Here is a 56,338-nt window from a genome sequence, read left to right on the forward strand (position 1 = left end):
AGCCGACCGGGTGGCTGGAATAGGTTAGCCCATGCGCGAACATCGCTTCGGAATGGTTCGAGCGGCGCAGCTCCTCGAAGAGCCGTCCGGCGATCATCACGCCGCCGAGCGGGAAATAGCCTGACGTGACGCCTTTCGCAAAGGTGATCATGTCGGGCTCGATGTCGAAGACGTCCTTCGACGCGAAGACATGGCCGAGGCGCCCGAAGGCCGTCACCACCTCGTCGGCGATGAAGAGGATATCGTTCTGCCGGCAAAGCGCGTGCATGCGCTTGAGATAGCCGGGCGGCGGCACGATGACGCCGCCCGACGCCATGACGGGCTCCGCAATGAAGGCGCCGATGTTCTCCGCCCCCTTCTCCTCGATGACCTGGCGGAACTCTTCCACCAGCACATCGCAAAAGGCTTCCATGCTCAGGCCGTCCGGCCGGCGGAAGGGATTTGGGCACGAGAGCTTCACCACCAGATCGGCGGCGCTGTCCATCCAGTCATGATCGCGCGGCCGGCCGTTGAGCGAGGCGGAAAGATAGGTCGATCCGTGATAGCCGCCCTGCCGCGAGACGATCAGCTTCTTCTCCGGTCTCCCCTTCACATTGTTGGCGAACTGCATGAAGCGCAGCGCCGTCTCGACCGCCGAGGAGCCGCCCGTCGTGTAGAAGACATGATCGACGCCCTCGGGCGCATGTTCCGCCAGCCGCGCGGAAAGCACCGCGGACGGTGTGTTCGTCGTGTACCAGGGCGAATTGTAGGAGAGTTCCATCGCCTGTGCCGCCATGACGTCGGCGAGTTCCCGGTTGCGGTGGCCGGCATTGACGCACCACATGCCGGCAGGGCCGTCGATCAGCTTCCGGCCCGCGGCATCCGTCACATAGATGCTCTCACCCGACATGATCCGCCCGCGCGCCTCCGCGCCGATGGAGCCGGACACCGGCCAGGGCTGCACCAGGTGGCGCTCGGCGAGCCGGGTGAGATCGTCGGACGCCTCGTCGGCGGGGATACCCTCGTTCGCCGTCTTCGGAATTGCCGCCATGTCCCTCTCCCATATCTTTCGTGTAAAAGATTCCGAGAACAACAATATGAAAGATTTCACATTTCCCTATCATATTGAATGTTCGTTCAATCAATATTGCAGAACTGGGGCTTGATTTCAACGGGCATTTGGGCGCATGCTTCGTTTCGGGAACACATCGAAGCCGAAAAGGCGCGAAACATGGGAACGGGAAATCTCACGCTCTACGAGAGTTGTCGCGGCCGGAGTTCTGCCCGATGACGGCGGCAGCATTCGATACGATCGCTGACACGTCCTCCTCCTCCCGGCCAGGGGCCTGGATGCGGAGCGAAGAGGCCCGCGGCCTTGCCATGATATCGCCGACCTTCCTTTATGCGCTGGCGGTGCTCTTCCTCCCGGTTCTCATCGTCATCGCCTATAGTTTCTGGACGCAGAATTATCTCGACATCGACCGCACCTTCACGCTGGAAAACTACCGGCAAGCCCTGACGGAACCGATCTACCGCGACCTCTTCATCCGTTCGCTCTGGATTTCCCTGACGGTCAGCATCGTCACCGTCGTCTTCTCCTACCCGATCGCCTGGTTCATCTCCTTCCATGGCGGGGTGCACAAGAACCTCTGGCTCTTCCTCATCACCGTGCCCTGCTGGACGAGCTATCTGTTGCGCGTCATGTCGTGGAAGGTCATCCTCGGCTATGGCGGGGTCATGAACACCGGCCTCATCTCGATGGGCCTCATCGACAAGCCGGTGACGTCGCTCCTCTACAATTCCAACGCCGTCGTCATCACGCTGGTGCATAGCTGGGCCGCCTTCGCGATCCTGCCCATCTACGTTTCGCTGCAGAAGGTCGACCGCACGCTGATCGAGGCCGCGCGCGATCTCGGCGACAGCCGCCTGCGCGCCTTCCTGCGCGTCACGCTGCCGCTGTCGCTGCCCGGCGTCATCTCCGCCTTCCTGATCGTGATGATCCCGACCGTCGGCGACTACGTCACGCCGCGCCTCGTCGGCGGCAAGGACGGCGTGATGATAGCCACCGCCATCCAGGCGCAATTCGGCAAGGCCGCCAACTGGCCGCTCGGCGCAGCCCTCTCGGTGACGACCATGGTGCTCGTCTCGCTGACCGCCGCCGCCGTCGTGCTCGTACTGAAATTCACCGTGCGGAGGATCAGATGAACATCCTCACGCAGCGCCTGCGCTTCATTCCCTGGCTCCCGGTCTATGTGGCCGCCTATTTCCTTTTCCTCTACCTGCCGATCCTGCTGCTGCCGATCTTCTCCTTCAACAATGCGGCGACGACCACCTTCCCGCTCGCCGGCTTCACCACGAAATGGTACGCCTCGCTCGTCGGCAACTCGGTCATGCTGCAGGCGGCGTGGAACAGCCTGATCGTCGGCATCTCCGTCTCGCTGCTCTCGACCATCCTCGGCATCTGCGCGGCGCGCGCCATCACGCGCTACCGATTCCGCGGCCAGCGGGCGGCGGCCGGCCTCATCATGGCGCCGCTCTTCCTGCCGGAGATCATCGTCGCCGTCTCGCTGCTGATGATCGTGCTGGCAATGGGCGTGGAACTGTCGCTGGTCACCGTCATCCTCGGCCAGACCGTGTTCTGCGTGCCCTATGCCATGTCGGTGCTGGTCTCCGGCTTCGAGGGCTTCGACCGCAGCCTGGAGGAAGCCTCCTACGACCTTGGCGAGACCGCCCTCGGCACCTTCCGCCGCGTGACGCTGCCGGTGGTCGCGCCGGCCATCGTCTCCAGCCTGCTCGTTACCTTCACCATCTCGCTCGACGAGTTCATCCTCGCCTTCTTCCTGTCCGGCACCGAGCCGACGCTGCCGGTCTATATCTGGGGACAGCTTCGCTTCGCGGCCAAGCTGCCGGGCGTGCTGGCGCTCGGCACGATCATGCTCGCCGCCTCCATCCTCATGCTCACCCTTGCCGAAATCCTGCGCCGCCGTGCCGAACGCCGCACGCAGATGGCGCTCATGCTGCCCTAGGAGCCGCCCATGGCCGACCGCGCGATGATCCAGATCGAGAACGTGTCGAAGTTCTACGGCATCTACAAGGCGCTCGACGACGTCTCGCTGTCCATCGGCGAAGGCGAGTTCTTCTCGCTGCTCGGCCCCTCGGGCTGCGGCAAGACCACACTCCTGCGCTCCATCGCCGGCTTCGAGACGCCGACGGCGGGCGAGATCTACATCGACGGCACACCCTCCCTCGCCCTGCCGCCGAACAGACGGCCGACCAACATGGTGTTCCAGAGCTACGCCATCTTCCCGCATCTCGACGTTTCGGAAAACGTCGCCTACGGCCTGAAACGGCTGAAGCTTTCGCCGGAGGAGGAGAAGAAGCGCGTCGGCGATGCGCTCGACATGGTGCGCCTTTCCGGCCTTGGCCAGCGCAAGGCGCATGAGCTCTCGGGCGGCCAGCGCCAGCGCGTGGCGCTGGCCCGCGCGCTCGTCATGCGCCCGAAGGTGCTGCTGCTGGACGAACCGCTCTCCGCCCTCGACAAGAAGCTGCGCGAGGAAATGCAGGTGGAGCTGCGCACGCTGCAGAAGGCCGTCGGCATCACCTTCATCCTCGTCACGCACGACCAGTACGAGGCGCTCGCGCTCTCCGACCGCATCGCCGTCATGTTCGGCGGCCGCATCGCGCAGATCGCGACACCGAAGGAAATCTACCAGCGCCCGCGCACCCGCAAGGTCGCCGACTTCCTCGGCGGCATGAATTTCCTGCAGGCAAAGGTGCTCGGCGAACAGGGCAACGCCGTCTCCATCGACGCCGCGCGCTTCGGCAATGTCAGCCTGGAAAAGCCGACCGGTTTTGCCGCCACCGACGGTCATGTCACCGTCGGCATCCGCCCGGAGCGCCTGCGCCTCCTCTGGGACGACGACCGCGCGCCGCACGAACTTGCCGGCCGCATCGAGAACCGCGCCTATTTCGGCGAGGTCACTCACCTAACCGTCGGTGTAGACGGACTGGAACAGCCGCTCTCGATGGTCGAGACAAACAATTACGGCGCGGACGACCTCCCCATCGGTGCGGAAATCCGCCTCGCCTACGATCCGGATGCCTTCGTGCTGCTGGCGGAGGATCCGCCGGTATCGCGGGTGTAAAATGGCCCCTCATCCGGCCTGCCGGCCACCTTCTCCCCGCAAGCGGGGCGAAGGGACATTGCCGCGCTGCCTTCCTTCAATCTCTCGCGAAACATCACCACAGCCCCCTTCTCCCCGCTTGCGGGGAGAAGGTCGCGGCAGCGGGATGAGGGGCAACCGCCCTCAATACCCCGACTTGATCTTCTCGAACTCGGCAATCATTTTCTGCCGCAACTCCGTCGGCATGGGCGACTGGAAGAGCGTGTTGGCGACGAAGGCGTCGACATCGGCATAGCCCTTGTCGGCGAGAATTTTCGGATCGACCGCAGCCATGCCCTTGGCATTGGAATGGCCATAGCCCCAGCTTTCGACCATGTAGGCCGCGACCGCCGGATCGGTGACGGCGTTGAGATAGTCGTAGGCAAGATCGGGGCTCGCCTCCGCGCCTTTCAGGCGCGCATAGCCGCAGACCCAGGTGGAAAGCCCCTCCTTCGTGTCCTTCTTGATGGCGACCGGCTGGCTCTCGGCCTGCAGGGTCGTCGCCGTCTCGTTCCACGCCCAGGCGAGATCGACCTCGCCGCTCGCCAGCGCCTGGCTCAGATCCGTGTTGTCGGTCCAGTAGAGCCGCACGTTCTTGTGCACCTCGCGCAGGAAGGCGGAAGCCTCCGCGAACTGGGCGTCCGTCATCGTCGTCCAGTCCTTGAGGCCGATGGCAAGGCTCGCCAGCGCATAGGCGTCGTCGACATTGTCGCCGATCGAGACGCGGTCCTTGAACTTCGGATCGGCAAAAGCCTTCAGCGAGGCGATCTCTTCGGGCTTCACCGTATCCGTACGGTAGGTGAGCACCGTATTGCCCCATTCGAAGGGGATGAACCAGGCCGTGCCGTCATCGGAGGTCATCAGGTTCTTCATCGCCTTGAAGTTCGGCAGGATGTCGTTCCAGGCGGTGAGCTTGGCCGTATCGAGCGGCTCCAGCAGGCCCGCCTCGCGCCACTTCACCACGCTCTGCGAACAGGGATGCGCCACGTCCGCCTTGAAGCCGGAGCGCAGTTTCTGGAACGCCTCCTCCTCGTCGCCGAAGAACGAGAACTCCGGCGAGCCGCCGTGCTTTTCCGTATAGGCGGGGTGGAAGGCCGGGTCCTCGTAGCCCGACCAGTCGAAGACGGTGAGCGTATCGGCGGAGAAGGCAGGAAGGGCGGTTCCGAGGGCAAGGATGGCGGCGAGCGCCGCTGTTGTGTAGGCCTTGGCCGTGTGTGCAGTCTTCATGCCGTGCTCCTTCCCCGTTTCGGGTTCCCTATTGTGATTTTGGTCCTTGGATCGTGAGATGCTTCGGGAAGGCGATGACGACGAAGGCGATCGCCGCCTCCAGCGCCTTCTCCCGCGTCGTGCCGTCGCCCATCATCAGGCGCAGCCACAGGCCTTCCAGCATGGCGCAGAGCGAGAGCGCCATCGGTTCCGGTTCATAGCCGTAGCCGCCCTCCGCTTTCAGTTCGGCGCAAAGCGAAATCACGGTCTCCTGGTACTTCACGTCCCGCGCGCCGCAGAGCGCTTGGTAGGTCGGCCGCGACTTGGCCTCGCCCCAGAAGGCGCACCAGGCGGCAAGCTTGCGCTTGGTGCAGATCTTGCGGTCGAAATCCGCGTGCACCAGCGCCCAGAGGCGGCCGGCGAGGCTCGGCCCCGCCTTTTCCAGCGCCGCGTTCCAATGGTCCGCATATTCCTCGGACATGAACTGCAGCGTGGCGACGAGCAGGTTTTCCTTGCTCTCGAAATGGAAGTTGACGATGCCGCGGGAAAGCCCGGCGCCGTCGGCGACATCGGCAAGCGTGGTGTCGGAATAGCCGCGCTTGGCGAGCGACTCGATTGTCGCCTCGATGAGCTGCTGCCGCCGCGTCTCCTTGGAAGCCTTGCGCCCCCGCTTCTCGCCGTCCCCCGAGCCCTGTTCAGCTCCGCCTGCCCGCATCTTCACCGTCACCTTGCCTTTTGGATTTTTCAGCATGACCGTCACGGGCGAACTCCCGCGGCCGGCTTGCTGCCGCGCAGATGAGCGGGACAATGCTCCCCGCTGTCAAGAACCTTCTGCATGGCCGTCCAGGTGCGGATGTTCTTGTCGACATAGGCTTCGCCGACCGCCGCGACGGCCTGCGCACGGAGCGGCCCCTTCAGGCGTTCCAGCTCGCCCCGCGCCACATCGCGATACCAGGCGTTGCGGCTTTCGGCGACGCCGTCGACAAAACCCGCCTGCGCCATTGCCGCGAGATAACGGCGCGACGAGGCCATGCCGAAATGGAGGCCTTCCGCGGCGATATAGTCCTTTATGTCGGCGCTCGGCTCACCGTCATGGCCGATCAGCCAGTCGGAGGCGGCAAGGACGCCGCCCGGCTTCAGCACGCGGAATAGCTCAGCGAACAGCGCCTCCTTGTCCGGTACATGGATCATCGCATCCTTGGAAAAGACGACATCGAACACACCGTCTTCGAACGGCAGCCGCCCCGGCGGGCTGGAAACGAAGCGGACGACAGAAGATAGCCCCTCGGCAGCCGTGGCCGCGCGCGCCCGCTCGATAACGGGCTGCTCCACGTCGTAGCCGACGATCTCCGCCGGCCGGTGGGTTTTTGCGATATGCAGCGTGATGCCGCCGGCGCCACAGCCGAAATCCAGAACCGTCCTGCCCCTGATATCCACGCCCGCCAGCACGCGATCGACCTCCGCCGGGCCGCCGGGCGAAAGATAACCCTCGCCCCATAGGACACCGAGGAAGCGGATCGCCGCCTCGTCATATTCCGGCTCCACCGCCGCACCGTGCTCACCCGTCGCCGTCATGGCATCCTTGCTCTTGCGGCCGCATGGCCGGTGCCTTTTCGTGGATTGAAATTCTAGCGCATTATCAGGCGATTGCAAGATACTTGCTGAATGATCATTCAGAATAACTGGACAACATTTTGCTTTTGATGCAGCTTTTAGAAACAAGGGAGACATCAAAAATGCAAAAGTTCGATGCCCTGATCGTCGGCGGCGGCCATAACGGGCTGGTCACGGCTTGTTATCTCCAGCGCGCCGGCCTCAACGTCCTCGTCGTGGAGAAGAACGGCTGGGTCGGCGGCGCGGCAACGAGCCGCGAGCTGACGCCCGGCTTCCTCTATTCGAACTGTTCCTATGTCTGTTCCCTCTTCCGCCCGGAGATCATGCGCGACCTGGAGCTGCCGAAGCACGGCCTGCAGGTCATCTCCTACGAGGGCGGCGCGGTCTTCACCCGCGACGGCGACTATCTCGCCTCCTACCGCGACCACGACAGCCACCGCCGCGAATTCGCCCGCTATTCGAAGCGCGACGCCGAAGCCTATGAGCGCTATGCCCGCGACGTGACGCGCCAGTGCCGCTTCATCCAGCCGCTCCTGATGCGCACCGCGCCGGACCCGTTCGGCTTCCGCCCGCGCGACATTTCCGAATTGCTCTACCTTGCGAAAAAATTCGGCGAATTCAGCCCGCACGAAATGGCCGAGACGCTGCGCTTCTGGACCATGTCGATCTCCGACTTCCTCGACGAATATTTCGAGACCGACGTCATCAAGGCCTATCTCGCGCTGTCGGGCATCATCGGCACCGCCCTCGGCCCCATGTCACCAGGCACGGCCTATGTCCTACTCCATCACTATATGGGCGAGGTGGACGGCTCGGTCGGCGCCTGGGGCTATGCGCGCGGCGGCATGGGCGCGGTCACGCAGGCCCTCGCCCGCTCCTTCGAGGCCTCCGGCGGCACCATCCGCACCGACTCCGAAGTTTCGAAGATCCTCACCCGCGGCGGCCGCACCACCGGCGTCGTGCTGGCGAATGGCGACGAGGTGCATGCCGATCTCGTCGTCTCCAATGCCGATGTGAAGCGCACCTTCCTGAAGCTCGTCGACGAGGATGCCCTGCCCGGCGACTTCGTCCACCGCGTCAGACACTTCAAGATGCGCGGTTCTTCCGGCAAGGTGAACATCGCGCTCGACAGCCTGCCGGAATTCCCGGCCCTGCCGCAAGGCTCCAACTGCATTCGCGGCGACATGCATTTCACCGATTCGATCGAGCGCATGGAGCGCGGCTACGACGACTGGAAGGCCGGGCGCTGGTCGGCCGATCCGTTCCTCGACATGATGATCCCGACCCTGCTCGACCCGACCATGACGTCGCCGGGCAAGCATTTCATGAGCTGCTTCGTGCAATATTGCCCGCCCAAGGTGGAGGGCCGCGACTGGACGGATGCCGACCGCGACGCATTTGCGCAAACCGTCATCAACCAGATCGCCGACTATTCGCCCGGCTTTCGCGACCACATCGTGCATATGGAGGTGCGAACGCCGCGCGAGATCGAGGCGGAAGTCGGCCTCACAGAGGGCAACATCTTCCAGGGCGAACTCACCTTCGACCAGCTTCTCTTCAACCGGCCGGTGCCCGGCTATGCGCAATACCGAAGCCCGATCTCCGGGCTCTACATGTGCGGCTCCTCCACCCATCCGGGCGGCGGGGTGATGGGCGCGCCCGGCCGCAACGCCGCCGCCGAGATCCTGCGCGACCTCAAGCGTTCCCCCGTCGAGATGAGCAAAGCCCATGACGTCATTTGATGCCATCGTGATCGGCGCCGGCCACAACGGCCTTGCCGCCGCCACCCGCCTCGCCAAAGGCGGCCGAAAGGTTCTGGTGCTGGAGGCGGCGAACGAACCGGGCGGGGCCACGCGCGGCCGGGAATTTTCCCCCGGCTTCCGCTCCGCCGGCCTGGCCCATCTCGTCAACCGGCTGGATGCGGAGGTCGCGAGGGACATCGGCCTCGACCTTGCGGGCGACGAGACGCTACTGCCGACGACCGTGCTCGACGGCTCCGGCAAGGCGATCACGCTCAACGGCGCCTATGGCGAAAGCATCGACGGCGTTTCCGCCGAAGAGGCGGCCGCCTTCGCCGCGCTGCGCAGGAAGCTGATCTTCCAGGCCGGCATCCTGAAACGCTTCCTGCGCCGCCCGCCGCCACAGATCGGCGCCATCTCGCTCGGCGATCTCTCCACGCTTGCCGGCGCCGGCTTCGGCCTCATCCGCAAGGGCCGCAGCGAGGGGCGCGATTTCCTGCGCATGCTGCTGATGAACGTCGCCGACGTCACCGACGAATATCTCAGCGACGACCGCCTGAAGGGTCTTCTCGCCTTCGACGCGACGCTCGGCATCCATCTCGGCCCGCGCTCGCCAACCTCGCTGCTCGGCCTCTACTATCGCCTGACCGGCGACGTCGCCGGCCGGACCGGCGGCCAGTTCGTGCCGAGGGGCGGCATGGCCGCCGTCGCGCCCGCCTTCGTGCGCGCCGCGGAAAAGGCCGGCGTCACCATCCGCTGCGGCACGCCCGTCGGCCGCATCCTCGCCGACCGTGGCCGAACGAGCGGCGTGATCACCCGAGACGGCACCGAAATCACCGCCCCCGTCGTCGTCTCGGCCATCCACCCGCAGACCACGTTCCTCCACCTCGTCGATCCCGCCGAAAGCGGCACCGGCTTCGTGCGCTCGGTGAAGAATGTCCGCAGCTACGGCAATGTCGCCAAGCTCGACCTGGCGCTGGACCGCATCCCGGACTTCGTAGGCCTGTCCGCAGACGCCCGCAACGGACGCATCGTGCTGGTACGCTCGAAGGAGCAGGTCGAGACCGCCTTCAACCCGGCAAAATACGGCGAGTTCTCCCCCGACCCGGTGATGGAAGTGACGCTGCCGAGCCTTGCCGATCCCGCACTCGCCCCCACCGGCGGCTGCACGCTCTCGGCGCTCGTGCAATACGCGCCTTACCGTCGCAAGGCAGGCTGGGAAAACGGCAAGCCCGCTTTCCTCAAGATCGTGCTGGAGACGCTGGAACGCCATGCGCCCGGCATCGGCAAGTCCGTCATCGCCGCCAGCTTGATGACGCCGGTCGATATCGAGGCGGAGTACAACCTGCCCGGCGGCCACTGGCATCACGGCGAGTTGCAGGCCGACCAGTTGCTCGTCAACCGGCCGACGGGCGCGGCCTCCGGCTACACGACGCCGATCGAGGGCCTCTATCTCGCCAGCGCCGGGGCGCATCCGGGCGGCGGCATTTCCGGCCTGCCGGGCTGGAACGCGGCCCGTCATATCCTTTCGGGAGGCAAGCCATGAACGCCATGACGAAATCCGCCGCGGAACTGCGCCGTGCGGCGCGCGACCATATCCGCGCGCCGCGTCTGGAAACGCCCTTCCACGACCGGCTGATGGCGCTGAGCGAGGTCAACGACTGGTACAACTGGGCCGGCTACAAGGCGCCGCATTCGCTCACCGACGGCGAACTCGAATATTTCGCCATCCGCTCCACTGCCGCGCTTTTCGATATTTCGCCCATGGTGAAATACCGCATCATCGGCCCGGACGCCGAACGCTACCTCAACCGCCTGACGCTGCGCGATGTCAGAAAACTCGGCGTGAACCGCGTGCACTACACCGCCTGGTGCGACGACCATGGCCATGTGCTGGACGACGGCACGCTCTTTCGTCTGGCCGAACAGGAATTCCGCCTGTGCTGTCAGGAACGCCACCTGCCCTGGCTGCTCGACAGCGCCTTCGGCTTTTCCGTCGATATCCGCGAGGAGACCGAGGAGATTGCCGGCCTCGCCTTGCAGGGGCCGACCAGCTATGCCGTGCTGCGCGATGCCGGCTTCATCGGCGCGGACAGGCTGAAGCCGTTCGACATCGCCACCTTCCCGCACGAAGGCGGCGAGGTGACGATCTCGCGCACCGGCTTTACCGGTGACCTCGGCTACGAACTCTTCGTGCCGCGCGCGAAAGCCCTTTCTCTTTGGGATCGGCTGTGGACCGCCGGCGAACAGCACGCCATCCGCGCCATCGGCTACGGCGCGCTCAACCAGACGCGCATAGAGGCCGGCTTCATCGTCGCCAATACCGACTTCATCACCGCCGAGGGCGCGCTGCGCGCCGACCGGGTGCGCATGCCGGACGAGATCGGCCTCGACTGGCTGGTCGATCCGGAAAAACCCAACTTCAACGGCCGCCGCGCGATCCTTGATGCACGGCGGAATCAAACTCTGAAGCACATCCTCGTCGGCCTTGAAATCGAAGGAAATATTCCCGCCGAGCACGCCATCGTCTACCATCGCAAAAAACACGAGGCAGGGCTCGTCACCGCCGCGATCTGGTCGCCGACGGCCAAGCGGAACATCGCCATTGCCAGCCTCGAACGACCCTATGGGTCGAAGTTCACGGACGACCTCTGGGTAGAGATCTACGCCTTGCGCGAGCTGAAATACCAGAAGCTGATGAAACGGGCGAGGATCGTGCCGCGCCCCTTCGTCAAGCTGGCGCGCCGTACCGTGACGCCTCCGGGCCACAAATAGATGGACGAGGAAACCCGCCGCAACTGGGAGATCATAACCATGCCGCCCGGGGCCGAATGGTCCGGGCGTGCGCGCTATGCGGCGGCCATGTATTTCTGCCAGCGCGGCCAGATGGCGCCGGAGGTGCTGGAGATCTACCGCATCTGTTCGCGGCTCGATGCGGAGGACCCCGTCTCCGTGCTCAGGCGATGGCAGGTCGGCGCGGAATGGATCGAGCGGCTTGAAGCCTGGCGCGGGAGGTCAGGCTGAGCGCGTGTGCGAGGAATAGCTGAGGAACAGCCGCCGCAGCGCCTCCTTGCCCTCGCTGGCAATGTCGAACCGGCGGCCGAACAGCAGCCATTCCGAACAAAGCCCCTTGATGACCCAGCGCAGCATGGAGGCGGCCGAATGCGGCGTCCAGCAGGCGCAAAGCCTGCCCTGCCCCTCGGCCTTCGAAAAGGCCGCTTCCAGCGCCTGCATGTGTTCGTCGTCTATATCGTTCTGCCGTTCGGAAATACTGGCGAACTCGCCGATCGTATCGCAGCGCAGGAGGATCGAGAGGATACGCTGGCGGTGCTCGTCCTCGGCCAAAAGCTCCAGCCATTCCCGGCCGACCCGCTCGAGAACGCCGAGCACGTCGGCGTTTTCCGCCTCCAGCTCCCGGGCGATCAGGTCTTCCTGCGGCAGGGGGAGCGAGTTGTAGAGTTCCAGCACGAGGTCCGCCCGGTTGGCGAAGTGCCAGTAGATGGCGCCGCGGGTGACCCCCGCGGCGCGCGCCACATCCTCCATGGAGGCATGGGCGACCCCTTTTTCGTAGAAGACCTTTTCGGCCGCCAGCAGGATCTGCTGGCGGGTTTCCTTGGCCTCTGCCTTGGTCCGGCGCATGGCGGCCTACTCCGCCGGGCTTGGCGCCGGAGCCGGCTGCTCCTTCTTTTTGCCGTAACCGAACAGCTTCATCACGAAGACGAAGAAGACCGGCACGAAGAAGATGGCGAGCACGGTGGCGGTGATCATGCCGCCCATCACGCCGGTGCCGATGGCGCGCTGGCTGCCCGAGCTTGCGCCCGTCGCGATCGCGAGCGGCAGAACGCCGAGCGTGAAGGCGAGCGAGGTCATCAGGATCGGGCGGAAGCGCAGGTGGCAGGCCTCGATGGTCGCGTCGAGCAGCGACCGGCCGTCCTCCATAAGCTCCTTGGCGAACTCGATGATCAGGATCGCGTTCTTCGCCGAAAGGCCGATGATCGCGATCAGGCCCACCTTGAAGTACACGTCGTTCGACATGTCGCGCAGCGTCACGGCAAGCACGGCGCCGATGACGCCGAGCGGCACGACGAGGATGACGGCGAACGGGATCGACCAGCTTTCATAAAGCGCCGCAAGGCACAGGAACACCAGGAGGATCGAGAGGCCGACGAGGATCGGCGCCTGCGAACCGGACTGGATTTCCTGCAGCGACTGGCCCGTCCATTCGTAGCCGAAGCCCGGCGGCAGTTGGCCGGCAAGCCGCTCCATCTCGGCAATCGCGTCACCGGAAGAGAAGCCCGGCTTGGTCTCGCCGCTGAGGCGCATGGACGGATAGCCGTTGTAGCCGACCGTCTGCGTCGGCGCCATCGTCCACTCCGCTGTCGCAAAGGCCGAGATCGGAACCATGCCGCCGCTAGAATTGCGCACGTTGAGCTTCAGCAGGTCGGCCACCTGCATGCGTTCGTTCTGGTCCGCCTGGACCGTCACGCGCTGCATGCGCCCGGCATTCGGGAAGTCGTTGACATAGGTCGAGCCGAGATTGGTCGAGATCGTCGAGTTGATATCGGCGAAGGTCACACCGAAGGTATTGGCCTTCTCGCGGTCGATCAGGACATTGACCTGAGCCGCGTCCGGCATGCCTTCGACGCGCACGCCCGTCACAACATTGCTCTGGGCCGCGAGACCGATAAGCTGGCCGGTCGCGGCCGAAAGCGCCTGCTGGCCAAGTCCGCCGCGGTCCTGAAGACGGAACGAGAAGCCGCCCGTCGTGCCGAGACCCTGGATCGGCGGCGGCGACAGCGCGAAGCTGATCGCGTCCTTGATCTGGCTCATCGCCATGCTGGCACGCCCGGCGATCGCCTGCGCCGAATCTTCCGGCCCGCGCTCGCTCCAGTCCTTCAGCGTCACGAAGGCGAGACCGGCATTCTGGCCGGCACCGAAGAACGAGAAGCCGTTGATGCCGACGATCGTGTTGACGGCCTTTTCCTGGCCGAAGATCGTCTCGACCTGCGTGAGCACCTCGTCGGTACGATGGCCCGTCGCTTCGGAGGGAAGCTGCATCATGACGATGGCAAAACCCTGGTCTTCATCCGGCAGGAACGAGGACGGCAGCTTCAGGAACATGTAGCCGAGGCCGGCGAGGATCGCGATATAGATCACCATGACGCGGCCGGTGCGACGGATCAGCCAGCCGACCGTGCCGCTATAGCCTTTCGAGCTGCGGTCGAAACCGCGGTTGAACCAGCCGAAGAAGCCGCGCTTGGTGTGGTGATGCCCCTTCGGAACCTGCTTCAGGAAGCTGCCGGCAAGCGCCGGGGTCAGCGACAGAGCGAGGAAGGCCGAGAAGAGGATCGAGACGACCATCGTCAGCGAGAACTGCTGGTAGATGACGCCGACCGCGCCCGGGAAGAAGCCCATCGGGATGAACACCGAGGCGAGCACCAGCGTGATGCCGATGACGGCGCCGGTGATCTGCTTCATCGCCTTGCGGGTTGCCTCCTTCGGCGGCAGGCCCTCTTCCGACATGATGCGCTCGACATTCTCCACCACGATGATCGCGTCATCGACGAGAATGCCGATGGCGAGCACCATGGCGAACATGGTGAGCACGTTGATCGAGAAGCCCATGGCAAGCATGACGGCGCAGGTGCCGAGCAGCGCGACGGGAACGACGAGCGTCGGGATGATCGTGTAGCGGATGTTCTGCAGGAAAAGGAACATCACGAGGAACACGAGGCCGACGGCTTCCAGCAGCGTGTGCAGAACCTTCTCGATCGATACCTTCACGAAGGGCGAAGTGTCGTAGGGCATCGAATATTCGATGCCCGGCGGGAAGAACTTCGCCAGTTCGTCCATGCGGGCCTTGATCGCCTCGGAGGTCGCCATGGCGTTGCCGCTCGGCGAAAGCTGCACGGCGACAGCAGCCGAGGGCTGACCGTTGAGGCGCGTCGAGAACGAATAGGTCTCGCCGCCCACTTCGACGCGCGCGACGTCGCGCAGGCGCACGGCCGAACCGTCCGCATTCGCACGCAGAACGATGGCCCCGAATTCCTCCGGCGTCGTGAGCTGGCCCTTGATGTTGACCGGCGCGGCGATCTGCTGGGTGATCGGGTTCGGCTGCGCGCCGATGCTGCCGGCCGCGATCTGGGCGTTCTGCGCCTGCACGGCGGCGGTAACGTCCGCTGCCGTCAGGTTGAGGCCGAGCATCTTGGCGGGATCGAGCCAGATGCGCATGGACCGCTGCGTGGCGAAGAGCTGCGCACGGCCGACGCCGGGCACGCGCTGGACTTCAGACAAGACGTTGCGGTTCACGTAGTCGCCGAGGCTGATGGCATCCATCGAGCCGTCGGTGGAGGTGAGCGCGACGATCAGCAGGAAGCCGGAACCCGCCTCTTCCACCTGCACGCCCTGACGGCGCACGGAATCGGGAAGGCGCGGCTCGACGCGGCTGATGCGGTTCTGGACGTCGACCGAAGCCTGGCTCGGATCGGTGCCCGGCGCGAAGGTGATGTTGATTTCCGCCGATCCCGAAGCGCTCGAGGTCGATTCGAAATACAGCATGCCCTCGACACCGTTCAGCTCATCCTCGATGAGCTTGGTGACGCTCTGGTAGGTATCCTGCGAGGATGCGCCGGAATAGGACGTCGATACCGAAATCTGCGGCGGGGCGACGTCCGGATACTGCGCGATCGGCAGAAGCGGAATGGAGATGGCGCCGGCGATCATGATGAAGATCGCGACCACCCAGGCGAAAATCGGCCTGTCTATGAAAAAACTGGGCATCGTCCGGATCCTTACTTTGCCTGCTCGGTCTTGGCGGCATCCTCGCCGCCTTCGGCCTTGCCGGCTTCGCCGGTCGGGGCAGCGCCCTCCCCGCCTGCAGCCTTGGCATCCTTGCCGGCCTCACCGGTCGGGGCAGCGCCTTCCCCGCCCTCAGCCTTGGCATCCTTGCCGGCTTCGGCAGCGCCACCTTCGGCAGGCTGCTTTCCGGCATTGGCGGCGGCATTCGGGTCCCACTCGGCCGGAACGACTTCACCGCCCGGCTGAACCTTCTGGAAGCCCTCGACGATGATCTTCTCGCCGTCCTTCAGGCCATCCGTGATGACCCAGCGCGTGCCCGAGGCACGGCCGACGCGCACGGGACGGGTGCCGGCCTTGTTGTCGGCGGAGACGACATAGACCAGCGCGGTGCCCGAGGCGTCACGCTGCACGGCCTGCTGCGGCACCAGCACGGCGCCCTTCTCGATGCCCTGCTCGATCTGCACGCGCACATACATGCCCGGCAGGAGGTCGCCATCGGGGTTCGGGAATTCGCCGCGCAGCGTCACCTGGCCGGTCGTCTCATCGACCGCGGCTTCCGAGAAGAGCAGCTTGCCCGAATGCGGATAGGCGCTACCGTCGTCGAGCATCAGCTTGACGTCGGCCGAGTTGTTGTCGGCCATCAGGTCGCCGTCCTCCAGCGCCTTGCGCAGGCGCATGAGGTCCGTCGCCGACTGCGTGAAGTCGGCATAAACCGGGTCGAGCTGCTGGATCGTGGCGAGGTTTTCCGTGCCGTTGGCCGAAACCAGCGCGCCTTCGGTGATGAGGGCACGGCCGATGCGGCCGCTGATCGGGGCCTTCACCTCGGTATACTGAAGATTGAGCTTGGCCGTGGCGAGACCCGCCTCGGCGATCGCGACATCGGCATCGGCCTGCGCCAGCTTGGCGATGGCGTCGTCATAGGCCTGCGCGGAGGCAACGTTCGACTTCTTCAGCTGCTCCTGGCGCACCGTGTCGTTCTTTGCCTGGGCCTGCACGGCCTTGGCACGGCGCAGCGTGGCTTCCGCGCTGTCGACCTGCACCTGGAACGAGGCCGGGTCGATGCGGTAGAGCACGTCACCTTCCTTGACCTGCGAGCCCTGCTCGAAGACGCGTTCGATGACGATGCCGGTGGCGCGCGGGCGAACCTCGGCGGTACGGGTCGCAGCGATGCGGCCCGGCAGGTCGTTGGTGATCGGCACGTCCTCGGCCTTCGCCGTGATGACAGCTACCTGCGGTGGGGGAAAGGAAAAGCCGCCCTGCGGTGCCTGTTCGTCCTGGCAGCCGGCGAGAATCAAAAGGGCGCCAAAGGTCGCAATCGAAATCGGTCTCGTGAAACGCATGGGTTCTTCCATAGGCAATGCCGGGGGAAGGCCGGCAGGGTGCTGAAAACGAGTCGATGCGGTGATCGCCGGACCACCGCATCGCAACATACAAACAAGGCTGTATGTTAGTTCCTGATATTTGACAATCGTAGATCACGGCGGGAGATGCCGCAATCCTTCCTTATCACGGATTTGTGATGAGGGGCCTCAACGTATCGCACGACCATTTGAATCGAAATGGTGCATCTGGCCGGCCGAAGGCGTGGCGAAGACGATGTCGTCAGGCGCATAGTGATGCTCGCCGAACAGGCGGACCACGATGGTCCCCACCTTCTCCGATTCCAGGTAGACGATCGTGTCGGCGCCGAGATGCTCGACATGCACTACCTTGCCCTGCCATTCGCCGCTTTCGCGCGACAGGGTGAGGTGTTCCGGGCGCACGCCGACCGTCTTCACATCGGCAACGCCGAGGCGCGCCGCATCGATGAAGTTCATGCCCGGCGAGCCGATGAAGCCGGCGACGAACAGGTTGGCCGGACGGTTGTAGAGTTCCATCGGCGAGCCGACCTGCTGGATGACGCCCGCATCGAGCACCACGATCTTGTCCGCCAGCGTCATCGCCTCGACCTGGTCGTGCGTGACGTATATCATGGTCGCCTTCAGCTCGCGGTGCAGCCTAGCGATTTCGAGGCGGGTGTTGACGCGCAGCGCCGCATCGAGGTTGGACAGCGGCTCGTCGAACAGGAAGAGCTTCGGCTCGCGCACGATGGCGCGGCCGATGGCGACGCGCTGGCGCTGGCCGCCGGAAAGCTCGGCCGGCCGACGGGTCAGGTACTTTTCCAGCGACAGCATGGACGAGGATCTGGCGACGCGCTTTTCGATCTCGTCCTTCGGCGCGCCGGCCTGCTTGAGGCCGAGGCCCATATTGTCCTTGACCGAAAGGTGCGGGTAGAGCGCGTAGGACTGGAACACCATGGCGATGCCGCGCTTGGCCGGCGGCACCGTGGCCACTTCCGCCCCGTCGATGGTGATCGAGCCGGAAGTCGCGTCTTCCAGACCCGCGATGATGCGCAGAAGCGTAGACTTGCCGCAGCCCGAGGGACCGACGAAGATGACGAATTCGCCGTCCTTCACGTCGAGGTCGATGCCCTTGATGACGTCGACATTGCCGAAGGACTTGCGTACGGATTTGAGTTGAAGAGAGCCCACTGATTTCCCCCTAGAGCTTGACCGTCTGGCCGGTTCTGACACTTTCGTCGGCCGCCAGGCATATCCTCAGCGACTGCACTGCATCGTCCATGTGCCGCGAGAGATCGATGTCCTCGCGGATCGCCTTCAGCACGAAGGCCTGTTCCCGGTCGCAGAGTTCCTGGTGCCCCGGTTCGCCCGCCATCTTCAGGTCCTCGTCCGCGGAGAGGAACTTGCCGTCAGGCCCCGTTGCCGCGTTGTGAACGCGGATGACCGCCGTCTTGGTGTGGGTGTCGATGTCGTCGGACTTGGCGTTCGGATCCATGACGATCGATACCGAGCCGTTCGGCGACATGACGTCCTTCACGAAGAAGGCCGTCTCCGAGATCATCGGCCCCCAGCCCGCCTCGTACCAGCCGAGCGAACCGTCGTCGAAGAGCACCTGCAGGTGGCCGTAATTGTACATGTCCGGCGCGATCTCGTTGGAAAGGCGCAGGCCCATGCCGCGCACCTCGACCGGCTTGGCATCGGTGATCTGGCACATCACGTCGAGGTAATGCACGCCGCAATCGACGATCGGCGGGGTGGTCTGCATCAGCGCCTTGTGGGTCGCCCAGGTCGGCCCGCTCGACTGCTGGTTCAGGTTCATGCGGAACACGTAGGGACCGCCGAGCTTGCGCGCTTCCTCGATGAGCCGCACCCACGAGGGATGATGGCGCAGGATGTAGCCGACGACGAGCTTGCGGCCGTTCGCCCTGGCGCAGGCCACGACCCGCTCGGCATCCGCGACCGTGGTCGCCAGCGGCTTTTCGAGGAACACATGGGCGCCTGCCTCCATCGCCGCGATGGCATATTCGGCGTGGCTGTCCGAGTAGGTGTTCACCGAGCAGAGCTCGGGCTTCAGCTCTTTCAGAGCCTCGTGGAAGGACGGGTGGATCTCGTAGCCTTCCAGCCCGGCCGGAACCGGAACCTTCGAACGGTTGACGAGCCCGATGATCGTAAAGCCCGGATTTTCGTGATAGGCGAGCGCATGGCTCCTGCCCATGTTGCCGAGACCGGCGGAAAGCACACGGATGGGGGTCATTGCAGAACTCACTTGACTGCTCCAGAGGTGATGCCGCGGATCAGTTGCCGCGAGAAGATGAAGTAGAGGACGAGCACGGGCAGGATCGCCAGCGAGAGAGCCGCGAGCACCGCGTTCCAGTTGGTGACGAACTGGCCGATGAATATCTGCGAGCCCAGCGTCACCGTCTTGGTCGCCTCGCTCGGCGCCAGGATCAGCGGGAACCACAGGTCGTTCCAGATCGGGATCATCGTGAAGACCGCGACCGTCGCCATCGCCGGCCTGATCAGCGGCAGCACGAGGCGGAAGAAGATCGAATATTCCGAGAGCCCGTCGATGCGGCCGGCATTCTTGAGGTCGTCGGAGACGGTCCGCATGAACTCGGACAGAATGAAGACGGCAAGCGGGATGCCCTGCGCGGTATAGACCAGCACCAGCGCCGTCAGCGTGTTGACGAGCCCCGTCGCCACCATGCCCTGCAGGATCGCCACCGTGCCGAGGCGGATGGGGATCATGATGCCGATGGCGAGATAGAGGCCCATCAGCGTGTTGCCGCGGAAGCGGTATTCCGAGAGGGCGAACGCCGCCATGGCGCCGAACAGCAGAACCAGCGCGATGGAGGCCACCGTCACGATGAAGCTGTTCTGGAAATAGGTGGCGAAGTCCCCCTGCCCCAGAACCGTATAATAGCCGACGAGGTCGAAGGTCTTGGGCGTCGGAAGCTGCATCGGGTTGCGGAAGATCGCATTGCGATCCTTCATCGAGTTGATGAGCGTCAGGAACACCGGGAAGAGCGAGATGATCGAATAGCCGATCAGCGCGAGGTGGACCAGCGACGTGCGGGTGAGCGAAGTGCGTGCTTGAGACATGTCAGGCCCTCCCGATCAGAACTGGTAGCGACGCATGCGCCGCTGGATGACGAAGAGATAAAGCGAGACGCCGGCGAGGATGATGAGGAACATGACCGTCGCGATCGTCGCGCCCATCGAGCGGTCGCCGAGCTGGAGCTGGAAACCGAAGAAGGTGCGGTAGAGCAGCGTGCCGAGGATGTCCGTCGACTTGTCGGGCCCTGCAAGCGCGCCCTGCACCGTGTAGACGAGGTCGAAGGCATTGAAGTTGCCGACGAAGGTCAGGATGGAGATGATGCCGATGGCGGGAAGGATCAGCGGCAGCTTGATCTTCCAGAACTGGCTCCAGCCCGTCACGCCGTCGCATTCGGCGGCTTCCACCACCTCTTCCGGAATGTTGAGCAGCGCGGCGTAGATCAGCATCATCGGGATGCCGACATACTGCCAGACGGAGATCAGCGACACGGCGATGAGCGCCGAGTTCGGCTTGCCGAGCCACGGCGAAAAGAACGACTTGAGGCCGACGAGATCCATCAGGTAGGGCGACACGCCCCAGATCGGCGAGAGGATCAGCTTCCAGATGAAGCCGACGATCACGAAGGAGAGCAGCGTCGGCAGGAAGATCGCCGTGCGGTAGGCTGCGGCAAAGCGCAGCTTGGGAAGCGAGAGCATGGCGGCGAGCGCAACCCCGATCGGGTTCTGCACCAGCATGTGGATGACGAAGAAGATGAAGTTGTTCTTCAGCGCGTTCCAGAAATCGGCCGCCCAGCGCTCGTCGCCGAACAGCACCTTGAAGTTGCTAAGGCCGACGAAGGTCGACTGGCCGTCCACCGTGTTGAACAGCGACAGGCGCAGCGTTTCGATGAGCGGCAGGATCATGACTGCCGAGTAGACGATAAAGGCCGGCAGCAGGAAAACGCCGATATGCCAGCGCGTCGGGCGCTTGATCGGTCCTGTTGCGTCATGGGAAGAAGGTATGTCGCTCATGGCCCAGCTTGCCCCTCCGGTTGTTGTTCGTTGAAATCTGCATACGCGGACGCCGTGCGCGGCGGCCCCGCCGCACATGACAAATTCAGCATACACGATAGTAACGGGGTCGCTCCCCGAATTTGCCCTTCGGCAACCTCTGTCCACCGGGACGAAGAGGGTGTGGCACCGCGCCTGCCCGCTCGAGCCGCGCCGCCGGAAGCCCCTCCCCCCGGATTTTACGGGGAGAGGATCGGAGCGGGAAATCTCCCGCTCCTGAAAGCGGATTTCACAGCCGATGCGAAGGGCTTACTTGCCCGGCTTGTACCAGCTGTCGAGGCCCTTCTGGAGCTTCTCGCCGGCCACCTCGGGCGTATCCGTGCCGTTGATGACGTTGGCCGATTCCGTCCAGGTCTCGTTTTCGAGGTTCGGCGTGCCGCGCGACAGGATCTGGTAGGTCGAGCGGATCGTCGGCTGGCACTTTTCACGCCAGGAGACGAATTCCTGCGCCAGCGGGTCGGCCATCTTCACGGCCGTCGAGTTCAGGCTGAAGAAGCCCGGCAGCGAGTTGGCGTAGATATCGGCGAATTCCGGCGAGGACACGAAGGTCAGGAATTTCTTGGCAGCCTCGGCATTCGGGCTCTTGGCGTTGAGGCCGATGCCGATGTCGTTATGGTCCGAGATGTAGCAGGTGTCGCCGGCATTCTTCACCGGCGGCGGGAACGCGCCCATCTTGAACTGCGCCTGCGTGTTGAACAGGCCGATTTCCCACGAGCCTGCCGGGTAGATGGCGGCGCGGCCGAGCGTGAAGAGGTTCTGGCTGTCCGGATAGGTCTGCGCCTCGAAACCGTCGCCGAGATAGTCCTTCCACTTGGCCAGAACGCGGTAGGGCTCGACCCAGCCGTCGTCGGTCAGCTTCTGCTCGCCCTTGATCAGCGCCTTGCGGCCTTCCTCGCCCTTCCAGTAGGTCGGGCCGATGTTCTGGTAGCCCATGGTGGCGGCTTCCCAGAGGTCCTTCGTGCCCATCGCCATCGGGATGTAGCTGCCTTCGGCCTTGATCTTGTCGAGCGCCGCGAAGAATTCGGCTTCCGTCGTCGGGACGGTGATGCCGAGCTGGTCGAAGGCGTCCTTGTTGTAGATGAAGCCGTGGATGACCGAAGCCATCGGCACGCAGAAGGTCGTCGCGCCGTCGTCCGTCGTCCAGGCGGACTTGGCGACGTCGGAGAAGTTCTCCATGCCCGACAGGTCGTTCAGGCCGGCGAGATGGCCCTTGTTGAAGAGTTCGAGCGAGGCGTCGAACGGACGGCAGGTGATGAGGTCGCCAGCCGAGCCCGCGTCGAGCTTTGCGTTGAGCGCGGCGTTGTACTCGGTCGGCGCGGTCGGCGCGAAGACGACCTTGATGCCCGGGTTCTTGGCTTCGAAGGCCGGGATGATCTTCTCCTGCCAGATCGACAGGTCGTCGTTGCGCCAGCTTTCGACGGTCAGCGTGACGTCCTGCGCCTGGGCAAGCCCGGCCGTGCCGAGGATGCTGGTGGCAAGGAGCAGGCCCTTGATTGCGTTGCGTGTCATCGTATTCTCCCCTTTTATGCGCCGCAGCGCGTTTTGAGATCAGTTTATCCGATAGCCTTGAGCGCGCGACGGAGGCTTTGCCCCGACCGGTCCAGCGCCGCCTGTGCGGCGCTCGTATCCGGTGCTCCCGCGGCGAGCAGCACGGCTGCCTTGACCGAGCCTTCGGAGCGCGCGAGGAGGCGTTCCGCCTCGTCGAGCCCGACACCGGAGATGTCGGAGACGATGCGGCAGGCACGCCCCTTCAGTTTGATATTGTCGGCCTTCAGGTTGACCATATGGCCGTCGTGCACATGGCCGAGATGGATGCCGACGAGTGTGGAAAACAGGTTGAAGGCGATCTTCTGCGCCGTGCCCGCGCCCATGCGCGTCGAGCCGGAAATGACCTCCGGCGGCGTCTGCAACAGGATGGAAACGTCGGCACCGTCGAAAAGCGCCGCACCCGGATTGTTGGCCATGGCCACGACCTGGGCGCCCTTCTCTTTCGCATGGGACCCGAGGGCCAGGACGTAAGGCGTGCTGCCGCTTGCCGAAACCGCGATCACACAGTCCTTCACGCCGATGCCGGCAGCTTCGGCGTCGCCGAGCGCAAGGTCGCGGTCGTCCTCATAGCCGCCCGCCAGGTCTTCGAGGCTCGCGGCGCCGCCGGCAAGCAGGATGACGATGCGGTCGCGGGAAATACCGTAGGTGCCGGGAAGCTCGAGCGCATCGGCCATCGCCATGAGGCCGGAACTGCCGGCGCCGGCATAGACGAGGCGTCCGTCGGAAAGCAGCGCATCGGCGGCAAGGCGGGCGGCAGCGGCGATATCGCCGAGCGCGGCGTCGACCACGGCGGCGGCAGCCTTCTGTCCATCCGCAAGCACTTTCAGCGCGTCGACAGGCTGACGTTCGTCCAGCCCGCTCGCCTGATCATGCCTGCCCTCGGTCCTGCCTGCGGCCATCGTCGTTTCTCCTCTGGCCGAAATTAATGCCAAAAAAATACCAATTGTCCATAGGAAATTAATTTTTAAGACCACTTTTTTGCAGCCGAATATTTTTATCGCATAAAATCAATAATTTATACAAAAGCTCATTTTCGATACCACCATACCCCTTGGTTAATGGTATTTTTTTGGTATCGTTGTCCTCGGAGGTGCCCATGACGGATTATATTCTCGGTATCGACGGCGGGGGAACGAGCTGCCGCGCAGCTGTCGCACGCCCGGACGGCATCATTCTCGGCCGCGGCAAGAGCGGCGCGGCCAATATCCTGACCGACCCCAACAATGCGATCATCTCCATCACGGAGGCGGCCAAGGCCGCCTATCGCGACGCGGGGCTGGACGAGGCCGGCATCAACGGCGCCTCGGCCTTTCTCGGCCTTGCCGGCACCAATGTCGGCGACCTGACCCGCTACGTGCACGACCGCCTGCCCTTCCGCCACACGGACATCGATTCCGACGGCCTGATCGCCCTGCAAGGCGCGATCGGCGACGAGGACGGCGCCGTGGCGATCCTCGGCACCGGCTCCATCTATATGGCGCGCAGGAACGAGACGGTCCGCTATATCGGCGGCTGGGGTTTTACCGTCGGCGACCTCGGCGGCGGCGCACGGCTTGGCCATGCCCTTCTTCAGGAAGCGCTGCTCGCCCATGACGGCGTGCGCCCGCGCTCGGGCGTCACCGACGCCATCCTCGATGAATTCAAGGGCGATCCGCGCGGCATCGTCGAGTTCGCCCGCCTGTCCAAGCCCGGCGATTTCGGCCGCTTCGCGCCCCTCCTTTTCGATCATGCGCGCCGGGGCGACCCGCAGGCGATCGCCATCGTCAAGGCCGGCGCGGCGACGGTCAACGAATCTCTCGACGCCATCATGGCGCTTGCCGGCGCCGAGCGCCTCTGCCTGCTCGGCGGGCTGGCGCAGATCTATCCCGAATGGCTTTGCGAGCGGCACCGCTCGATCCTGGTGGAGGCCGAGGCCGATGCGCTGACGGGTGCCGTGGCGCTCGCCGCCAAGGGCTACAGGCAACGCACGGGAGCCGCCGCATGACCACGCCGCTTTCCGCCATCCTCTCGCCGGACAGCCTGCAATCGGGCGTGCCGGGGCCGCTCTACCTGAAGCTCCGCCAGACGCTGGAGGAGGCGATCACCTCCGGCAAGCTCAATTACGGCGATGCCCTGCCGGCCGAGCGCGACCTTGCCGATCACGCCCATGTCAGCCGCGTCACCGTGCGCAAGGCCGTCGACGACCTCGTCAAGGACGGCCTCCTGGTGCGCCGCCACGGTTCCGGCACCTTCGTCGCCAAGCCCGTCTCCAAGGTACAGCAGTCGCTGTCCCGCCTCACCTCCTTCACCGAGGACATGGCGCGGCGTGGCCTCACCACCCGCGCCGAATGGCTCGACCGTGGCCTGTTCCATCCCTCTCCGGACGAGATGATGATGCTCGGCCTGCCGGCGGACGCGCTCGTCGCGCGGCTCGGGCGCCTGCGCGTCGCCGACGACATGCCGCTCGCCATCGAGCGCGCCTGCATCTCCGCCGAGTTCCTGCCCGATCCGCTGCAGGTGCAGGGCTCGCTCTATGCGGCGCTGGAAAAGCGCGGCTGCCGGCCGGTGCGCGCCGTGCAGCGCATCTCCGCCTACAACATGAAGGACCCGGATGCCTCGACGCTGGGCGTGCCACCGGGCTCGGCCGGGCTTTCCATCGAGCGGATCTCCTATCTTCGCTCGGGCCGGGTGGTCGAGTTCACCCGTTCCATCTATCGCGGCGACGCCTACGATTTCGTCGCCGAACTGACGCTGTCCGAGACGTGACCGTCCAAACGCAAAGGCAATTCCATGCAGACCAACATGCGCAAAGAAGTCAACGAGATCCCGGAAGCGGCAGCCCGCCTGCTGGAGAATTCCGCCGGCACCATCGCGGCCGCCGGCAAGGCGCTGCGTGAACGCGACCCGCAGTTCTTCGTGACCGTCGCCCGCGGCTCCTCGGACCATGCGGCCCTCTTCCTGAAATATGCGATCGAGCTGACCGCCGGCCGCCCGGTCGCCTCCCTCGGCCCGTCGCTCGCCTCGATCTACGGCGCGAAGCTGAAGCTCGGCGGCGGCGCCGCCATCGCCATCTCCCAGTCCGGCAAGAGCCCTGACATCGTCGCCATGGCCGACGGCGCCACCAGGGGCGGCGCGATCTCGATCGCGCTCACCAACACGCTGCCCTCGCCGCTGGCAGAGGCTTGCAGCCACTCGCTCGACCTCTCGGCCGGCCCGGAAATCAGCGTCGCCGCCACCAAGTCCTATGTGAATTCCATCGTCGCCGGCCTTGCCGTTCTCGCCGAATGGACGGGCGACGCCGATCTCGACCGCGCCGTGAAGGACCTGCCGGAACAGTTCGCCAGGGCCATTGCGCTCGACTGGTCCGAACTTGCCGGCGACCTCAAGGAGGCCCAGTCGCTCTACGTGCTCGGCCGCGGCCCCGGACTTGCCATCGCCAGCGAGGCGGCGCTGAAGTTCAAGGAAACCTCCGGCATGCATGCCGAGGCCTATTCCTCGGCCGAAGTGCTGCACGGCCCGGTCGCCCTCGTCGGCCCGGCCTTCCCGGTCATCGCGCTTGCTGCCCGCGATGCCGCGGAAGCCTCCGTCACCGGCATGGCCGACGGCCTTGCCGAGCGCGGCGCCTATGTCGGCATCACGGCGGCCGGCGCCAAGAGCGCGCGAAAACTGCCCTTCGTCGCCACCGGTCATCCCATAACTGATGCGCTGGCGCTGATCGTGCCCTTCTACGGCTTCATCGAGGCCTGGTCGCGCGGCAAGGGCCTCGACCCGGACAAGCCGGTCAACCTCAAGAAAGTGACGGAAACCCGATGACAGCGCTCACCGCCATTACCGGCGCCCGGATCTTCGACGGCGATCTGTGGCACGAGGACAGTGTGCTGCTTCTCGATGACGGCAAGGTCGTCGGCCTTGTCCGGCCGCGCGACGTGCCGGGCGATGCCCGCACGGTGCCGATGGACGGGCTCTCGCTCGTCCCCGGCTTCATCGACCTGCAGGTCAATGGCGGTGGCGGCGTGCTGCTCAACGAGCAGCCAGATCTCGAAGGCATCCGCACCATCTGCGCCGCCCATGCCCGCTTCGGCACGACCGCGCTCCTGCCGACGCTGATCACCGACAACCGCGAGGTCACGGAACGGACCATCGCCGCCGGCCTTTCCGCGCGCGAGGCGGCGGTGCCCGGCTTCCTCGGCCTTCACCTCGAAGGCCCCCACCTTTCCATCGCCCGCAAGGGCGCGCACGACCCGGCCCTCATCCGTCCCATGGATGCGGCCGATCTCGACCGCACCATCGCCGCCCGCAAGGGTCTCGAAGCCCTCCTGATGACGCTGGCGCCGGAAAACGCCACCAACGAGCAGATCGCCGCGCTCCATGCCGCCGGCGTCACCGTCAGCCTCGGCCATTCCGATTGCGGTTACGAGACCGCGCAATCCGCCGTCGAGGCGGGCGCGAGCATGATGACCCACCTCTTCAATGCGATGAGCCAGCTCGGCAACCGCGAACCCGGCATGGTCGGCGCGGCGCTCGACCTCGGCCATCTCAATGCCGGCCTCATCGCCGACGGCTTCCATGTCCATCCCGCGACGATCCGCATGGCGCTCAGGGCCAAGCGCGGCCCCGGCCGCGTCTTCCTCGTCACCGATGCCATGTCGACCATCGGCACGGACATGACGAGCTTCTTCCTCAACGGCCGCGAAATCTTCCGCGAAGGCGGCCGCCTGACGCTCGCCGACGGCACGCTTGCCGGCGCTGACATCGATATGGCCTCGTGCATACGCTATATGCGCGACATCGTGGGCATCGATCTCGAAGAGGCGCTGCGCATGGCCTCGCTCTATCCTGCCGAGGCGATCGGCATGACCGGCCGCAAGGGCCGCCTGACGCATGGCCACGACGCGGACTTCACCGTCATCGACGACGGCGTGAACGTCGTCTCCACCTGGATCGCCGGCACGCCGGTCTTCGCCGCCTGATCCGGCCCGCGGTCCTTGCGGCCCGCGGCGGAATCGGCTCTACCGACCGGTAAGACAGGAGCAATCCAGTACGGAATTGCGTGACGAAAGGCAGTGCGGCACATGCAATTGATCTTCGACGGCCACAACGACGTTCTCCTGCGCCTCTGGGAGAATGCGCAAAAGGGCGAGGACCCGATCGCCGAATTCGTCGGCGGCACGGACAAGGGCCATATCGACGCCCCGCGGGCGCTCAAGGGCGGCCTTGCCGGCGGCTTCTGCGCCATGTTCGTCCCGCCGGAAGAAGACTATCCCGCCCGTGTGGTGGACGAAAACGGCCACTACGACATCCCGATGGTCGGCCCGCGCGCGCACGACGCGGCGCTGAGGATCGCGCTTGAAATGGCCGATATCGCCACCCGGCTGGAGCAGGCCGGCGGCCTTGCCATCTGCCGCAGCACCGCCGATATCCGCGCGGCGATGAAGCAGCGCCGCTTTGCCGCCGTCCTCCATATCGAAGGCTGCGAGCCGATCGCCGAGGACCTCTCGAACCTCGAAACCTTCCATGCCAACGGCCTGCGCTCGCTCGGCCCCGTCTGGAGCCGGCACAACGGGTTCGGCCATGGCGTGCCCTTCGCCTACCCCTCCTCGCCCGATACCGGCCCGGGCCTGACCGATGCCGGCGTCGCGCTGGTGAAGGAATGCGACCGGCTCGGCATCATGATCGACCTTGCCCACATCACCGAAAAGGGCTTCTGGGATGTGGCGCGCGAAAGCACGCAGCCGCTCGTCGCCACCCATTCCAACGCCCATGCCCTGACGCCGATCTCGCGCAACCTCACCGACCGCCAGCTCGATGCGATCCGCGAGCGCAAGGGCATTGCCGGCCTCAACTATGCCACAACCATGCTGCGTGCGGACGGGCTGGAAAACGCCGACACGCCGCTCACCGACATGGTGCGCCACATCGACCACATGGTGGACCGCATGGGCATCGACTGCGTGGCGCTCGGCTCGGATTTCGACGGCGCGACCATCCCCGCCGCCATTACAGACGCCGCCGGCAACCAGGCGCTGGTCGAAGCGCTGCGCGGAGCCGGTTACGGCGAGGACGACCTTGCAAAGCTCTGCCGCGAGAACTGGCTGCGGCTCCTGAAAACCGTCTGGCGCGAAGCCTGACCCTCAAATCCCGAGAAATTTCATGACAAAGCCCCTCATCGAACTCTGCGTCGAAGGCATCGACGGCTTCCTCGCCGCCCAGGAAGCCGGCGCCGACCGGGTCGAGCTCTGCGCGAGCCTGATGGAGGGCGGCCTGACGCCGAGCCTTGCCACCATCCGCGCCGCGGTGAAGGCTGCGCGCATTCCCGTCCACGTCATTATCCGCCCGCGCGGCGGCGACTTCCTCTATTCCGACGCAGAATTCGAGACGATGGTGGAAGACGTCCGGGCGCTACGCGACGAGGGCGTTTCCGGCGTCGTCATCGGCTGCCTGACGCCGGACGGCCGGATCGACGAGGCGCGCACCACGACGCTGGTCGAGGCTGCGCGCCCGATGTCCGTCACCTGCCACCGCGCCTTCGACATGACGGCGGATGCCGGCGAGGCGCTGGAAGCGCTCGTGCGCTGCGGCGTCGACCGGGTGCTGACCTCCGGCCAGCGCGACACGGCCGTCGAGGGCATCGCGATCCTGAAGAGCGCCGTCGAACAGGCCGCCGGCCGCATCGTCATCATGGGCTGCGGCGCGCTCGATGCGCAGAACATAAGCAAGGTCCGCGACGAGGCCGGCCTTGCCGAACTGCACTTCGCCGCGCTCACGACCGTGCCGAGCGGCATGGCCTTCCGCAATCCGCATGTCGGCATGGGCGGCACGGAGAAGGATCGGGAATACGAACTGACGCTGACGGACAAGGACGCGGTGCGCGCGACCATCGCCGCGGCAAAATCCTGATGGGACGGCTTGCAAGCGGCGGGCAGACAACCTTACCTGTCAAGGGAACAAGGAGACCCGCCATGCCGCTCACGCTTTCCATCCCTCGCCTGCGCACCGCGCTTGCCGCCGGCCTTCTGGCCTTTGCCGCCCTCCCCGCGGCCGCCGAAACGGTCGGCAAGGTCGGCGTCGACTGGATCGGCAACGACATCTACATCGACGCCGTGAGCGATCCGGAAGTCTCCGGCGTCACCTGCCACGTCACCTATTTCGACCGTTCCGTCATCGACCGGCTGAAGAAGGGCAACTGGTTCGAGGATCCGTCGAACAATGCCATTTCCTGCCAGCAGACCGGCCCGATCACCATCGGCGACATCGAACTCGACAGGGAGGGCGAAGAGGTCTTCAAGTCCGGCCTGTCGCTCATCTGGAAATCGCTGATCGTCACCCGCATCTACGACAGGAAGAACGACACGCTGATCTATCTCGCCCATTCGCGTGAGCTGACGGAGGGCTCGGCGAAGATGTCCATCTCCACCGTGCCGCTCTATGGCCAGAACGTCACCTGGACGAACGGCAAGCCATGAAAAAACGCCCCGGCGCTGGCCGGGGCGTTCCTGTCTGTCGATGGGATTACTTGACGTAGACGATCTTGCCGCCGTCAGCCGCCGTCTTGATCTCGACGACGTTTTCAAGCTGGACGTTCTGCGAAGTCAGGATCTGCGCCAGCGCCGGATCGGCCTGGAGATCGGCCTGGGCCTTTTCCAGGGCGGCCGGATCCTTCGACTTCATGCTCAGGCGATCAGCCTCGGAACGCTGGCTTTCATCGGCCTCGAGCGAGGGAATGGTGACCACGCTCACCTTGTCGGCCGTGATTGAATTCGTCGACATCGTGTCGGCGGCCACGCCGGTGGTGGTGTCCTGCGCATAGGCGATGCCCGCAACCGGCGATACGGCGAGAAGCGAAGCAAGGGCGATGGTAACGGTCTTCTTCATGGGTATTCTCCACTGTTTCGTTTGCGAGAAGCAGGGAGAAAACGGAAGCGTCTACGTTTGGTTCCTGCCGAAATGGGGCAAGATCAAGGTTTTTAAATTTGATACGTTTAATTCAAAACGATGGACGGCAGAATGCATCCGCCCGCTTTCGGCCGGATGCTGAAACCCGAAATCCTGCCCTCCGCCCCTTAAGCGGCCTGGGCGAGTTCGTCGGCGATGACGGTGTCGAGGTTGAGGAAGCACACCATCGACTTCTCCAGCGCGACGATGCCGCGGCAGAAGGCGCGCTGGGCCTCCGGAATGATTTCCGGCGCCGGCTGCAGGGCTTCGCTCTTGATCGTCATCATGTCGGAGACCTGCTCCACGAGGAGGCCCACAAGCTTGCCGGCGATATCGGTGACGATGATCGCCGAGCGCTCGGAGGGTTCCGTCATCTTCATGCCGAGGCGGCAGGCCATGTCGATGACCGGGATCACCGCGCCGCGCAGGTTGATGAGCCCGAGCACGTAGGGCGGCGTATGAGGCATCGGCGTCACCGGCGCCCAGCCGCGGATTTCGCGGATGGCCATGATGTCGATGCAGAATTCCTGCTCGCCCAGATGGAAGGAGACGATTTCGAGATAGGCGCCGGACTGCTTGATGGCGTTGGACATGGACAAGACCTCTTCCCACAGGGGAATGAACTGTTGAGATGCGCAGCTCGCCGTTTTCCGGCGCGCGGCGGACGTCATGTCCTGAAGCCGTCAGGGGCCTGTTGCGCTTGGGTTGGAGCGTGGCAAAGAGAGATTAAACAAAGGCTAAGGCCTGCCTGCCAAAAGGCGTATTTTAGCCGATTTCGATGGATTCCCGCCGGGCGCGGCGCCTCACGTTGCGGCAGGTGCCGCCGGTTTCAAAACGAGCCGCATCGTGCTATGTTTCGCGCATGGACAAGACCGCCCGCCGATACACCGTTCTGCCTGTCGCGCTCATCGCGCTGGGGCTCGGCGTCATGGCCGCCACCGCCGCCTTTGCCGGCTGGCTGGAACATGGGCCGGCGATATTCCTCAGCCTTGCCGAATCCGGCATGTCCTGGTGCTTCTGATCACGATTGCGCGAGCCCTTCGCCTTTGCCCTCCTTGCGGCAATTGGCCCGTTTGCGCGGCTACCGGCGAAGGACTATGAAACCGGCAACCGGTTTCCGCCGCCATAGCCCTACCGAAGGACTGCCATGAAGACCCTGCGCCTCGTACTCTGGATCGCCGTCGCCCTCGTTGCCGCGCTGCTCGGCTGGTTGACGCTGGAAATGACCCGGGCCAAGGACGAGGTCGCGGGCGGCCCGTTCGGCGTGCCTTTCGAGCTCGTCGCGCAGGACGGCAAGCCGATCACGCAGAAGGCCTTCACCGGCAAGCCGACCGCCCTGTTCTTCGGCTTCACCCATTGCCCGGAAGTCTGCCCGACCACGCTGTTCGAGCTCGACGGCTGGCTCGCCAAGGTCGATCCCGACGGCTCGAAGCTGCAGGCCTATTTCGTGACCGTCGATCCGGAACGCGACTCGCCCGAACTCATCGGCCAGTATGTCGGCAATGTCTCCAAGCGCATCACCGGCATTTCCGGCCCGACGGACAAGGTGCTGGAGATGGTCAAGGGTTACCGCGTCTACTACCGCAAGGTGCCGCTCGACGAGGCCAAGCCCGACGGCGACTATACGATGGACCACACGGCCTCCGTCTTCCTGCTCGACGCCGAAGGCCGCTTCAAGGGCACCATTGCGTACGGCGAAAATCCTGAAGTCGCCGAAGAGAAGCTTTCAAACCTGATCAAGGGCTAGGATCGCCTTTGCCCTCGGCTGCCGGACATGCTAGGCGCACCTGAAACAACAGGGACCGCGAGCCGTGAGCGAAATCCGCCTCTACATCACCACGACCGAAAAGGGGGCCGACGCCGCGCTCTCGCTGATGACCGACGCCTTCGAGGACGAGGGCTACGCCATCGCGACGATGGAGATCGACGAGAAGAACGACGTCTGGGAAGCCTCCGTCTACATGTTCCGGCCGGACGAGGCGGAGATCCGCGACCGTTTCGCTGCCCTCCTCGCCGCCGATTTTCCCGATGCGCCGATCGAGCGCGAGGAACTGCCTGACATCGACTGGATCGCCAAGTCGCTGGAAGGCTTGAAGCCCGTCCGCGCCGGCCGCTTCGTCGTCCACGGCTCGCATGACCGCGGCACCGCCCGCTCCGGCGAGATCGCCATCGAGATCGATGCCGGACAGGCCTTCGGCACCGGCCATCACGGCACGACGGCGGGCTGCCTCGAGGTCATCTTCAACGTGATGCGCGCCCGCAAGGTCAAGCGCGTGCTTGATCTCGGCACCGGCAGCGGCGTGCTGGCGATCGCCGCGCGCAAGCTGGCGCCGGCCGCGGTGCTGGCAACGGACATCGACCCCGTCGCCACCCGCGTCGCGCGCGAGAATGTGCGCCTCAACGGCATCGCCTCCGGCATCGCGCTGGAAACGGCGCCGGGCTTCCACTCAACCGCCTTCGGCCGTCATGGCCCATTCGACCTCATCATCGCCAACATCCTCGCCCGCCCGCTGATGCGCATGGCGCCGCAGCTTGCCGCACAGCTCGCCCCCGGCGGCGACGTCATCCTTTCGGGCATTCTCGCCTCGCAGCGCTGGAAGGTGCTCGCCGCCTATAACGGCGTCGGCCTGCGCCATGTGCGCACGCTCTGGCGCGAAGGCTGGGTGACTATCCATCTCGACAACAGGCGTTGAATCGCAAAGCTTGGCGGGGTGCGCGCACCCCGCTTCGGCCGGCTGGCATCAGGGCAAAATAAAAGGCGGTGCCAGAGGCACCGCCTATGGCCGGCGAACCGACCTGCCCGCGAGCTTGAGGAGGAGGAGTGCTCAAGCGGGCCTATGTGTTCCGAGCGCCTTCCCGGAGGAGGGAGGAGGAGTGACCGGCAAGACGCCTGATCGGAACACCTAGCTATGTGCGACACGAAGGACTGGAGGAACTTTCACTTCGTTTCGCTTGAAGCGCGTTTTGCGTTCGCTTCGTTGGCGCTGCTTATAATCGATAGAAAAAATAGAGATAGTCCCTTTTGAGGCATGGGTGCCATGCGCTGAGCGCATAAGTCCAATTCGATACCTCTTGAAACACCAATCGGACAGGATGCGCGGTCCCTTTCCCGCCTTTGACGCGGCAAGGGGATGGGCTAGATTGCCGGCACGATTCATAGCCCTATCGGAAGTCTCCCCATGTTCCAGAGTTTCGACGTCACCTCCACGCCCGAATTCGGCCGCGAACGGGCCGATGCCCTGCGCGCCTCCTTCGATACGCTCGGCATCGACGGCTTCCTCGTGCCCCGCGCCGACGAATACCAGGGCGAATACGTGCCGGCCTGCGCCGAGCGCCTGTCCTGGCTGACCGGCTTCACGGGTTCGGCCGGCGTCGCGCTCGTCATGCGGGGCCAGGCGATCGTCTTCGTCGACGGCCGCTATGTCACGCAGCTTGCCGAACAGGTGGACGGCAGCGTCTTTGCCGGTGGCGACCTCGTCGGCGAACCGCCGCATCTCTGGCTGCAGAACCATGCGCCGAAGGGCTTCCGCCTCGGCATCGATCCCTGGCTGCACACCGGCGCCGAAGTGCGCCGGCTTGAAAAGGCGCTCGCCGGCGTCGGTGGCACACTGGTGTTCCTACCCTACAATCCGCTCGACAAGGCCTGGACCGACCGTCCGGCCGAACCGCTCGGCCGCGTCACCATCCAGGCGATCGACCATGCCGGGGAACTTGCCAGGGACAAGCTGGTGAAGATGGCCGAGGCGACGGCGAAGGTTGGCGCGGATGCGCTCGCCGTCACCGACCCCTCCTCCATCGCCTGGATCTTCAACATCCGCGGCAGCGACGTCCCGCATACGCCCCATCCGCTGGCGCGCGCCATCATCCCGACGGACGGCCGGCCGCAGCTCTTCCTCGACAAGCGCAAGACCGGCATCGAGCAGGAGGCCTACCTCACCCAGCTTGCCGACCTCGTGCCGCCCTCGCAGTTCGACGAGGCGATCGCGGCGCTCTCGGCCGAAGGCAAGCGCATCCTGATCGACCCGGACCACGCTCCCTTCGCGCTCGCGGAGATCGTGCGCGCCAAAGGCGGCACGCTGGTGGAAGCGGCAGATCCCGCCCGCCTGCCCCGCGCCTGCAAGAATGAGGTCGAGCTCCAGGGCTCCGCCCGCGCCCATCTTCAGGACGGCGCGGCGATGGTCGAGTTCCTCGCCTGGCTGGACGGCACCACGTCCGGCACGCAGACCGAAATCGCCGTCACCAAGAAGCTTGAGGACGTACGCCGTAGCGTCGGAGAGCGCCAGCAGAACCCGCTGAAGGACGTCTCGTTCGACAGCATCGCCGGCGCCGGCGCCCATGCCGCCATCATGCATTACCGCGTGACGACCGCCTCGGATGCGACCATCGAGCCGGGCACGATGTTCCTCATCGATTCGGGCGCGCAATATATCAACGGCACGACGGACATTACGCGCACGGTCGCCATTGGCGCGGTGCCGGAAGAGCAGAAACGCTTCTTCACGCTGGTACTGAAGGGCATGATCGCCATCAGCACGGCGCGTTTCCCCAAGGGCACGCGCGGCTGCGACCTCGATCCCCTCGCCCGCATTGCGCTCTGGAAAGCCGGCGCCGATTTCGCCCACGGCACCGGCCACGGCGTCGGCTCCTACCTTTCGGTGCACGAAGGCCCGCAGCGCATATCCCGGCTTTCGACGCAGGAACTGCTTGCCGGCATGATCCTCTCGAACGAGCCGGGCTACTATCGTCCCGGCAGCTTCGGCATCCGCATCGAGAACCTTGTCCATGTCCTGCCGGCCGCGCCCGTCGAGGGCGGCGACATGGACATGCTCGGCTTTGCGACGCTGACCTTCTGCCCGATCGACCGCCGGCTCGTCCTGCCCGCCTTGCTGACGGACGAAGAACTTGCCTGGCTCGACGCCTATCACGCCGAGACGCGCGAAAAGCTGCTGCCGCTCCTGTCGGACGATGCGACGAAGGCCTGGCTCGAGAAGGCGACCGCCCCGATCAGCCGATGACGTGACGCAGGATCATCACGACGATCCAACCCGCCGCCAGCATCGGCAGCAGCGCGATGCGCAGGCCGAGCAGAAAAGCGATCGCCATGGTGAGGCTGACATCGAACCCGCCCGTGACGGCGGCCGGTGCGACGAGCGTCGTGAGCACCGCCGCCGGAACGGCGTTCAGCGCCGCTTCGGCGCGCGGCGGGATACGCTTCATGCGCGTGATGAAGATGTAGCCGCCGACGCGGGTGAAATAGGTCGCGATGGCACCGGCGGCGATGATCAGCAGCGTCTGCGTGTGGAACAGCGTATCCATGATCACGCCTCCCCTTCCACGGTCTCGCCGGCCGGCACCGCGCTTTCCTTGTCCTCCAGCGGCAGGACCGCGGCGACGGCGATGCCGGCGAGCGCGCCGAGGCTGACATGCCAGGGAGAGCCGACGAAATGCAGCGCAAGGATCGAGCCTGCCGCCGAGGCGAGCACGACCGGCAGCCAGTTCGCCCGGCTGCGGAAGCCCAGCACGAGCCCCATGAAGTAGATCGGCAGCAGCACATCGATGCCGATGGCCTTGGGATCCCCGATCAGGTTACCGAGGAAGGCGCCGACGACCGTCAGGCACAGCCAGGGCACGTAGACGCTGAGGCCGAGCACCATGGACCAGACATAGCCGACACGGATTCCCGCATCGGCGCGCCGTTCGGTCTCGGCGAATTGCGGATCGGTGAGAAGGAACAGCGAGGTCGCCTTTTCCCAGAAGGTGAAATGGCGGATATGCGGCGCGATCGCCGCCGAATAGAGCACATGGCGGAAATTGACCGCGAAGATCGACAGGACCACCAGCCAGGGCGCGACGCTGTGGTTGAACAGCTCGACGCCGACGAGCTGGCTCGCGCCGGCATAAAGGGTCGCGCTCATCAGCGCGGCTTCCGCGACGGAGAGGCCGTTGTCGACGGCCACGGCGCCGAACAGGACGGCAAATGGCGCGGCCGCGATCGCGACGGCGATGCCACGCCGGAAGGCGTCGCGGATTTCTTCTTTCGTAGCGGGGGTCATGGGTCTGCTCTAGCCTGAAGCAATTCCAGGAAAAGTGTAAAGCGGTTTCCGTTCGGAATTGCGTGAAAACAAGCGCCAAGGCATAGAGCAGGAGCGGTCCACCCGCAAACCAATATGGCTGATGGACCGTTCAGCGTCGTTGATCGATCAGCGCCGTCCGACGACCGGCGCTGATGGATGCTCAGCTCTTCTTGAGCTGGAACGTGTGCTCGGGACCGGGGAAGCTGCGCGCCTTCACCTCTTGCGCATAGGTGGCGAAAGCCTCGCTCATGATCGGCGCGATGTTCGCGAAGTGCTTGACGAAACGCGGCTTGAAGTCGGTGAAGATGCCCAGCACGTCGTCGACGACGAGGACCTGCCCGTCGCAGGCCGGCGACGCGCCGATGCCGATGGTCGGCACCTTGACCTTGCCGGTGATCTCGCGCGCCAGCGGCTCGACCGTGCCCTCGATGACGATGGCAAAGGCGCCGGCATCGTCGATGGCGGCGGCGTCCTTGCGGATTTTCTCGACTTCCTTGTCGTTGCGGCCGAGCGAGCGGTAGCCGCCGGTCGTGTTGATGAGCTGCGGCATCAGCCCGACATGGCCGAGCACCGGAATGCCGCGCTGCGTCAGGAAATGCACCGTCTCGGCCATTTCCGCGCCGCCTTCCAGCTTGATCGCCGAACAGCCGGTTTCCTTCAGCACGCGGGCAGCCGTGGCGAAGGCCTGCTCCTTGGACTGCTGGTAGGAGCCGAACGGCAGGTCGATGACGACGCAGGCATTGGATGAGCCGCGCATGACGGCCTGGCCATGGGCGATCATCATCTCGATCGTCACACCGACGGTGGAATCGAGGCCGTAGAGCACCATGCCGAGGCTGTCGCCGACCAGCATGAAATCGACATGCGGGTCCATGAGCTTGGCGACCGGCGTCGTATAGGCGGTGAGGCTGACGATCGGGCGCTCGCCCTTGAGGGCCTTGATGTCGGCCGGCGCCAGACGGCGTTTCGCGGTATGTACGCTCATGTCACGCTACCTTTGCAGTTTTTACGTTTTTCGGGTCGATGACCCGGTTGTCGAGGAGCTTCGTGCTCCCGAAGCGCACGAAAAGCAACAAAAGAACCGGCTTTTCGCCGATGCCGCCGACCTCGGCCAGCGTTTCCGGATCGCGCACGGCGACCACTTCGGGCCTGGCCAGCGGCTCGGCGCGCAGGAAGGCGGTCACCGCCTCTTCCAGGCGCTTCGCGTCCGTCTCGCCGGCGGCGACCAGCCGTTCGGCCTCCTCCAGCGCGCGCGGCACGATGGCGGCCGCGCTCCGCTCTTCGGCCGAGAGATAGACATTGCGCGAGGAACAGGCGAGCCCGTCCGCCTCGCGCACCGTCGGCACGCCGATCACCTCGACGGGCTGCGCAAGGTCGGCGACCATACGGCGGATGATCGTGAGCTGCTGGAAATCCTTCTCGCCGAAATAGGCGCGGTCCGGGCCGGCAATGTTGAAAAGCTTCGTGACGACCGTCGCGACACCAGCGAAATGGCCGGGACGCACTGAGCCTTCCAGCTCGGCGCCGAGCTTGGGCACGTCGACCACGGTTTCCATCGGCCGGGGATACATGTCCTGAACGCCCGGCGCGAAGAGGTAGTGCACGCCTTCCGCCTCCAGCATCGCCTGGTCGCGGGCGAGATCGCGCGGATAGCGCGCAAGATCCTCGTTGGCGCCGAATTGCAACGGGTTGACGAAAATGGTGGCGACGACGATGTCGTTGTCGGCGCGCGCCCGCCGGGCAAGCTCCATATGGCCGACATGAAGATAGCCCATGGTGGGCACGAGGCCGATCGAGCGGCCGTCGAGCCGGTGCGGCGCCAGTGCGGCGCGCAACTCCGCGATGGTGGTGAGGGTCTGCATCGCCGGTTCCTCCTTGCTCTCGCCCTCTCCCGCGGGCGATGCGCCCTCGCGATCTCTGCGGATCGCTTTTCGGGGCGCCGTTTTCTATCTTGTGCAGCGCAAAAAGACAATCGGCAAACGCTTTCGCCACCCATGACCTAACCCGCTGGGCAGCATTGCGTTCTGCGCACTGTACATTTGCGCCAATGCTTAGTAGAGAGCGCGCAACACGCTCGTCATTCACGGGCTTGAGAGAGCGCGACGCCAGATCGTCGCGGAAACCGAATTCCGAAAGACCCCCTATGACGAGTTTTGATGGCCTCGCTCCGGCGATGGCAAAGGCGTTGGAAAAACGCGGCTATACCACTTTGACTCCGGTGCAGGTCGCCGTTTCCGATCCCAAGATCGGCGATGCCGATGCGCTGGTCTCCGCGCAGACCGGCTCCGGCAAGACGGTCGCCTTCGGCCTGGCGCTGGCTCCGACGCTGCTTGAAGGCGAAGACCGCTTCGAACGCGCCGCGAGCCCGCTCGCCCTCGTCATCGCCCCGACCCGCGAGCTTGCCATGCAGGTGAAGCGCGAGCTGGAATGGCTCTACGAGATGACCGGCGCCGTCATCGCCTCCTGCGTCGGCGGCATGGACGTGCGCACCGAGCGGCGCGCGCTGGAGCGTGGCGCCCACATCATTGTCGGCACGCCGGGCCGCCTGCGCGACCACATCACCCGCAACAATCTCGATCTCGGCGCCATCCGCGCAGTCGTGCTCGACGAAGCCGACGAGATGCTCGACCTCGGCTTCCGCGAAGACCTCGAATTCATCCTCGAAGCCGCGCCGGAAGACCGCCGCACGCTGATGTTCTCGGCCACCGTGCCGAAGGAAATCGCCGCGCTCGCCAAGAACTACCAGCGCAATGCGATGCGCATCTCGACGGCCGCCGAGAAAGAGCAGCACGTCGATATCGACTATCGCGCCCTGCTCGCCGCCCCCGCCGACCGCGAGAATGCCATCATCAACGTGCTGCGCTACTACGATGCCCAGAACGCCATCGTCTTCTGCTCGACGCGCGCCGCCGTGAACCACCTGACGGCCCGCTTCAACAATCGCGGCTTCTCCGTCGTCGCCCTCTCCGGCGAACTCAGCCAGAACGAGCGCACGCACGCCCTTCAGGCCATGCGCGACGGCCGCGCCCGCGTTTGCATCGCGACCGACGTTGCAGCACGCGGCATCGACCTGCCGAACCTCGAACTGGTCGTGCACGCAGACCTGCCGACCAACCCGGACACGCTGCTGCACCGTTCGGGCCGCACCGGCCGCGCCGGCCGCAAGGGCGTCAGCGCCCTCATTGTGACGCTCAACGCCCGCCGCAAGGCCGAACGCCTGCTCCAGATGGCGAACCTCAAGGCCAACTGGGCGACGCCGCCGTCAGCCGAGGACATCCTTCGCCGCGACGACGAGCGCCTGCTCGCCGATGCCACCCTGACGGACAAGATCGGCGAAGACGAGCAGGACACGATCGACGCACTCGTCGCGAAGTTCGACGCCCGGCAGCTTGCCGCCGCCGTCGCGCGCTTCTTCAAGGCCGGCCGCTCGGCACCGGAAGACCTCATCGAGGTGTCCGTCGAGCAGCGCAAGCCGCGCGAGCGCGGCAACGACTTCATCCCGTCGGAAACCAAGCGCCCGCGCGACGGTTTTGGCGCCAGCGTCTGGATCTCCGTATCGGTCGGCCGCAAGCAGCGCGCCGAGCCGCGCTGGCTGATCCCGATGCTCTGCCGCAACGGCAACATCACCAAGAACGAGATCGGCGCGATCAAGATGCAGCCGGAGGAGACCTATGTGGAACTCTCCGCCGCCGCCGCCGATGGTTTCCTCGGCCATCTCGGCCCGGACAGCAGCCTGGAACGCGGCATCCGCGTCACCGTGCTGGAAGGCCAGCCCGACCTGACCCCGCAGCCCTACACCCGCACGCCCGGCGACAAGCCCGCGCAGCGTTACGACCGGCCGGAGCGCCGCGCCGACTGGAAGCCGAAGGGCGAATTCGAGAAGAAGGGCGGTTTCGACAAGAAGCCCCGCTTCGACAAGAAGCGCGAGGGCGACAAGCCGGAAGGCGCGGCTCCCAGGCCGCACTGGAAGGACCGCGACGAGGGCGGCAAGAAGCCCGCAAAGCCCTATGCCGGCGCAAAGCCCTTCAAGGGCAAGCGGGACGAGAAGTCTGCCAAGCCGGAAGGCGGCCCGCACAAGCCCAAGACGAAGAAGCCCGACCGCTTCTGACCACATCGGCGGCGCGGAACCTATAGGGCCGCGCCGCGTTATCCCCGCGCTTTCGCGAGGGATCTTTCATGGCACATGCCGAGAGCGGCACCGACGAGTTCAACCGTTTCCTCACCGGTCTCGGCCGCGGCGTCGCGGGCGCCCTCTTTCTCGCTTTGCCGATGCTGATGACCATGGAAATGTGGTATCTCGGCTTCTACATGGCGCGCGAGCGCCTGCTGCTGCTCCTCCTCGTCAACTTTCCCCTTCTCGTCCTCCTCGCCCACCGCATCGGCTTCGAGCAGACCTTCACCTGGCGCGAGGCGCTGCGCGATGCGACGATCGCCTACGGCATCGGCATCGTCACCAGCGTGGTGGTCCTGACGGCGCTGGGGCTGCTGCGCGGCGACATGCCGACAAGCGAACTCGTCGGCAAGGTCGCCCTGCAATCCATGCCCGCCAGCATCGGCGCGATGCTCGGGCGCAGCCAGCTCGGGCATGACGACGACGAGGACGACAAGGAAACGCCCTATCACGGCGAATTGCTGATGATGGCGGCGGGCGCCCTCTTCCTCTCCCTCAACATCGCGCCGACCGACGAGATGATGGTGCTCGCCTACAAGATGACGATCTGGCACGCGCTTATCGTCGCCGTGCTCTCCGTCGCCCTCATGCACGGCTTCGTCTATGCGGTCTCCTTCATCGGCGGCCATGAGCTTTCCCCGGAAACGCCGTGGTGGCACGCCTTCGTGCGCTTCACCCTGCCCGGCTATGTCATCGCGCTTTCGATCAGCGTCTTCGCGCTCTGGATCTTCGAACGGCTCGGCGACAGTTCCGCCGTCGAGATCATGCTGTCCGTCGTCGTGCTCGGCTTCCCGGCCTCGCTCGGCGCCGCCGCCGCACGCCTGATCCTGTGAGGCCGTCATGACCCGATCCGAACAAGGCCGCCACCGGGAACGCCACGATCCGCACTGGATCGAATGGCTGACCGGCATCGTCTCCGCGATCCTGATCGTGACCATGCTCGGCTGGGTCGGATGGGAAGCATTCACGCGAGAGGCGACGCCGCCGGACCTTTCGGTCACCGTCCTGACGACAGAGAAGACCCGCGCCGGCTATCGCGTCTCCTTCGATATCTACAATACCGCGACGACGACCGCCGCCGCCGTTACCGTCGTCGGCCGGCTGATGGACGGTGATCGGGTGATCGAGGAAAACCACGTGATTTTCGACTATGTGGCTGCGGAATCCAAGGCGACCGGCGCCATCCTCTTCGACAGCGACCCGGCGGGCTACACCGTGGCCATCCGGCCGGCGGGATATACGGACCCTTAAGAAACGACGGCAAGCCGCAGAAGAGATTCGAAAAATCGGAACCAATCTCGATGGTGCGGATTGAGCAGAGGTTCCAACGTCCGTGTCCGGCGGTGAGAAAAGGGCATGGCTATCCAGCAAGGCCGGTACGATGCAGCTGTCCCTCCTCATCCTCCTGACGACGCAGGTCGTCCTGCCGGCCTTCTTCCTCCTCTGGCTCTGGCTGCCGCGCCCGCGCGACCGGCTCGGCTGGGCCATGCGGGTGCTCTACGGCGCCTGCTACTTCGCCTTCATCGCCGTCATCGGCCGCTGGGATTTCCTGAGTTCCGCACTGGCGATCGTCCTGCCGATCGTGTTCGTCGCCCTGGCCGCCGTGTCCTACATGCCGGTGCGCGACCGTCCCTGGAACAGCGCGGCCTCCGCGATACGCACGCACGGCTTCACCGCGGCCATGGCGATCTTCTTCCTGGCGCTCGCTGCCCGCGCCCTCTCAGGATACGGCTATCAGGATACCGCCGTGGACCTCGCCTTCCCCTTTGCCGCCGGCACCTACTATGTCGGCCAGGGCGGCAGCGCGACGTCGATCAACTATCACCACACGGACCAGAGCCAACGCTATGCGCTCGATATCGTCGCGCTCAACGGTTTTGGCGCCCGCGCCAAGGGGCTCATGCCGAAGGACCTCGCCGACTACGTGATCTACGGCCACGAGGTGACGAGCCCCTGCACGGGCGTCGCGATCTCCACGCATGACGGCGTCGACGACAACCGCATTTCGCAGACCAACACTGGAGAGCCGGCGGGCAACCACATCATCCTTGCCTGCGGCACCGCCCGGATCCTGCTCGCCCATCTGAGGAAAGGCTCGATCGCCGTCTCCGGCGGCGAACTGGTCGAGCAGGGCGAGCCGCTTGGCCGGGTGGGCAATTCGGGCAATTCCTCCGAGCCGCACCTGCACATGCACGCCTATCTCGGCGGCACGCTCGATTACAGCACCGGCCAGGGCCTGCCGATGACCTTCGACGGCCGCTTCCTCGTGCGCGGCTCGACCGTCACGCTCCCCTGAGATCAGGATTTGATGAGTTCGAACCAGCCGTCCTCGTCGATGACCTCGACGCTGAATTCGCGCGCCTTGTCGAGTTTCGAGCCGGCACCCGGCCCGGCGACGACGAGGTCCGTCTTCTTCGATACCGATCCGGCCACCTTGGCGCCCAGCCGCTCGGCCATGGCTTTCGCCTCGTCGCGCGTCATCTTTTCCAGCGAGCCGGTGAAGACCACCGTCTTGCCGGCAACCGGGCTCGACGACGCGACGACCGCCTCGGCCACCTCCGGCGTCACCTCCTGCAGCAGGCGGTCGATGACGTCGAGATTGCGCGGCTCCTTGTAGAATTCCACCATCGCCCGCGCGACGACCTCGCCGATACCGTCGATGCTGTTGAGTTCGGTCCAGGCCTCGCCGGACAGCGAGACCGAACCCTTCATCGCCTCCTCGAAGGCGGCATAGGTGCCGTAGGCGCGGGCCAGCAGCTTGGCGTTCGTCTCGCCGACATGGCGGATACCAAGCGCATAGATGAAGCGGTTGAGCGCGATCGATCGCCGCGCATCGATGGCGTCGTAGAGCTTGCGCACGCTGACCTTGCCGAAGCCGTCGATGTTCTCCAGCTTGGTCAGCGAACCGGCCTGCCGCTTTTCCAGCGTGAAGATGTCGGGCGCGGTGCGGATCGTCAGCGATGCGTCTTCCGCCGCAAAGAAGAAATCGATCTGCTTTGCGCCGAGCCCCTCGATGTCGAAGGCATTGCGCGAAACGAAATGTTTCAGGTGCTCCATCGCCTGCGCACGGCAGACGAAGCCGCCCGTGCAGCGCGTGACGGAATCGAGCCGGCCCGTCTTCTCGTTGCGCTCGCGCACGGCATGGCTGCCGCAGACCGGGCAGGTCTTCGGAAATTCGTAGGGCCGCGCGTCCGCCGGGCGCTTTTCCATCACCACGTCGAGCACCTGCGGGATGACGTCTCCCGCGCGCTGCACGATGACCGTATCGCCGATGCGGATGTCGTGTTCCTCGGCGCGGATACGTTCGCCGCTATTGCCGATGCCATCGATATAGTCGGCATTGTGCAGCGTCGCATTGGTGACGACCACGCCGCCGACGGTGACGGGCGTCAGCCGCGCAACGGGCGTCAGCGCGCCGGTGCGCCCGACCTGGATGTCGATCTTCTCGACCGTCGTGAAGGCCTGTTCGGCCGGGAACTTGTGCGCCGTCGCCCAGCGGGGCGAGCGGGAGCGGAAACCGAGGCGCTCCTGAAGCGCCAGTTCGTCCACCTTGTAGACGACGCCGTCGATATCGTAGTCGAGGTCCGGGCGGGCAAGGCCGATCTCGCGGTGATGCGCGATGATGTCGTCGACGCGCGAAAGCCGCTTCGTCATCGGGTTTACCGGAAAACCCCAGGATTTCAGCACCTCGATCATGCCGTACTGCGTCGATGCCGGCATGTCCGACATCTCGCCCCAGGCATAGGCGAAGAAGCGCAGCTTGCGGCTCGCCGTCACGCTCGCGTCGAGCTGGCGCAGCGAGCCTGCCGCCGTGTTGCGCGGGTTGACGTAGGTCTGCTTGCCCTCCGCCGCCATCTTCTCGTTGAGGGCGAGGAAGTCGCTCTTGGCCATGTAGACCTCGCCGCGCACCTCGACGACGGCAGGCGCGCCGGCCGGCAGGCGGTTCGGGATTTCGCCGATGGTCAGCACGTTCGCCGTCACGTTCTCGCCCGTCGTGCCGTCGCCGCGCGTCGCCGCGCTCGTCAGCCGGCCGTTCTCGTAGCGGATCGACATGGAAAGCCCGTCGATCTTCGGCTCGGCGGTAAACGCGATCGAATCGTCCGGCAGTCGGCCGAGGAAGCGGTAGACGGAGTTCACGAAATCCCGCACGTCCTCGTCGGAGAACGTGTTGTCGAGCGAGAGCATCGGGCGCGAATGCGTGATCGGCGCGAAGGTCGGCAGCGGCGCCGACCCCACCCGGCGCGACGGGCTGTCATCGCGCACCAGCGCGGGAAAGCGCGCCTCGATCTCCTCGTTGCGCCGCTTCAGCGCGTCGTAGTCGGCATCCGAGATCTCCGGCGCGTCCTGGCCATGATAAAGCTCGTCATTGCGCGCGATTTCCGCTGCCAGAAAGGCAAGCTCGGCCGCGGCTTCTTCTTCGGTCAGGTTCTCGACGGGGATTTTCGCGTTTGCCATGACATGCTCCGGATTTCGGAACAGGTTTTAGAGCAAACTTGGCGAAAGGAAAGTAGGCGCGTTCCCTCACCCACCGCCGGAAAGCAGCCGCGCTGCCGCCGCACGCGCCTCGTCCGTCACCGAGGCACCGGCCAGCATGCGGGCGATCTCTTCCGTGCGGGCGCCTTCATCCATGCGGGCGACGCGGGTGGCGACGGTCTCGCTACCTTCGACCGGTCCCTTGGAGATCAGGAGATGCGTTGCGGCGCGGGCGGCGACCTGGGGGGCGTGGGTGACGGAAAGCACCTGCACGGTGGAGGACAGGCGCTTCAGCCGCTGGCCGATGGCATCGGCGACCGCACCGCCGACACCGGTGTCGATTTCGTCGAAGACCAGCGTCGGGGCAGAACCACGATCTGCAAGCGCCACCTTCAGCGCCAGCAGGAAGCGCGAGAGCTCACCGCCCGAGGCGACCTTCATGATCGGGCCGGGCCGCGTGCCGGGATTGGTCTGGACGTGGAATTCGACCGTGTCGATCCCCTCCTCCGCGCCGCCCTCCGGATCGGTGGTTATCTCGACGGTGAACCGCGCGCGCTCCAGCTTCAGCGCCGGCAGTTCCGCCATCACCGCGGCGGCAAGCGCCTGCGCGGTGTTGTGCCGCCGCTCCGAGAGCGAGCGGGCCGCGATCTCGAAGGCCGCCCGCGCCTCGGTGAGCCGGCTCTGCAACTGCACCAGCTTCTCCTCACCGGCATCGAGATCGGCAAGGTCGGCGATCATTTTCGCCGCCAGCGCCGGAAGTCCGGTTACGGGCACGGAATATTTGCGGGCCGCGGCGCGCAGCGCGAAAAGGCGCTCTTCCGTGCGCTCCAGTTCCTTGGGATCGTATTCCGTCTTGCGCAGCGCCGCCTCGACGGCCATCTGCGCGTCGGAGAGCTGGTTCAGCGCGAGGTCGAGCAGTTCCACGGTCTCCTCCAGAAGACCGGGCGCCTCGTGGCTCTTGCGCTCCAGCCGGCGCACCAGCGCGGCGATCAGCGGCACGGGCGAGGCATTGCCGTTCAGGAAGTCGCTCGCCTCGTTGATGTCGCCGGCAATGCGCTCGGCCTTCATCATGCGGGAGCGGACCTCGGCCAGCGCGTCCTCCTCGCCGTCCTGCGGAGAGAGGGTTTCCAGTTCCTCGACGGAAGAGCGCAGGTAATCGGCCTCGCGGGCGGCGGCCTCGACCTTCTCGCGATGGCGGCGCAGGGTGCGCTCGGCCTCCTTCCACTGGTGATAGAGCGTGCCGACGTCGAGCGCCACCTCGCCAAGACCGCCGAACGCATCGAGCAGCAGGCGATGCGCATCGGTGTCGACAAGCGCCCGGTCGTCGTGCTGGCCATGGATTTCGACGAGAAGCTGGCCGGCCTGCCGCATGAGCTGCACCGAGACCGGCTGGTCGTTGACATAGGCCTTGGTGCGGCCGTCGGCGGATTGCTGGCGGCGGAAGATGAGGTCGCCGTCATCGTCGATGCCGTTGTCACGCAGGAGCGCGCGCGCGGCGTGATCGCCCGGCACATCGAAGACGGCCGTCACCTGGCCGCGCTCGGTGCCGTGACGCACCAGCGAGCCGTCGCCGCGCCCGCCGAGCGCCAGCGAAAGGCTGTCGAGAAGAATGGATTTACCGGCGCCCGTCTCGCCGGTCAGCACGGAAAGGCCCGGCTCGAAGGCAAGATCGAGCCGTTCGATCAGGACGATATCGCGGATCGATAGCTGCGCCAGCATTGCCGCATCATTTCTCTTTGTCTTTACGCAATTCCGGACGCAAAACCGCTGCACACCTTTGCTGGAATTGCTCGTGCGTCAGGCGCCGATCAGCTTCTTGCCGGCGCGTGCAATCCAGGAACCGGAATTTTCGCGCGGCTCGAGCCCCTTCGTCTGAAGCAGCTTGTAGCTGTCGGAATACCATTGGCTGTCGGGGTAGTTATGGCCGAGAACGGCGGCTGCCGTCTGCGCCTCGCTGTCCACGCCCATCGCGTAATAGGTCTCGACGAGACGGGCGAGCGCTTCCTCGATCTGGTTGGTCATCGGGTACTTCTCGACGACGACGCGGAAGCGACTGGCTGCCGCGATATATTCCTTGCGCTCGAGATAGTAGCGGCCGATCTGCATTTCCTTGCCGGCGAGCTGGTCGCGGGCAAAGCGAATCTTCACCTGGGCGTCCTCTACATATTCCGAATCAGGATAGTTATCGATGACGGCCTGCATGGCCTCGATCGTCTGCTGCGATGCGCGCTGGTCCTGCGTGACGCTCGGGATCTGCTTCCAGTAGCCGAGCCCGACGATATATTGCGCATAGGCCGCATCGGCCGAGCCCGGATAAAGCGCCAGGTAGCGCTTGCCGGCGGCGATCGCCTGCTCGTTCTGGCCCTGGCGATAGCTCGTGAAGGCCGACATGACGAGTGCCTTGCGGGCCTGCTCGGAGAACGGATTCTGGCGGTCGACCGCCTCGAACTTGCGGTTCGCCTCGGTCACCTTGCCGGCGCTGAGATTGGCCAGGCCCTGGTTATAGAGCGTATCGGCGGATTCGACTTCGCCGGTAAGCTTCGTGATGTCGATGTCCGGATCCGACTGGCAGGCGGAAAGACCAATCGAAGACGCCGTAGCGAAAAGCGTAAGATAGACAATGCGCGCCGTCTTCTTCACACCAACAGACCCTGCAACAACCATGTGACAATCCCAGTTCAACGGCAGCCAATGCGGACGGGCCGCACACGCGCCCCGCGTTGTATCTCCAAATACGTCGAGACCGCAACGCCATGGCGGCGCATTAACGCATTTTTATGGCAGTCATGCAGGGAGATCGATTGCCGGCGTGCCCGGTCTCAAAGAGACCAGGGCGCAAACTCGGGTGCATTGACGGCGATCAGCTCGCGCTGGCCGGCCCGCGAGCGCGGCGCGGCCGCCTCGACAACCTCATAGGCGGTCCGGTCGCTGAGCAGCGCGTTCAGCGCATGGGCGTTCATCTTGTGGCCGCCGCGATAGGAGCGGTAGCAGCCGATGAACGGCGCGCCGGCAAGCGCGAGGTCGCCGACCGCATCGAGCGTCTTGTGGCGCACGAACTCGTCCTTGGCGTAGCGCAGGCCCTCGACATTGATCACGGTATTGTCGTCGGAGATGACGACGGAATTTTCCAGCGAGGAGCCGAGCGCATGTCCGGAGGCCCAGAGCCGCTCGACATCGCGCATGAAGCCGAAGGTGCGGGCGCGCGACAGTTCGTTGCGGAACGTGGCGGGCGTCAGGTCGCCCTTCCAGGCCTGGCGGCCGATCAGCGGGCAGTCGAAATCGATCTCGACTTCGAATCGCGTGCCGTCATAGGGCGAGAACTCGGCCCAGGAGGCGCCGGCTTCGATGCGGACCGGCTTGATGATGCGGATGTAGCGGCGCTTGACGGCCAGCGGCACGATGCCGACATGGTCGATCGCGTCGATGAAGGGAGCGGAGCTGCCGTCCATGATCGGCATCTCGGCGCCGTGCACCTCGATCAGCACGTTGTCGAGGCCGAGCGCATAGAGCGCGGCCATGACATGCTCGATCGTCGCGATCGAGGTCGCCGGGGTAAAGCCGAGCACGGTGCACAGGTCGGTATTGCCGACCTGCGCGGAGACCGCGCGGTATTCGCTGACCGTGCCGTCGTCGTGCAGGCGCTGGAAGACGATGCCGCTGTCGGCTTCGGCCGGATTGAAGGTGATCGACACGGCCGCGCCGGAATGGACGCCCGTCCCGGAAATCGTCACCGGGCTGGAAATCGTCGTCTGGAAACCGAGCATACCGATCGTCATCTGCATTCGCCTTATCTTACTATCGGCTCATTCTTCGCCGACATTATCTCTTCATGGCTCGAAGGAGCCCACGCGCCGGACGCACAGCGTCCGCCGACCAAATGTGCCGGAACGTCTGGAGCATTCGTTGCGCCCGTCTATGCCGGTTGCGCGAATGCTGACTGTCCCCTCTGCCCACGCTGAATGTAGTAGGCCCCTCAACGTCACACAAATCACTGTTTCTTTCGCTTTGTTACGCGATTTTTCGCCTCGTAAGCCATTGAAAGAAAATGGAAATAAAAATGCCCGGACCAGCGGTCCGGGCACCCTTGTCACAAGGCCGTCGCATCGTCCTCAATTGGACTGGCGGCGAAGGAAAGCCGGGATCTCCAGCTGATCGTCCTCGCCCAGCGAGCGCGGCTGCGGATTGGCGCGGCCGTGGTCGTCGAGCTGGCCGCGGCGCGGCGCATAGAGGCTGGCTTCCGGCGAAAGCGGACGGCGCTGCTGCTGGGCAGGTGCCGGCTCCTGGGCCGCCTGGGCTTCCTCATGACGGCCGAGCGACGAAGTCAGGCGGCGAAGCAGGCCCATCGGACCACGCTCTTCCTGATGCGAGACCGGCTGCTGCTGTGCCGTGCGATGGTCGATCTCCGCCTGCACGACCGGGGGGAAATCCTCGATCTTCGGCATGCGCATGGTCTGCGGTTCCTGGCGGATGACCGGAGCGGCAGGCTCGACGCGCTGCTGCATGACCGGAGCCTGCTGAACCGGCTGCTGGACCGGGGCTACGCGCTGGACGACCGGCGTCTCGGCAGGGGCCGCGAAGAGGCGGTTCTGCAGGCGCGGCTCTTCCTGGTGGGTCGCGGCCGGCTGCATGACCGCCGGGCGGCTGGCCGGAATGGCAAGCTCGCGCTCGAGGCTCTCTTCCGAGGCGCGGATGGCGTCCGCGATCGGATCGACCGCCGGCTGCTGGACGACCGGCTGCTGCATGACGGGCTGCGGCTGTGCGACCGGCTGCGGCTGCAGCGCGGCGGCGACCGGCTGGAGCTGCGGCTGGGCCGGAACGGCGGCGGAGGGACGGACTACCGGCTTGCTATGGCTGCGAAAGTCAGCAGAACGACCGGCCACCTCCGAGGCCGAACGATCGATACCGGTTGCCACGACGGAGACGCGGATGAGGCCTTCGAGTTCTTCGTCGAAGGTCGCGCCGAGGATGATGTTCGCATCCGGATCGACTTCCTCGCGGATACGGGTAGCAGCCTCGTCCACTTCGAAGAGGGTGAGGTCGCGGCCACCGGTGATCGAGATCAGGAGGCCCTGCGCGCCCTTCATCGAGGTTTCGTCGAGCAGCGGGTTGGCGATCGCGGCTTCCGCGGCGGCCATAGCGCGGCCTTCGCCCGAAGCCTCGCCCGTGCCCATCATGGCGCGGCCCATTTCACGCATCACCGAGCGGACGTCGGCGAAGTCGAGGTTGATGAGGCCTTCCTTGACCATGAGGTCGGTGATGCAGGCGACGCCCGAATAGAGCACCTGGTCGGCCATCGCGAAGGCGTCGGCGAAGGTGGTCTTGTCGTTGGCGATGCGGAAGAGGTTCTGGTTCGGGATGACGATCAGCGTGTCGACCGACTTCTGGAGCTCCAGGATGCCCTCTTCGGCAAGACGCATGCGGCGGCCGCCTTCGAAGTGGAACGGCTTGGTGACGACGCCGACCGTCAGGATGCCCTTGTTGCGGGCCGCCTGTGCGACGACGGGTGCCGCGCCCGTGCCCGTGCCGCCGCCCATGCCGGCGGTGACGAAGCACATATGCGTGCCGTTCAGGTGATCGATGATCTCGTCGATGCACTCTTCGGCGGCCGCGCGGCCGACTTCCGGCTGCGAGCCGGCGCCGAGGCCCTCGGTCACGGCGACACCCATCTGGATGATCCGCGAAGCCTTGGTCATCGAGAGCGCCTGGGCGTCGGTGTTGGCGACGACGAAATCGACGCCTTCCAGGCCCGCGGTGATCATGTTGTTGACAGCATTGCCGCCGCCGCCGCCGACACCGAAGACGGTGATGCGGGGCTTCAGCTCAGTGATGTCCGGCTTCTGCAGCTTGATAGTCATTGTCGTTTGTCCTTTCGTTTCCGGCTGCATCGCCCAGCCGGTCTATTCCCAAAACTCGAAATGTCGGTCTGTTCCGGCGGCGGACCGCCGGAAAACCCGTCAGAAACTTTCCTTCAGCCACTGTCCCATGCGGGCGATGCGGCCGTTGCCACCCGTCAGCTGCGAGAGCATGCCGCCCTGCACAGCGTGTTCCTCCAGTTCCGCGACCTGCGGATAGATCATCAGCCCCACCGCCGTCGAAAAGGCCGGCCCCTTCGCTGCCGTCGGCAGGCCGGACACGCCCAGCGGACGGCCGATGCGGACGTTGCGGGCGAGGATGCGGCGGGCCGCTTCCGGCAGGCCGGTGAGCTGGCTTGCACCGCCCGTCAGCACGATCCGTTTCCCGACGATCGGCGAGAAGCCGGAGCGCTGGATACGGTCGCGAATGAGTTCGAGCGTCTCTTCGATCCGGGCCCGCACGATGCGCGAGATAAGCGCGCGCGGCACATGGGTCGGCTGGTCGCGGTCGTCCTCGCCGATCGGCGGGACGGTGAGGATGTCGCGTTCGTCGCCGGCATTCGGCAGGGCCGAGCCGTGCACGACCTTCAGGCGTTCGGCATCCTCGATACGGGTCGAAAGACCGCGCGCAAGGTCGGTGGTGACATGGTGGCCGCCGAGCGAGACCGCGTCGGAATGCACCAGCTTGCCTTCGGCGAAAACCGAGATCGTCGTCGTGCCGCCGCCCATGTCGATCGAGGCGCAGCCGAGTTCGACCTCGTCGTCGACGAGGGCGGAAAGGCCGCTGGCATAGGGCGTCGCGACCATGCCCTCGACGGAGAGATGCGCGCGGTTGATGCACAGTTCCAGGTTCTTCAGCGCCGAGCGTTCGGCCGTCAGCACATGCATGTCGACGCCGAGCACGTCGCCGAACATGGAGAGCGGGTCGCGGATGCCGCGCTCGCCATCCAGCGAGAAGCCGGTCGGCAGCGAGTGGAGGATGGCGCGGTCCTGGCGCAACGACTGCTGGCCGGCGACGGCGAGCACCTTGCGCAGGTCGTTGGCATCGACTTCCTGGCCGCCGAGATCGATGGTGGCGGTGTAGACGTCGCTCTGCAGGCGCCCCGCGGAAACGTTGACGATCAGGCTCTCGATGGTGAGGCCGGCCATGCGCTCGGCCGCATCGACGGCGAGGCGCACGACGCTTTCGGCAGCATCCAGATCGACGATGACGCCGTTCTTAACGCCGCGCGACTTCTGGTGGCCGATGCCGATGACCTCGACGCTGTGCGTGCGGCCGGGAAGGATCTCGCTCTCGGCGCGCGGCGTCAGCCGGCCGATCATGCAGACGACCTTGGTGGAGCCGATGTCGAGCACTGAAACGACGTGCGCCCGCTTGGAAGAGAGCGGCTTCAAGCGCGGCAGGCCGAAATGGGACGAACCGAAAATGCTCATGTGCGCTTCGCTGCCTTCTTCAGGTCCTTTGCCCTCTGCTCGACCGCCGCATTGCGGCGTTCGAGCGCCCCTTCCGTCAACCGCACCGTGGTGCGGTCCTCGAGCCTCAGGTCCACCGCCGCGATATCGCGCTCCAGCAGCCCCTGCTCCGCGTCCAGCGTCGCCAGCATGTCCATGGCGCGCGGCACGTTGTGCTCCGGCAGCTTCACGACGATGCCGTTGTCGAAGCGCAGGTCCCAGCGCCGGCCGGCGACGCGGATATAGGCTTTCACCCGCGCCTTGATTTCCGGCCAGTTGTCGAATTCGTCGGCAAAGCTTGCCGCCGCCGTTTCCGCGTCGCGGCCGACGAAGAGCGGCAGCGAGGAAAACTTGTTGTCGCGCAGCGGCGCGATGACGCTGCCGTTCTTCTCGATCAACGACAGGTCGTTGCCGTGCTGCCAGATCGCGAAGGCCTCGCGCTCCTTGAGCGTGATCTCGATCGTGCCCGGATAGACCTTGCGGACCGAGACGTCCTGCACCCAGGGCAGGTCGGAGAGCTTCTGGCGGGCATCCTTGACGTCGAGGGCGACGAGCGAGGTCGTGCCGTCGAGGCCAAGGCGCTCGAGGATATCGATCTCCGACGTCTCGCGGTTGCCGGAGACCTTGACGTCCTCTATGGCAAAGCCGATCGCGGTGGTCGAGGCCTGGGCGAAATCCTGCGAATGACCGCCGATAGACATGCCGTAGAGACCTGTCGCGCCGAGGAACAGCCCTGTCGCGACGCTGCCGGCATGGCGCGGAATATGGATGCGGCCAGCCGCTAGGCTGATGAGGAAACGAACGATCCGGCGCAGCGGACGCGGCAGCACGCGACCGGCCTCCGCCTCGGAAAGCCCGGCGAGACGCACCCTGCTCTTCTTGACGCTCAACGCAAACACGACGCGTCCTCCACCATCCACTTCAAGAACTCACCAAAGGAATGGCCGGCATGGTCGGCCATTTCGGGCACCAGGGAGGTAGGGGTCATGCCGGGCTGGGTGTTGATCTCCAGCCATACAAGCTCGCCATTCTCGGAGAAGCGGTCGTCGTAACGGAAGTCGGAACGGCTGACGCCACGGCACCCGATCGCTTGATGCGCCTTGAGTGCGAGTGTTTGTACTTTTTGGTAAATATTCGGTGAAATTTGTGCCGGAATGACGTGCGTGGAGCCGCCTTTTACATATTTGGAATCATAGTCGTAGAAGGCGTGGCCCTGCGGCACCACTTCCGTGACGCCCAGCGCCACGTCGCCCATGACCCCGCAGGTCAGCTCGCGCCCGTGGATGTAGCGCTCGACCATGACGCTGTCGCCATAGCGCCACTCGCTCGACGTGATGATCTGCGGCGGATGCGACTGGTCTTCCTTGACCATGACGACGCCGAAGGAGGACCCCTCGCGCACCGGCTTGACCACATAGGGCGGCTTCATCGGGTGGGTCGAGGTAAAATCGAAACGGTTCATCAGGCGCTGCTCGGCAACCGGAATGCCGGCGGCCTTGGCGACGATCTTCGCCTGCGCCTTGTCCATGGCGAGCGCCGAGGCCAGCACGCCGGAATGGGTATAGGGGATTTCCAGATATTCGAGCACGCCCTGGATGGTGCCGTCCTCGCCGAAGGGGCCGTGCAGCGCATTGAAGGCGACATCCGGCTTCAGTTCGGCAAGCACGCTCGCGACGTCGTGGCCGACATCGACGCGGGTGACCTTGTAGCCCTCGGCCTCCAGCGCGTCGGCGCAGGCGTTCCCGGACGAAAGGCTCACCGGCCGTTCCGACGAAAAACCACCCATCAGCATCGCGACATGCTTTACGCTCATAGAACCCCCAACTGAATTCCGCACCCTGCCCCTCGTCGCTTGTGCGGACCTGATTTGCTTGTCGGGTCCGACTCGGCGGGCGAGATGGGACCACTAGAGCGTCATTAAGGTTAATGAAGCGTTTACTTTCGTTAACCTGACGCGTTGCGGGACAAATTTTCCGCGCTCCGAATCAAGCCACGCTTCGATTCTCTCTCTGGAATCAGAGAGTTGCCAATGACGCAAGAGGAAGCGGCAAATTCGAGGCGACCGGGCAGGCAAGGCCGATAGCCCTACCGGCCGCAAGGCTTGGTAAATATGGGCAGCACGGCAGGCATGAATTCCACGATGGTCGCGGTGGCCGATGTCCTGCTTTCTGACTGGTGCGGCAGATCTTGCGAGTCGAAGGCTCGCGAATCAAAAACCCGCCGCGTCGCCGCGGCGGGTTTGTCTTTTGCGTGGATATCAATCGTTCTCGCCGACGACCTTCCAGATCACCGCGCCGATGACGGCGCCGAGGATCGGGGCGACCCAGAACAGCCAGAGCTGCGAGAGTGCCGCCGTATCGGCAAAGAGCGCGACGCCCGTCGAGCGGGCGGGGTTCACCGACGTGTTCGTCACCGGGATCGACACGAGGTGGATCAGCGTCAGGCCGAGGCCGATGGCGATGGGCGCGAAACCGACCGGCGCGCGGCCATGCGTCGAGCCGAGGATGATGATGAGGAAGAAGGCCGTCAGCACGACTTCGGCGACCAGCGCCGCCGTCAGCGAATAGCCGCCCGGCGAGAGCTCGCCATAGCCGTTCGACGCAAAGCCCCCCGCCTGGAAGCCGGCCTTGCCGGAGGCGATGAGGTAGAGCACGGCGGCGGCCGCGACCGCGCCGACGACCTGCGCCACGATATAGGGCACGAGGCTTGCGGCCGGGAACTTGCCGGCCACCGTGAGGCCGACGGAAACGGCCGGGTTGAAATGGCCGCCGGAAATGCCGCCCACCGTATAGGCCATCGTCAGCACCGTCAGGCCGAAGGCGAAGGAGACGCCGAGCAGGCCGATGCCGACCTCCGGGAAGGCGGCGGCCAGAACGGCGCTGCCGCAGCCGCCGAAGACGAGCCAGAACGTGCCGAGGAATTCGGCGGAAAGTTTCTTGAACATGAATGCCCCCTGATATGGGCCCCGCTGGAGCGAGGCCTCATCGCGCAACCATCGCGCGATCGAGGATAGCATTCGCTAAACCTTCCTGAACAGAGGCTGAATGAGGCGAAAAAGTGTCAGGCCGTGGCGCGGCCGAGGAATTCCTTGACCTCGTAGCCCGGCATGAAGCGGCCGACACGCTTGATTTCCCATTGCAGCATGATGCCGGAGTGCTCCAGCACGCGGCTGCGCACGGTCTCTCCGAGATATTCCAGCTCGTAGCCGGTGGCCTGCCCCGTATTGATCATGAAATTGCAATGCATCGGCGACATCTGCGCGCCGCCGATCATCACGCCGCGGCAACCCGCTTCGTCGATCAGCTTCCAGGCGGAATGTCCCTCGGGGTTCTTGAAGGTCGAGCCGCCGGTCTTCTCGCGAATCGGCTGGACGGTCTCGCGGTGCTGGCGCACGGCGTCCATCCGGGTGCGGATCTCGTCCTTGTCGCCCGCCTGCCCCTCGAAGACGGCGTGGGTGAAGATGAGATCGGCCGGCGCGGCGGAATGGCGGTAGGTGTAGCCCATGTCGGCATTCGTCAGCACATGCTGGTTGCCCTTGCGGTCGACGGCATGGACCTCGACGACGAGGTCCTTGGTCTCCCCGCCGTTCGCCCCGGCATTCATGCGCAGCGCGCCGCCGATCGAGCCGGGAATGCCGTAGTAGAACTCGAAGCCGGCAAAGCCGTGGTCGAGCGCCATGGCGGCGATGTTCTTGTCCGGGCAGATGGCGCCCGCCTTGATACGGTTGTCGCCGGCAAGCTCGACATCGCCGAAACCCTTGGCCGAAAGGCGCACCACGATGCCCGGAATGCCCCCGTCGCGCACCAGCAGGTTGGAGCCGACACCGGTGACGGTCAGCGGCACCTCTTCGGGCACCAGCTTGAGGAAGGTGACGAGATCATCGACGTCATGCGGATGGAACATCAGTTCGG

Annotated in this window: 51 protein-coding genes (2 of these 51 cut by a window edge); 22 read left to right on the top strand and 29 right to left on the bottom strand. The window is 65.2% G+C overall.

Annotation, left to right across the window (positions count from 1 at the left end; genetic code table 11):
• Nucleotides 1–1,030, bottom strand: partial view of an aminotransferase gene (locus tag Q9316_RS11285; RefSeq protein WP_306031710.1) — the 5' portion only. 392 nt of this gene lie to the left of the window's left edge; 1,030 of the gene's 1,422 nt are visible here — the first part of the coding sequence; it begins with the start codon at nucleotides 1,028–1,030; the stop codon falls past the left edge of the window.
• Nucleotides 1,031–1,266: 236 nt separating this feature from the next.
• Here Q9316_RS11285 and Q9316_RS11290 point away from each other — a divergent pair, with 236 nt between their 5' ends.
• From Q9316_RS11290 to Q9316_RS11300, 3 genes are read left to right on the top strand one after another with little or no spacing between them, the layout of a single operon-like run.
• Nucleotides 1,267–2,184, top strand: a complete 918-nt coding sequence (locus Q9316_RS11290; RefSeq protein WP_306031711.1) for an ABC transporter permease — start codon at nucleotides 1,267–1,269, stop codon at nucleotides 2,182–2,184.
• Nucleotides 2,181–3,005, top strand: a complete 825-nt coding sequence (locus Q9316_RS11295; protein ID WP_306031712.1) for an ABC transporter permease — start codon at nucleotides 2,181–2,183, stop codon at nucleotides 3,003–3,005. Before Q9316_RS11290 ends, Q9316_RS11295 begins: the two co-directional genes overlap by 4 nt.
• Nucleotides 3,006–3,029: 24 nt before the next feature.
• On the top strand, nucleotides 3,030–4,124 hold the full coding sequence (locus Q9316_RS11300) for an ABC transporter ATP-binding protein (RefSeq protein WP_306035280.1): 1,095 nt from the start codon (nucleotides 3,030–3,032) through the stop codon (nucleotides 4,122–4,124).
• 162 nt (nucleotides 4,125–4,286) lie between these two features.
• On the opposite strand, the gene Q9316_RS11305 is transcribed toward Q9316_RS11300, so the two are convergent.
• From Q9316_RS11305 to Q9316_RS11315, 3 genes are read right to left on the bottom strand one after another with little or no spacing between them, the layout of a single operon-like run.
• Nucleotides 4,287–5,369 (bottom strand): ABC transporter substrate-binding protein, encoded by a 1,083-nt coding sequence (locus tag Q9316_RS11305; protein WP_306031713.1) that lies wholly within the window; start codon nucleotides 5,367–5,369, stop codon nucleotides 4,287–4,289.
• Between the two features lie 28 nt (nucleotides 5,370–5,397).
• Entirely contained in the window at nucleotides 5,398–6,063 is a 666-nt protein-coding gene (locus Q9316_RS11310; RefSeq protein WP_306035281.1) for a TetR family transcriptional regulator C-terminal domain-containing protein, read from the bottom strand.
• 41 nt (nucleotides 6,064–6,104) lie between these two features.
• Nucleotides 6,105–6,923: a methyltransferase domain-containing protein gene (locus Q9316_RS11315; RefSeq protein WP_306031714.1), complete on the bottom strand. Its 819-nt coding sequence runs from the start codon at nucleotides 6,921–6,923 to the stop codon at nucleotides 6,105–6,107.
• A 161-nt stretch (nucleotides 6,924–7,084) separates the two neighbouring features.
• Here Q9316_RS11315 and Q9316_RS11320 point away from each other — a divergent pair, with 161 nt between their 5' ends.
• From Q9316_RS11320 to Q9316_RS11335, 4 genes are read left to right on the top strand one after another with little or no spacing between them, the layout of a single operon-like run.
• Nucleotides 7,085–8,704, top strand: coding sequence for a phytoene desaturase family protein (locus Q9316_RS11320; RefSeq protein ID WP_306031715.1), 1,620 nt, complete (start codon nucleotides 7,085–7,087; stop codon nucleotides 8,702–8,704).
• Entirely contained in the window at nucleotides 8,691–10,247 is a 1,557-nt protein-coding gene (locus Q9316_RS11325; RefSeq protein ID WP_306031716.1) for a phytoene desaturase family protein, read from the top strand. The genes Q9316_RS11320 and Q9316_RS11325 overlap by 14 nt, the downstream gene beginning before the upstream one ends.
• Before the next feature lie 5 nt (nucleotides 10,248–10,252).
• Nucleotides 10,253–11,476: an aminomethyltransferase family protein gene (locus Q9316_RS11330; protein ID WP_371878003.1), complete on the top strand. Its 1,224-nt coding sequence runs from the start codon at nucleotides 10,253–10,255 to the stop codon at nucleotides 11,474–11,476.
• Nucleotides 11,477–11,725 (top strand): hypothetical protein, encoded by a 249-nt coding sequence (locus Q9316_RS11335; RefSeq protein ID WP_306031718.1) that lies wholly within the window; start codon nucleotides 11,477–11,479, stop codon nucleotides 11,723–11,725. It begins immediately after the preceding gene.
• On the opposite strand, the gene Q9316_RS11340 is transcribed toward Q9316_RS11335, so the two are convergent.
• From Q9316_RS11340 to Q9316_RS11380, 9 genes are all read right to left on the bottom strand, one after another.
• Nucleotides 11,717–12,340: a TetR family transcriptional regulator gene (locus Q9316_RS11340; RefSeq protein WP_306031719.1), complete on the bottom strand. Its 624-nt coding sequence runs from the start codon at nucleotides 12,338–12,340 to the stop codon at nucleotides 11,717–11,719. The two genes, Q9316_RS11335 and Q9316_RS11340, sit on opposite strands and share 9 nt — an antisense overlap.
• Nucleotides 12,341–12,346: 6 nt before the next feature.
• Nucleotides 12,347–15,481 (bottom strand): efflux RND transporter permease subunit, encoded by a 3,135-nt coding sequence (locus Q9316_RS11345; protein WP_306031720.1) that lies wholly within the window; start codon nucleotides 15,479–15,481, stop codon nucleotides 12,347–12,349.
• 11 nt (nucleotides 15,482–15,492) lie between these two features.
• Entirely contained in the window at nucleotides 15,493–16,851 is a 1,359-nt protein-coding gene (locus Q9316_RS11350) for an efflux RND transporter periplasmic adaptor subunit (protein WP_306031721.1), read from the bottom strand.
• Nucleotides 16,852–17,028: 177 nt separating this feature from the next.
• Nucleotides 17,029–18,030 (bottom strand): ABC transporter ATP-binding protein, encoded by a 1,002-nt coding sequence (locus tag Q9316_RS11355; RefSeq protein ID WP_306031722.1) that lies wholly within the window; start codon nucleotides 18,028–18,030, stop codon nucleotides 17,029–17,031.
• Between the two features lie 10 nt (nucleotides 18,031–18,040).
• On the bottom strand, nucleotides 18,041–19,093 hold the full coding sequence (locus Q9316_RS11360; RefSeq protein ID WP_371877905.1) for a Gfo/Idh/MocA family protein: 1,053 nt from the start codon (nucleotides 19,091–19,093) through the stop codon (nucleotides 18,041–18,043).
• Nucleotides 19,094–19,101: 8 nt separating this feature from the next.
• Nucleotides 19,102–19,941, bottom strand: a complete 840-nt coding sequence (locus tag Q9316_RS11365) for a carbohydrate ABC transporter permease (protein ID WP_306031724.1) — start codon at nucleotides 19,939–19,941, stop codon at nucleotides 19,102–19,104.
• Between the two features lie 15 nt (nucleotides 19,942–19,956).
• Nucleotides 19,957–20,907, bottom strand: a complete 951-nt coding sequence (locus tag Q9316_RS11370; RefSeq protein WP_306031725.1) for a carbohydrate ABC transporter permease — start codon at nucleotides 20,905–20,907, stop codon at nucleotides 19,957–19,959.
• A 288-nt stretch (nucleotides 20,908–21,195) separates the two neighbouring features.
• Complete coding sequence (locus Q9316_RS11375) at nucleotides 21,196–22,455, bottom strand: ABC transporter substrate-binding protein (RefSeq protein WP_306031726.1); 1,260 nt, start codon at nucleotides 22,453–22,455, stop codon at nucleotides 21,196–21,198.
• Between the two features lie 44 nt (nucleotides 22,456–22,499).
• On the bottom strand, nucleotides 22,500–23,393 hold the full coding sequence (locus tag Q9316_RS11380) for an N-acetylmuramic acid 6-phosphate etherase (RefSeq protein ID WP_306031727.1): 894 nt from the start codon (nucleotides 23,391–23,393) through the stop codon (nucleotides 22,500–22,502).
• A gap of 197 nt (nucleotides 23,394–23,590) precedes the next feature.
• On the opposite strand from Q9316_RS11380, the gene Q9316_RS11385 reads away from it, so the two are divergent.
• From Q9316_RS11385 to Q9316_RS11415, 7 genes are all read left to right on the top strand, one after another.
• Nucleotides 23,591–24,478, top strand: a complete 888-nt coding sequence (locus Q9316_RS11385) for an N-acetylglucosamine kinase (protein ID WP_306031728.1) — start codon at nucleotides 23,591–23,593, stop codon at nucleotides 24,476–24,478.
• Nucleotides 24,475–25,239 carry a GntR family transcriptional regulator gene (locus Q9316_RS11390; protein ID WP_306031729.1) on the top strand — a complete coding sequence of 255 codons (765 nt, stop codon included), beginning with the start codon at nucleotides 24,475–24,477 and terminating at the stop codon, nucleotides 25,237–25,239. The genes Q9316_RS11385 and Q9316_RS11390 overlap by 4 nt, the downstream gene beginning before the upstream one ends.
• Nucleotides 25,240–25,263: 24 nt before the next feature.
• Nucleotides 25,264–26,286, top strand: a complete 1,023-nt coding sequence (locus tag Q9316_RS11395; RefSeq protein ID WP_306031730.1) for an SIS domain-containing protein — start codon at nucleotides 25,264–25,266, stop codon at nucleotides 26,284–26,286.
• Nucleotides 26,283–27,443: an N-acetylglucosamine-6-phosphate deacetylase gene (gene nagA / locus Q9316_RS11400; RefSeq protein WP_306031731.1), complete on the top strand. Its 1,161-nt coding sequence runs from the start codon at nucleotides 26,283–26,285 to the stop codon at nucleotides 27,441–27,443. Before Q9316_RS11395 ends, nagA begins: the two co-directional genes overlap by 4 nt.
• A gap of 102 nt (nucleotides 27,444–27,545) precedes the next feature.
• Nucleotides 27,546–28,601, top strand: coding sequence for a dipeptidase (locus Q9316_RS11405; RefSeq protein WP_306031732.1), 1,056 nt, complete (start codon nucleotides 27,546–27,548; stop codon nucleotides 28,599–28,601).
• 22 nt (nucleotides 28,602–28,623) lie between these two features.
• On the top strand, nucleotides 28,624–29,370 hold the full coding sequence (locus Q9316_RS11410; protein WP_306031733.1) for a copper homeostasis protein CutC: 747 nt from the start codon (nucleotides 28,624–28,626) through the stop codon (nucleotides 29,368–29,370).
• Nucleotides 29,371–29,432: 62 nt separating this feature from the next.
• Nucleotides 29,433–29,936 carry a CreA family protein gene (locus Q9316_RS11415; protein ID WP_306031734.1) on the top strand — a complete coding sequence of 168 codons (504 nt, stop codon included), beginning with the start codon at nucleotides 29,433–29,435 and terminating at the stop codon, nucleotides 29,934–29,936.
• Between the two features lie 46 nt (nucleotides 29,937–29,982).
• On the opposite strand, the gene Q9316_RS11420 is transcribed toward Q9316_RS11415, so the two are convergent.
• Both Q9316_RS11420 and Q9316_RS11425 read right to left on the bottom strand, forming a co-directional pair.
• Nucleotides 29,983–30,345, bottom strand: a complete 363-nt coding sequence (locus Q9316_RS11420; protein ID WP_306031735.1) for a hypothetical protein — start codon at nucleotides 30,343–30,345, stop codon at nucleotides 29,983–29,985.
• A 188-nt stretch (nucleotides 30,346–30,533) separates the two neighbouring features.
• Entirely contained in the window at nucleotides 30,534–30,998 is a 465-nt protein-coding gene (locus Q9316_RS11425; RefSeq protein ID WP_117366518.1) for a chemotaxis protein CheW, read from the bottom strand.
• Nucleotides 30,999–31,267: 269 nt separating this feature from the next.
• Between Q9316_RS11425 and Q9316_RS11430 the strand changes: the two genes are divergently transcribed.
• From Q9316_RS11430 to Q9316_RS11445, 4 genes are all read left to right on the top strand, one after another.
• A complete protein-coding gene (locus tag Q9316_RS11430) occupies nucleotides 31,268–31,426 on the top strand; it encodes a hypothetical protein (protein WP_306031736.1) in 159 nt (52 codons plus the stop codon).
• 126 nt (nucleotides 31,427–31,552) lie between these two features.
• Entirely contained in the window at nucleotides 31,553–32,152 is a 600-nt protein-coding gene (locus Q9316_RS11435; RefSeq protein ID WP_306031737.1) for an SCO family protein, read from the top strand.
• Nucleotides 32,153–32,216: 64 nt separating this feature from the next.
• Nucleotides 32,217–33,098 (top strand): 50S ribosomal protein L11 methyltransferase, encoded by an 882-nt coding sequence (locus Q9316_RS11440; RefSeq protein WP_306031738.1) that lies wholly within the window; start codon nucleotides 32,217–32,219, stop codon nucleotides 33,096–33,098.
• 486 nt (nucleotides 33,099–33,584) lie between these two features.
• A complete protein-coding gene (locus Q9316_RS11445) occupies nucleotides 33,585–35,420 on the top strand; it encodes an aminopeptidase P family protein (protein ID WP_306031740.1) in 1,836 nt (611 codons plus the stop codon).
• On the opposite strand, the gene Q9316_RS11450 is transcribed toward Q9316_RS11445, so the two are convergent.
• The 4 genes from Q9316_RS11450 to panC form a co-directional block, all read right to left on the bottom strand.
• Nucleotides 35,410–35,721, bottom strand: coding sequence for an AzlD family protein (locus Q9316_RS11450; protein ID WP_306031741.1), 312 nt, complete (start codon nucleotides 35,719–35,721; stop codon nucleotides 35,410–35,412). The two genes, Q9316_RS11445 and Q9316_RS11450, sit on opposite strands and share 11 nt — an antisense overlap.
• Before the next feature lie 2 nt (nucleotides 35,722–35,723).
• A complete protein-coding gene (locus tag Q9316_RS11455; protein WP_306031742.1) occupies nucleotides 35,724–36,458 on the bottom strand; it encodes an AzlC family ABC transporter permease in 735 nt (244 codons plus the stop codon).
• Between the two features lie 181 nt (nucleotides 36,459–36,639).
• Nucleotides 36,640–37,464, bottom strand: a complete 825-nt coding sequence (gene panB, locus Q9316_RS11460) for a 3-methyl-2-oxobutanoate hydroxymethyltransferase (RefSeq protein ID WP_306031743.1) — start codon at nucleotides 37,462–37,464, stop codon at nucleotides 36,640–36,642.
• Nucleotide 37,465: 1 nt separating this feature from the next.
• On the bottom strand, nucleotides 37,466–38,341 hold the full coding sequence (panC, locus tag Q9316_RS11465; protein WP_306031744.1) for a pantoate--beta-alanine ligase: 876 nt from the start codon (nucleotides 38,339–38,341) through the stop codon (nucleotides 37,466–37,468).
• 281 nt (nucleotides 38,342–38,622) lie between these two features.
• On the opposite strand from panC, the gene Q9316_RS11470 reads away from it, so the two are divergent.
• From Q9316_RS11470 to Q9316_RS11485, 4 genes are all read left to right on the top strand, one after another.
• Complete coding sequence (locus Q9316_RS11470; RefSeq protein ID WP_306031745.1) at nucleotides 38,623–40,587, top strand: DEAD/DEAH box helicase; 1,965 nt, start codon at nucleotides 38,623–38,625, stop codon at nucleotides 40,585–40,587.
• A gap of 68 nt (nucleotides 40,588–40,655) precedes the next feature.
• Entirely contained in the window at nucleotides 40,656–41,483 is an 828-nt protein-coding gene (locus tag Q9316_RS11475; RefSeq protein ID WP_306031746.1) for a TIGR02587 family membrane protein, read from the top strand.
• A 7-nt stretch (nucleotides 41,484–41,490) separates the two neighbouring features.
• Nucleotides 41,491–41,901, top strand: a complete 411-nt coding sequence (locus Q9316_RS11480; protein WP_306031747.1) for a TIGR02588 family protein — start codon at nucleotides 41,491–41,493, stop codon at nucleotides 41,899–41,901.
• A gap of 130 nt (nucleotides 41,902–42,031) precedes the next feature.
• Nucleotides 42,032–42,946, top strand: a complete 915-nt coding sequence (locus Q9316_RS11485) for a M23 family metallopeptidase (protein WP_306031748.1) — start codon at nucleotides 42,032–42,034, stop codon at nucleotides 42,944–42,946.
• A 2-nt stretch (nucleotides 42,947–42,948) separates the two neighbouring features.
• On the opposite strand, the gene ligA is transcribed toward Q9316_RS11485, so the two are convergent.
• The 10 genes from ligA to murB form a co-directional block, all read right to left on the bottom strand.
• Nucleotides 42,949–45,105 carry an NAD-dependent DNA ligase LigA gene (gene ligA / locus Q9316_RS11490; protein WP_306031749.1) on the bottom strand — a complete coding sequence of 719 codons (2,157 nt, stop codon included), beginning with the start codon at nucleotides 45,103–45,105 and terminating at the stop codon, nucleotides 42,949–42,951.
• Nucleotides 45,106–45,171: 66 nt separating this feature from the next.
• Nucleotides 45,172–46,842, bottom strand: a complete 1,671-nt coding sequence (gene recN / locus Q9316_RS11495) for a DNA repair protein RecN (protein ID WP_306031750.1) — start codon at nucleotides 46,840–46,842, stop codon at nucleotides 45,172–45,174.
• Nucleotides 46,843–46,920: 78 nt separating this feature from the next.
• Entirely contained in the window at nucleotides 46,921–47,787 is an 867-nt protein-coding gene (locus tag Q9316_RS11500) for an outer membrane protein assembly factor BamD (protein ID WP_306031751.1), read from the bottom strand.
• Between the two features lie 155 nt (nucleotides 47,788–47,942).
• A complete protein-coding gene (lpxC, locus tag Q9316_RS11505) occupies nucleotides 47,943–48,899 on the bottom strand; it encodes a UDP-3-O-acyl-N-acetylglucosamine deacetylase (RefSeq protein ID WP_306031752.1) in 957 nt (318 codons plus the stop codon).
• Nucleotides 48,900–49,232: 333 nt separating this feature from the next.
• On the bottom strand, nucleotides 49,233–50,978 hold the full coding sequence (ftsZ, locus tag Q9316_RS11510) for a cell division protein FtsZ (protein ID WP_306031753.1): 1,746 nt from the start codon (nucleotides 50,976–50,978) through the stop codon (nucleotides 49,233–49,235).
• Between the two features lie 99 nt (nucleotides 50,979–51,077).
• Nucleotides 51,078–52,409, bottom strand: coding sequence for a cell division protein FtsA (gene ftsA, locus Q9316_RS11515; RefSeq protein WP_306031754.1), 1,332 nt, complete (start codon nucleotides 52,407–52,409; stop codon nucleotides 51,078–51,080).
• Nucleotides 52,406–53,326, bottom strand: a complete 921-nt coding sequence (locus Q9316_RS11520) for a cell division protein FtsQ/DivIB (protein WP_306031755.1) — start codon at nucleotides 53,324–53,326, stop codon at nucleotides 52,406–52,408. Before Q9316_RS11520 ends, ftsA begins: the two co-directional genes overlap by 4 nt.
• On the bottom strand, nucleotides 53,314–54,240 hold the full coding sequence (locus Q9316_RS11525; RefSeq protein ID WP_306031756.1) for a D-alanine--D-alanine ligase: 927 nt from the start codon (nucleotides 54,238–54,240) through the stop codon (nucleotides 53,314–53,316). Before Q9316_RS11525 ends, Q9316_RS11520 begins: the two co-directional genes overlap by 13 nt.
• 444 nt (nucleotides 54,241–54,684) lie before the next feature.
• On the bottom strand, nucleotides 54,685–55,371 hold the full coding sequence (aqpZ, locus tag Q9316_RS11530) for an aquaporin Z (protein WP_306031757.1): 687 nt from the start codon (nucleotides 55,369–55,371) through the stop codon (nucleotides 54,685–54,687).
• 116 nt (nucleotides 55,372–55,487) lie between these two features.
• Nucleotides 55,488–56,338 carry the 3' portion of a UDP-N-acetylmuramate dehydrogenase gene (gene murB / locus Q9316_RS11535; RefSeq protein WP_306031758.1) on the bottom strand. It continues 124 nt past the right edge of the window, so the window shows 851 of its 975 coding nt (coding positions 125–975); its start codon lies beyond the right edge, outside the window; it ends in the stop codon at nucleotides 55,488–55,490.

The sequence above is a fragment of the Shinella zoogloeoides genome (assembly GCF_030733845.1).
In the GTDB taxonomy this organism is placed as follows: Bacteria; Pseudomonadota; Alphaproteobacteria; order Rhizobiales; family Rhizobiaceae; genus Shinella; species Shinella zoogloeoides_C.

Excerpts from the sequence above, each read along its gene's own strand:
- Q9316_RS11290 (WP_306031711.1), top strand. The coding sequence starts at position 1,267 with ATGACGGCGGCAGCATTCGATACGATCGCTGACACGTCCTCCTCCTCC.
- Q9316_RS11295 (WP_306031712.1), top strand. The coding sequence starts at position 2,181 with ATGAACATCCTCACGCAGCGCCTGCGCTTCATTCCCTGGCTCCCGGTC.
- Q9316_RS11300 (WP_306035280.1), top strand. The coding sequence starts at position 3,030 with ATGATCCAGATCGAGAACGTGTCGAAGTTCTACGGCATCTACAAGGCG.
- Q9316_RS11305 (WP_306031713.1), bottom strand. The coding sequence starts at position 5,369 with ATGAAGACTGCACACACGGCCAAGGCCTACACAACAGCGGCGCTCGCC.
- Q9316_RS11310 (WP_306035281.1), bottom strand. The coding sequence starts at position 6,063 with ATGCGGGCAGGCGGAGCTGAACAGGGCTCGGGGGACGGCGAGAAGCGG.
- Q9316_RS11315 (WP_306031714.1), bottom strand. The coding sequence starts at position 6,923 with ATGACGGCGACGGGTGAGCACGGTGCGGCGGTGGAGCCGGAATATGAC.
- Q9316_RS11320 (WP_306031715.1), top strand. The coding sequence starts at position 7,085 with ATGCAAAAGTTCGATGCCCTGATCGTCGGCGGCGGCCATAACGGGCTG.
- Q9316_RS11325 (WP_306031716.1), top strand. The coding sequence starts at position 8,691 with ATGACGTCATTTGATGCCATCGTGATCGGCGCCGGCCACAACGGCCTT.
- Q9316_RS11330 (WP_371878003.1), top strand. The coding sequence starts at position 10,253 with ATGACGAAATCCGCCGCGGAACTGCGCCGTGCGGCGCGCGACCATATC.
- Q9316_RS11335 (WP_306031718.1), top strand. The coding sequence starts at position 11,477 with ATGGACGAGGAAACCCGCCGCAACTGGGAGATCATAACCATGCCGCCC.
- Q9316_RS11340 (WP_306031719.1), bottom strand. The coding sequence starts at position 12,340 with ATGCGCCGGACCAAGGCAGAGGCCAAGGAAACCCGCCAGCAGATCCTG.
- Q9316_RS11345 (WP_306031720.1), bottom strand. The coding sequence starts at position 15,481 with ATGCCCAGTTTTTTCATAGACAGGCCGATTTTCGCCTGGGTGGTCGCG.
- Q9316_RS11350 (WP_306031721.1), bottom strand. The coding sequence starts at position 16,851 with ATGGAAGAACCCATGCGTTTCACGAGACCGATTTCGATTGCGACCTTT.
- Q9316_RS11360 (WP_371877905.1), bottom strand. The coding sequence starts at position 19,093 with ATGACCCCCATCCGTGTGCTTTCCGCCGGTCTCGGCAACATGGGCAGG.
- Q9316_RS11365 (WP_306031724.1), bottom strand. The coding sequence starts at position 19,941 with ATGTCTCAAGCACGCACTTCGCTCACCCGCACGTCGCTGGTCCACCTC.
- Q9316_RS11370 (WP_306031725.1), bottom strand. The coding sequence starts at position 20,907 with ATGAGCGACATACCTTCTTCCCATGACGCAACAGGACCGATCAAGCGC.
- Q9316_RS11375 (WP_306031726.1), bottom strand. The coding sequence starts at position 22,455 with ATGACACGCAACGCAATCAAGGGCCTGCTCCTTGCCACCAGCATCCTC.
- Q9316_RS11380 (WP_306031727.1), bottom strand. The coding sequence starts at position 23,393 with ATGGCCGCAGGCAGGACCGAGGGCAGGCATGATCAGGCGAGCGGGCTG.
- Q9316_RS11385 (WP_306031728.1), top strand. The coding sequence starts at position 23,591 with ATGACGGATTATATTCTCGGTATCGACGGCGGGGGAACGAGCTGCCGC.
- Q9316_RS11390 (WP_306031729.1), top strand. The coding sequence starts at position 24,475 with ATGACCACGCCGCTTTCCGCCATCCTCTCGCCGGACAGCCTGCAATCG.
- Q9316_RS11395 (WP_306031730.1), top strand. The coding sequence starts at position 25,264 with ATGCAGACCAACATGCGCAAAGAAGTCAACGAGATCCCGGAAGCGGCA.
- nagA (WP_306031731.1), top strand. The coding sequence starts at position 26,283 with ATGACAGCGCTCACCGCCATTACCGGCGCCCGGATCTTCGACGGCGAT.
- Q9316_RS11405 (WP_306031732.1), top strand. The coding sequence starts at position 27,546 with ATGCAATTGATCTTCGACGGCCACAACGACGTTCTCCTGCGCCTCTGG.
- Q9316_RS11410 (WP_306031733.1), top strand. The coding sequence starts at position 28,624 with ATGACAAAGCCCCTCATCGAACTCTGCGTCGAAGGCATCGACGGCTTC.
- Q9316_RS11415 (WP_306031734.1), top strand. The coding sequence starts at position 29,433 with ATGCCGCTCACGCTTTCCATCCCTCGCCTGCGCACCGCGCTTGCCGCC.
- Q9316_RS11420 (WP_306031735.1), bottom strand. The coding sequence starts at position 30,345 with ATGAAGAAGACCGTTACCATCGCCCTTGCTTCGCTTCTCGCCGTATCG.
- Q9316_RS11425 (WP_117366518.1), bottom strand. The coding sequence starts at position 30,998 with ATGTCCAACGCCATCAAGCAGTCCGGCGCCTATCTCGAAATCGTCTCC.
- Q9316_RS11430 (WP_306031736.1), top strand. The coding sequence starts at position 31,268 with ATGGACAAGACCGCCCGCCGATACACCGTTCTGCCTGTCGCGCTCATC.
- Q9316_RS11435 (WP_306031737.1), top strand. The coding sequence starts at position 31,553 with ATGAAGACCCTGCGCCTCGTACTCTGGATCGCCGTCGCCCTCGTTGCC.
- Q9316_RS11445 (WP_306031740.1), top strand. The coding sequence starts at position 33,585 with ATGTTCCAGAGTTTCGACGTCACCTCCACGCCCGAATTCGGCCGCGAA.
- Q9316_RS11450 (WP_306031741.1), bottom strand. The coding sequence starts at position 35,721 with ATGGATACGCTGTTCCACACGCAGACGCTGCTGATCATCGCCGCCGGT.
- Q9316_RS11455 (WP_306031742.1), bottom strand. The coding sequence starts at position 36,458 with ATGACCCCCGCTACGAAAGAAGAAATCCGCGACGCCTTCCGGCGTGGC.
- panB (WP_306031743.1), bottom strand. The coding sequence starts at position 37,464 with ATGAGCGTACATACCGCGAAACGCCGTCTGGCGCCGGCCGACATCAAG.
- panC (WP_306031744.1), bottom strand. The coding sequence starts at position 38,341 with ATGCAGACCCTCACCACCATCGCGGAGTTGCGCGCCGCACTGGCGCCG.
- Q9316_RS11470 (WP_306031745.1), top strand. The coding sequence starts at position 38,623 with ATGACGAGTTTTGATGGCCTCGCTCCGGCGATGGCAAAGGCGTTGGAA.
- Q9316_RS11475 (WP_306031746.1), top strand. The coding sequence starts at position 40,656 with ATGGCACATGCCGAGAGCGGCACCGACGAGTTCAACCGTTTCCTCACC.
- Q9316_RS11480 (WP_306031747.1), top strand. The coding sequence starts at position 41,491 with ATGACCCGATCCGAACAAGGCCGCCACCGGGAACGCCACGATCCGCAC.
- Q9316_RS11485 (WP_306031748.1), top strand. The coding sequence starts at position 42,032 with ATGCAGCTGTCCCTCCTCATCCTCCTGACGACGCAGGTCGTCCTGCCG.
- ligA (WP_306031749.1), bottom strand. The coding sequence starts at position 45,105 with ATGGCAAACGCGAAAATCCCCGTCGAGAACCTGACCGAAGAAGAAGCC.
- recN (WP_306031750.1), bottom strand. The coding sequence starts at position 46,842 with ATGCTGGCGCAGCTATCGATCCGCGATATCGTCCTGATCGAACGGCTC.
- Q9316_RS11500 (WP_306031751.1), bottom strand. The coding sequence starts at position 47,787 with ATGGTTGTTGCAGGGTCTGTTGGTGTGAAGAAGACGGCGCGCATTGTC.
- lpxC (WP_306031752.1), bottom strand. The coding sequence starts at position 48,899 with ATGACGATCGGTATGCTCGGTTTCCAGACGACGATTTCCAGCCCGGTG.
- ftsZ (WP_306031753.1), bottom strand. The coding sequence starts at position 50,978 with ATGACTATCAAGCTGCAGAAGCCGGACATCACTGAGCTGAAGCCCCGC.
- ftsA (WP_306031754.1), bottom strand. The coding sequence starts at position 52,409 with ATGAGCATTTTCGGTTCGTCCCATTTCGGCCTGCCGCGCTTGAAGCCG.
- Q9316_RS11525 (WP_306031756.1), bottom strand. The coding sequence starts at position 54,240 with ATGAGCGTAAAGCATGTCGCGATGCTGATGGGTGGTTTTTCGTCGGAA.
- aqpZ (WP_306031757.1), bottom strand. The coding sequence starts at position 55,371 with ATGTTCAAGAAACTTTCCGCCGAATTCCTCGGCACGTTCTGGCTCGTC.